We start from the raw sequence: 57,003 nt of genomic DNA on the forward strand, positions 1-57,003 counted from the left end.
CGCCCTGAGGATAGCCAAGGTGGTGGCCCAACTCGGCACCAAGAGCTCGCTCGATCAGCGCCTTTTTGAACGCCATCGAGGCATCCTGAATAGCCTCGGCACTCATCGGGCCGCTGACGAACTGGTCGATCAGCTCTTTTGGAATGGATGGAAGGTCTCGCGGGGCCTCACGGGCCGGTTTCTTTTTGGTCGGCATACATGCACCTCTATCAACATGTTATGCCCGAACACAAAATTTATGACAGCCCCGCTGCTTATGGTTCCGCTCTTACAGCGGGTCACTTTTGGCAAACGCCCGGAATGCCGGCCCAGCCAAAAGTAACCAAAAGGTCTTTGCCCCACCACTCGGTGCCTCGCCTAGGCTCGGCATGCCCGCACTCCGGCTCGGCTCCGCGGGCCGCCGCGACGGGCCATCCATGGCCCGGCGCGGGTAAATCGGCATCCCTGCCGATTTACCCGCTCCACCGTGCCTACTTGCGGCCATCGTGGTTAACGGGGCGCCTAAGATCAAGATCAACAGCAGATCAAGGGCACAGCGGCCTACAGGCCGGCTTGAGTGTTAGAAGCAGAGGCAAGATCCAGAGCGAAAGCAGGGCTGCTTTTCTGTGGGAGCGGGCTTGCTCGCGAAAAACCTGAGGGCGCCGCGTTGAGTCAGGATGCCAGCGTCATCGTTAACGACCTTCGCGAGCAAGCCCGCTCCCACATTTGGACTGTACCCGCTCTTGATTTCGCTGTTGCTCCTGCTGTTGCTTCACCACACTCAAGCCGGCCGGTAGGCCGCTGTGCCCTTGATCTGCTGTTGATCTTGATCTTAGGCGCCCCGTTAAACCACGCTGGCCGAACGTAGGCAGTACGGAGCGGGTAAACCGGCAGGACGCCGGTTTAGCCGCGACGGGGCAGGGACGCCCCGTCGCGGCGGCCCGCTTCGTGCTGCCGGAGCTGAGGGCACACCGAGCCTAGGCGAGGTGCCGAGTGGTGGGGCAAGAGCGTTTTGCTTACTTTTGCGCTGTTCAAAAGTGAGCCGCTGTAAGAGCGGAACCGATATCAGCCATCACCCAAACAACGGATATGCCTCCCCAGCCTGACTTAGCCCCAACACAAATCCAGCGGATCAGTGCATTGGTCAGATCACATGCGCCCGCTGCAACTCAGTCAGCGCCAGTGCCTTGAGCCGTGCCAACAGCGGATCCCGCCGATCCCGCGGATGCACCAGCTCCACCGCCAGCTCCTGGCGAATACGGCTCGGCCGGTTATCCATCACCAATACCCGGTCACTCAGGTACAACGCCTCGTCCACATCGTGAGTCACCAGCAGCAGGGCGATCCCATGATGCTCAGCCAATTGCAGCAGCAAATCCTGCAGCTTCATGCGGGTAAACGCATCCACCGCGCTGAACGGCTCGTCCAGCAACAACACCTGCGGCCTTGAATACAACCCGCGAGCGATCGCCACCCGCTGCGCCATCCCGCCCGACAACGCCTTGGGCAACGCCCGGCCAAACCCCGTAAGCCCCACCTCATCAATCAACTGAGCGACCCAGGCCTTGTCATAGCCATCGTCATCGCTGAAGCCGATGTTTTGCTCCACCGTCAGCCAGGGCATCAAGCGCGGCTCCTGGAAGACGAATGCAACCTCACCACCGCCTTGCAGCAGTTCCCCCTGATAGTCCTTTTCCAGCCCGGCGACGATCCGCAGCAACGTGCTCTTGCCACAGCCGCTGGGCCCCAGCAAGCTCACCGCTTCCCGGGGTTGCAGGGCCAAGTGGACGTTGGTCAGTACGGTGGTCGCGCCGAAGTTCTTACGCTCGACGCGAATATCCAATAGCGCTTCACTCATGTTCAATGCTCCGGGCCTTGGCCGTTGAAGGTGTCGCGCCAGGCCAGGCAGCGTTTTTCCAGGGCAGCCAACAGGCCGTCACTGATCTTGCCCAGCAAGGCCAGCACGATGATCGCCGCCAGCACGATGTCAGGCCGTGAGGTTTCCCGACCATCGCTAAGCAGGTAACCCAGGCCCTTGGTGGCGGCGATCAACTCGGCCGCTACCAGGAACATCCACGCCAGGCTCAAGCCGCTGCGCAGGCCGGTGAACAAACCGGGCAGGGCGGCGGGCAAGAGGATGCGACGCACCAGGCGCGTACGGCTGAAGCCATACATCTGCCCGACTTCCACCAGCTTGCGGTCGATATCGCGTATCGCCGCAACGCCATTGAGGTACACCGGGAAGAACGCGCCGATGGCAATCAACACGATCTTCGAGGTCTCATCAATGCCCAGCCACAGCAGCAACAGCGGCACCCAAGCCAGGCTCGGAATCGAGCGCAGGCCGGCGAAGGTCGGTTCCAGATACGCCTCGGCCTCGCGGCTCAAGCCGACCCAGGCGGCAAACACCAACGCCAGGCTGGCACCAATGGCGAACCCCAGCAGCACCCGCAACAGGCTGGCGCTGATGTGTTTCCACAGCGCGCCTTCGGCGAGGTCGGTGAGGGTCACGGCGATCTCGCTGGGGGCCGGCATCTGGTAGGACGGCAGCCAGCCAATGCGCACCACCACCTCGAGGATCACCAGGATCAGCACCGGCAACGCCAGGCCCTTGAGCCGCCGTGGCCAGGTGCTGCGTTGCACGGTGATGCCGGGCGCCAGTGCGACGGGCAGGGTTTCGCTTTTGCTGCTCATGACGCTCCCCTTATGGACGAGGCAAAGCCTGGCCGAAGCTTGGGTCGATCAGTTGGTCGATCACCTGATCCACATTCACCCCACGGCGCACCAGTTCTTCCGACACCAGGATCGGCGCGGCGGCCTTGGACGACACCACGTCCTGCGCGGTCAGCAACGGGCTGCTCAGGTCGGTGCGCGACAGTTGCAGCTTGGCCACGTCCAGCGGCAGGCCGGACTCGTCAGCCAGCAGCTTGGCGAATTCGTCAGGGTGCTTGACCGCCCAGTTGCGGGCTTTTTCATAGGCGCCAAGTACTTTGGCGATGGTCTGTGGATGCTCCTTGGCGTACTTATCGGTCACGCTGACCACGCCGTAGCTGTTGAAGTCCTTGTTGCGGTACAGCAGGCGCGAACCGGCCTGGATTTCGCTGGCGGCCATGTGCGGGTCGAGACCGGCCCAGGCATCCACATCACCTTTCTCAAGGGCGGTACGGCCGTCCGGGTGTTGCAGGTGCACCAACTCCACGTCGTCCTTGCTCAGGCCGGCTTTTTGCAGGCTGCGCAGGGTGAACAGGTACGGGTCGGTGCCCTTGGTAGCGGCGATTTTCTTGCCCTTGAGGTCGCTGACGCTCTTGAAGGTCGAATCCTTGCGTACCACCAGTGCGGTCCACTCGGCGCGGCTGTAGACGTACACCGACTTGATCGGGCTGCCATTGGCCCGGCTCAATACCGCCGACAGGCTGGCGGACGAGGCGAAGTCGACGCCGCCGCTGTTAAGGTATTCCAGCGAGCGGTTGCTGCCCTGGCTCAACACCCAGCCGACCTTGGTGTTTGGCAGTGCTTCTTCGAGCCAGCCGAAGTGCTTGAGCACCAGGCTTACCGGTGAGTAATAGGCGTAGTCCAGATTGACTTGCGCGGGCTCGGTTTCCGCCGCATGGGCCTGGGGTTGCAGGCTGAAGGCGAGGGCGCAGGCGCCCAGCAGGGTGTTGACGAAGGGTTTCATGGAACAGCTCCGGACAAGGCGGGAAAGAGAAGGCTTTTCTTATATTCAGAAAATTCATATGGCATGTTCCATCATGCGTTATAGGAATATGCAGTCTCTGTGCCAGCGTCTTTCGTGGTGCCGGGCAACACCCCACGTAGCAGCCGTCTAGCCCAAGCGAGGCTGCGTTCGCGATGTATCAGACAGACCGCTGACGCAGCCTCGCTTAGGCTCGACAGCTGGTACGTGGGGGAGTGGTTGGGAGTGGGGAGGCGGGCACTTTGTTGAATCACTGTTGGCTGCGCAACAGCTTGCATATGTTTTTATGGAATAAATAAAGAGTTATATATTCCTTTTGTTGGTTTCACGAATAGGGCACTTTGAGTGCCTGCGCATTCGTGCGGATTGACCCAACAGACCAAAGGAAAGCCGACATGACCATTAAAGCGATCAACGTGCGCAACCAGTTCAAAGGCGTGATCAAGGAAATCCTGATCGGCGAAGTGGTGTCCGAGATCGACGTGCAAACCGCGTCGGGGATCGTGACGTCGGTGATTACCACCCGCTCGGTGCGTGACCTGGAATTGAAAGTGGGCAGTGAAGTGATTGCCTTTGTGAAGTCGACTGAAGTCTCCATCGCCAAGTTGTAAACCTGAGTCCAGTTGTGAACCCAATCCAAATGTGGGAGCGGGCTTGCTCGCGAAAGCGGTGTGACAGTCGACATTTACAGTGACTGATCCACCGCATTCGCGAGCAAGCCCGCTCCCACATTTTGTTTTGCATACAGCCGTTGGAAGGTTAGTTGAGCCGAGGGCCGCCTCCTGATGGACGCGACCCCGGCTTTTCATCCGAAGCATCCGGCAGTGCCTTGGGCGTTTCACTCGGGTCCTTGTAGTCCTTGTGCAAATCCCCATCCAGCCGGTTGCTCGACGAGCCGCCACTTTGGGGTGTCGAGTCGAAATGCTCCCACTCCGATTGCTGGAAGCGGAACAGGCTGTCATCGGTCGGCGTGTCGCGGCCGTGGTAATGGTGGATTTCGTAGTGGGCGTATTCGACTTTGTCCGCCCAGTTGTCCTGCAACAAACCGTCGCCGGCCAGGTCGCGGTACCAGTCGTTTTCCTTCTCGGAGGCCTTCTGTTTTTTGTTGTGGTCGACGAAGTAGCCGATGATTCCGCCCACCACCGCCAACACCACGCCCACCAGGAACAGCGGCCCGGTCAGCGCCGCCGCCGTGCCTGCGCCAAACAGCGCCGCCGCACCCAATACACCCGCCGACGCGCCGAACGCACCGCCCGCCACCTGCAAGCCACCTGCGGCCTGAGCCAGGGGGTCTTTGCTGTCTACGCCGCTTTTGATCGCCAGGGCGCCGAGCACAATGTCGGCAAAACCACCGGCGATATCCGTCGCCGGGCCCAGCACCTTGATCACGGAACCGGCGATCTTCGCCGATTGGGAGGCGCCAAGCTTGGCCGCGCCGGCTGCCTTGAGGCCGTCATCCAGGTGGGTGGCGAGGCCTTCGGTGGCTTCCGTCACCGCCTTGTCGCCCTCGCCAAACAGCTTGGCGACGCCGTCGTACTGGCTGTCGGGAACCGCGTCCAGCGCGGCGGCGATCTCCTTGCTGATCTTTGAGTCGATCTCGGTGGGCTTGCTGAAGTCGATGACTTTACCGGCCGCACCTTCCTTGCCCCAGATTTCCGGCAGGGTCTTGTCCAGGCCGAGGAAGTCCACCAGGCCGCCCTTGCCCAGGGCTTCGCCGATCTTGTCGCCGAGCTTGACGAAGTGGCTCGCGCCGCCGGCAAAACTCAGGAAGTCCTTGGCGATGGTCATGCGTTGGGCCGGGGTTTCGCCGAGCTTGCCGCCTTTGCCCACCAGTTGGTAAATCCCCGAGAACAGGCTGACGCCGGCGCCCATCGAGCCGAGGATGCCTTTGCTGTTGAGGGTGTTGAACACTTCGCCGAGCATGCCGCGATCGGCCACCGGGATGTACGGTTTGCTCAGGGCGGTTTTCACGTCGGCTTCGCTGATGGTGCCGCTGTTCTTGTAGACGTCGCCGAGTTCTTCCAGGGCCTTGGTCACGGCCGAGGATTTCTCCTTGCCCTCCAGGCCCTCGTTGAGGAATTTCTCCAGCACTTCCTGGCTGCGGCGCGGCAGGTCCAGCAGGTTGCCCTTGAGCACGCCCTTGAGCAGGCCGAACAGGTCCTTGGTGGCCAGTTCCTTGTTCTCGTCGGAGATCTTGCTCGGGTCTGAGAGGATCTCGTTGAGGTCGGTGGTGAGACCGTCGGCCTGGATGTTCTGCGCGGCCTTGGTGGCGGCTTCCGGGTCGAACAGCGACAGGGACGTGAGGGTGTTGCTCAGGTCTTGCTGGGCTTCGTGGCTCTTGCCCTGTTTTTGCAGGTCCTTGAGGTAGAGCACGTAGTCGGGGTTGCTGGTCAGGTCGAGGAGCTTCTGTTTGATCTCGTCCTTGTTGGGCAGGTGGCTGATGGCGTCGTCCATCTTGGCCTTGTAGTCGGCCTGCACGGTCGGGTCTTTGAACAGCTCCCCGATCTGCTCCTGCACCGCCTTGCCGTCGATGATGTCGTGCATGTCGGCGGAGGTGAGTTCGGTCTGCTTGTCATCGAACTCGCGCCAGGTGGTGTTGAACGGGCGCTTGGATTCTTCGTAGCCGGTGATGCCATGGCCGTTCTGGTAGGCGGCCTGGGCTTCCAGGGCGCGGACCAGTTTGGCCCGTGGGTCGTCCTTGGGAATCGAGCCGTCCTTGACGCCGGCGCGGTAGGTGTCGATCAGTTCGGTGGTGGCCAGCTCACTGACGCTCTGGGTCGGTGATTTGTCGTCGTCCTTGTCGGCATGCACGCCGGTGTCGAGGTTGAGCACGTCGAGCTCGTCGTTGCTCGGCAGGTTGTACTTGGCGCGGGTCTCGTCGACGGTGCCGGCGCTCCAGGCTTCCCACTTGGCAACCACTTCGTCGTAGAGCTGCGGGCTGAGTTCCTTGGAGACGATGACCTTGCCTTCGCTGGTTTCATAGCGGATCAGGCCGTCCCCCAGCTCATCGGGCGAGCCGAAGGTGATGTCGGTGTTTTTCAGGAAGTCATTCGGCCCGGCCAGCTTGTAGCCGGCGTCTTCACTGCTGTGGATCTTGCTCCAGGTGTCCTGGGCGGTGGCCACGCTCTTGAACAGTTCCGGGCTGACGTCGGCCGATACGACGACCTTGGTGCCGTCGTGGGTTTCGTAGGTCAGCACGTTGCCTTGCTGGCCTTCGATCCAGCCAAAGCCCTTGTAGTCATTCAGTTCCGGCGGCTTGGTATTGGCGTCTGCCAGGCTCGAGCCGTCGTTGAGCGCGGACTCCACGGCGGCCTTTTTGTCGGGGTTGGTGTAGACCTCATGCAGGCCCGCCAGGTAGTCGAACAGCTTGGGGTTGTCGTCGCGGGCCACGACCATTTTCTGACCATTGCTTTCAAAGCGGATCAGGCCGGGGCCGACTTCATCCTTGGGGCCGACGGTGGTGCCGGCGTAGGGCGGCCAAACTTCGTTGTCGCTGGCGCGCTTGTAGCCGGCGTCTTCGCTGCTGCCCAGGCCGGTGAAGCTTTCATAGGCTTCCTTGGCTTTCTGGAAGGCCTCGGGGTTGTCTCGCTGGCTGATGACGAACTTGTTGCCGTCCTGGGTTTCGTAGCGAATCACGCCGGGGCCGGTTTCGTCGGGTGGGCCGAGGGATTTGTAGTCGCCGAGTTTTTCCGGGGCCGTGGCGTCGCCGCCCAGGCGCTGGTAGCCGGCGGCTTCGCTGGCGTTGACGCCGGACAGTGCCTTGAAGTCGGCACTGACTTGCTTGAACAGCTCGGGGCTGTCTTTTTCGCTGACGATGACTTTCTTGCCGTCCTGGGTTTCATAACGGATCAGGCCGGGGCCGACTTCATCCGCCGGGCCAATGGCCTTGTAATCGCCCAGGCTGGCCGGTGGTGCGGCGTCCTTGGCGGCCAGTTCATAGCCTTGTTCCTTGCTGGCAGCGAGCCCTTGCGCGGTTTTGTCGCCGGCCTCCACCTTCTTGTTATTGGCGCTGTTCTTGAGCAGCACATGGAACGCCGCGCCGGACTTGGGCGGTGTAAGGGGGAGGGCTTTGGGGTCGGGCGAGCGGTTGAGCGGCTGGGTCGTCATGCCATGGAACTCCTGCTGTTACCGGTGGGGCGGATCGGCAAAAACAGTAACAGCAGGGGTTCGGCGGTCGTTGCGAAAAGTTGTGAATTGCGCCTTAACGGTGACGCAGGCTGCGTTCCATGCGGGCAATGCCTTCTTCCAGCATGGCCCGCGGGCAGCCGAAGTTCAGGCGCACGAACTGTTGGCTGTCATCGCCGAATTCCAGGCCGGCGCTGAGGCCGACTTTCGCCTGGTCGAGGAAGAACTGTTGCGGGTCGTCCAGGCCCAGGGCGCTGCAATCCAGCCAGGCCAGATAAGTGCCTTGGGGCGCATGCATCACCACGCCAGGCAGGCGGGTTTGCACGGCATTGAGCAGGTAATCGCGGTTGGCTTGCAGGTAGGCCACCAGCGCTTGCAGCCAGTCGCCGCAGTCGCTGTAGGCTGCGCGGGTGGCTTCCAGGCCCAGCGGGCTGACACTGTCGACCATGCCGCAGCGGGCGCTATTGAAGCGCTCGCGGATCTCGGGGTTCTGGATCACCGCAAAGCAGGTCTTCAGCCCGGCCACGTTGTACGCCTTGCTCGCCGACATCAGGGTGATGGTGCGCTGGGCGATTTCCGGGCTGAGGCTGGCGGTTGGGATATGCCGACGGCCGTCAAAACACAGCTCGGCGTGGATTTCATCGGAGACGATCAACGCGCCCTGGTCCAGGCAGGCGGTGGCCACCGCCAGCAGTTCTTCGCGGGGGAAGACCTTGCCCATCGGGTTGTGCGGGTTGCTCAACAGCAGCGCGCCGGCACCTTTGAGTGCCTCACGCATCGCGGGCAACGGCGTGAGGTACTCGCCCTCGGCGCTCAACTCAAACGGCACTTCGATCTTCGGCAGGTTCCAGTGGCCAGGGGCCAGGCGAATCGGGCGGTAGTTGGGGGTTTGCAACACCACCGGTTGCCCAGGCTGCACAAACGCGTGCAACGCCATGTTGAAACCAGGCTCGACACCCGGCAAAAACAGCAGCTCATTCGGCTGTACGCGCCAGGCGTACTTGGCCCACAAATCGGCGACGATCGCCTCACGCACGCCATCGCAGGCCACGCTGTAGCCGAGGATCTGCTGACCCAGGCGCTCGTGCAACGCCTGAAGCACGGCCGGTGGCGCGGCGATGTCCATGTCGGCAATCCACATCGGCAGGACGTCTTGCGGGTAACGACTCCACTTGGTGCTGCCGGTGCCGAGGCGGGAGTGGATCGTGTCGAAATCAAAGCTCATGGGTGGCTCGTGTCAGGGAGGCGGGCGTGGAAATGGCGCTGATTCTAGCGCCATTAATTTTACGCGCCAGAGCTGATTGCCGCTTGGGCTCCCGCTTGCCGGTAAAAAGCCCCGGACAACTGCTGTTGGGCCTGTTCCAGGCTGCGTTGCACGGCGGCTTCGCCACGGACCATGGCGCCCAGATAGGCGAACTCCACCGTGCGGATGCCCACGGTGCCGAGGATCGCCTGCAGGTAGGGCGTGAGGAAGTCGGGTTCGCGGTTTTTTCGCGAACTTCCGGAACTGACCAGCACAAAGGTTGGCCGGTCCTGGAGCAAGGCGACTTTTTCAAACTGCGGGCTGACGGTGAAACTGCGGTGGATACGCACCACATGATCGATCCAGCACTTAAGCGCTGCCGGCACCGTGAAGTTGTGCACCGGGGTGCAGATAATCAGCAGGTCACAAGCCTCAAGCTCGACGATCAGTTGCTCGGACAGCGCCGTTGCCGCGCCACTGAGCCCGCCAGGCGTGGTCAGTGCGTTGGCGTATTCCCGGGTCAGCGGTGGCAGGGCCTGGCCGCCGTAGTCGCGCTCGACCACTTTGGCCTCGGGCGCCTGTTCACGGAGCAGGGCGCGGGCCAGGCGGAAGGTCTGGGCCGCCTTGCCGTGGGGGCTGAAACTCAGCAGCAGGGCGCGGGTCATTGGCTCAGATCCTGAGAAAAGTGCATCCCCAGCGGCAGCAGGCCCTGGCGGAAATAGAAGCGCTGGGCCAAGGCCATGTGCATGCCGGTGTCCAGCACCAGGTAGCGATAACCCAGGCGGCGGGTGTGCTGGCGTACCTGATCCAGCAGCCGTTCGCCCAGGCGTCGGCGTTGCAGGGAAGCGTCTACTACCAGGTCATCGACGTAGATAAAGCGGTCATACAGCAGGTTTTCCGTCAGGCGGTAACCGGCCAGGCCCAGCACCTGGCCGTTTTCCCGGGCGGCCAGCAGGCGGTAGCCGTTTTCCCGCTGGCGCTGGATCTGCTGGACGAAGGCGTGCGGGTCTTCGAGCTTTGGCCGCAGCTGCTGCATGACGGCAAAGCAGGCCAGGCAGTCGGCGTCGCTTTCGATGTGCACAAACTCAACAGAGTCATTCATGGTTGCCGTGCTCCATGTGCGCTTTTACGGCGGCAGGGACTTTGCGAAAGCTGATGGCGACGCGGTTCAGGGCGTTCATCAGGGCGATAGCCAGGGTCAGGTCGGCAATTTCCTTGTCATCGAAGACGGCCTTGGCCTCGGCATAGTGTTCGTCCGGCACCTCGGTTTGTGCGACCTGGGTGACCGACTCGGCCCAAGCTAACGCGCCACATTCACGCGGGGTGAACAACGGCAAGGCTTCGCGCCATGCGGCCAGCAGCATCAGCTTTTCCAGGCTCACGCCCTGTTTGAGCAGGTCGCGGGAATGGGAGTCCAGGCAGTAGGCGCAACCGTTGAGTTGGGAAACCCGCAGGTACACCAGGTCAATCAACTCCTTCTCCAGGCCGCAGCCGTGGATGTAGCTGTGCACCGAACCAAGTGCCTTGTAGCCGGCGGGCGCTGCCTGGGCGTAGTCGAGACGGTGTTGCATGCTGTGTTCCTTGCTGTGGTGAAGTGATGTCGTCAGTTTGGCGGCCTGGTCGCCGGCTCAATAGGGCCAAGAATGGACAAGCGGGTTGGGACAAGATCAGACTCCAGCGCTGATTCACTGTGAGCCGGATAACGATGTCGTCACTGCCCAAATACCAGGAGATTTACCGGCGCTTTCGCCAGGCCATTGATCAGGGCCAACTGCGTCCTGGCGAACGGGTGCCGTCGGTGCGCAGCCTGGCCCAGGAGCTGAAGGTGGCCCGGGGCACCGTGGAGACCGCCTACCAGTTGCTGGTCAGCGAGGGGTTCTTCCTGGCGCGCGGGCAAGCGGGAACGGTGGTGGCCGATGCGCTGCCGCAGCGGTCAATCAAGTCGCTGGCGGTCGAATCGCAGACCTTGGCGCCGACCTCTGCGCCGCGCCTGTTGCAACTGGGCTTGCCGGCACTCGATAGCTTTCCGCGCAAGTTATGGGCGCGCCTGGTCACCCGGCAGGTCCGGCGTGTCGACGTCAACAGCCTGGCCATGGGTGACGTGCGCGGTGCCCGGTCGCTGCGTGTGGCGATTGCTCAATACCTGGCGTTGTACCGTGGCGTGGCGTGCTCGCCGGAGCAGGTGTTCGTGTGTGCCGGTTACTCGGCGTGCCTCGCGCTGGTGTGTGATGCGTTGCAGATGGCAGGCCAGCATTGCTGGTTCGAAGACCCGGGCTATTTGCATGCGCGGCAGTTGTTGCTCCACTTGGGGGTGAAGTTAATGCCGGTGCCGGTCGACCGTGACGGGCTCGATGTCGAGGAGGGCGTACGGCGTGCTCCAAAGGCGCGGCTGGCGATTGTCACGCCGGCTCACCAAAGCCCGCTGGGTGTCGCCCTCAGTGCCACCCGGCGCCGTAGCCTGCTCGACTGGGCGCAGGTCCATGGCGGCTGGGTGGTGGAAGACGACTACGACAGTGAGTTTCGTTACAAGGGCCAGCCCTTGGCGGCGCTCAAAAGCCAGGACACGGCGGACCGGGTGATTTACTCGGGCAGCTTCAGCAAGATGCTGTTCCCGGGGTTGCGGCTGGGCTATCTGGTGGTGCCGCACGCGTTGCTGCTGGCATTTGAGGCCAGCGCCCGCGTCCTGCAAAATCGCAGTGCCGAGTTGCTGCAAGCCACCACCGCCGACTTTCTCGACCAGGGCCATTTCACCCGGCACCTGAAAAAAATGCGCCAGCTCTACACCCAGCGGCGCGGCTTTCTGGTGGATGCGCTGAACAGTCTTTGCGGGGCGTTTTTGCAGGTCGATGAGCAGTCTGGCGGGATCAATTTGCTGGCGCGGTTGCGGGTGGAGGTCTCTGATCAGGTGGTTGCGTCCCAGGCCGCCGTCGCGGGGCTGGGGATTCAGGCACTGTCTGGCTGGAGCATCGAAACGGGTCGCCAGCAAGGGCTGTTGATGGGTTTCACCAACCTGGCGACACGCCAGCAGGCGGTGGAGGCGGCGTTGCTGTTGCGGGAGGTCATCAGGGGGGCTTTATGAAGGCGGGTTGAACATCTTCATTCGCCACATCCGCTCCGAGCTTCTACCCTGAAGGCATAGCCCTCAGGACGCCAAGCGCTCATGTACAAAGACCTGAAGTTCCCGGTTCTGATCGTACACCGCGACATCAAGGCCGACACCGTTGCCGGCGACCGCGTCCGGGGCATTGCCCGGGAGCTGGAACAGGAGGGCTTCAGTATCTTTTCGGCGGTGGACTACGCCGAGGGGCGCCTGGTGGCTTCGACCCATCACGGCTTGGCCTGCATGCTGATTGCTGCAGAGGGTGCCGGGGAAAATACTCACCTGATGCAAAACATGGTGGAGCTGATCCGGCTGGCGCGGGTGCGGGCGCCGAACCTGCCGATCTTTGCCCTCGGTGAGCAAGTCACCCTGGAAAACGCCCCGGCCGACGCCATGAGTGAACTCAACCAATTGCGGGGCATTCTTTACCTGTTTGAAGACACCGTGCCGTTTCTTGCGCGGCAAGTCGCACGGGCCGCGCGGGCTTACCTGGATGGCCTGTTGCCGCCATTCTTCAAGGCCCTGGTGCAGCACACGGCGGATTCGAATTATTCCTGGCACACCCCCGGCCATGGCGGTGGCGTGGCCTATCGCAAGAGCCCGGTGGGGCAGGCGTTTCATCAGTTCTTCGGGGAAAATACCCTGCGTTCGGACTTGTCGGTGTCGGTGCCGGAATTGGGCTCGCTGCTGGACCACACCGGCCCGCTGGCCGAAGCCGAGGCCCGGGCGGCGCGCAACTTCGGCGCGGATCACACCTACTTCGTGATCAATGGCACGTCCACGGCCAACAAGATTGTCTGGCACTCGATGGTCGGCCGGGATGACCTGGTGCTGGTGGACCGCAACTGCCACAAGTCGGTACTGCATTCGATCATCATGACCGGCGCCATTCCGCTGTACCTGTGCCCGGAGCGCAATGAACTGGGGATCATCGGGCCGATTCCCCTGAGCGAGTTCAGCCCCGAGTCGATCCGCGCCAAGATCGAGGCCAGCCCACTGACCCGAGGGCGACCGGCCAAGGTCAAGCTGGCAGTGGTGACTAATTCCACCTACGACGGCCTTTGCTACAACGCCGAGCTGATCAAGCTGCAACTGGGCAACAGTGTCGAGGTGCTGCACTTTGACGAAGCCTGGTACGCCTACGCGGCGTTTCATGAGTTCTTCGCCGGGCGCTATGGCATGGGCACGTCGCGCACGGTCGACAGCCCGCTGGTGTTCACCACGCACTCCACACACAAGCTGCTGGCGGCGTTCAGCCAGGCGTCGATGATCCATGTGCAGGATGGTGGGGCGCGCAAGCTCGACCGCGACCGCTTCAACGAAGCGTTCATGATGCACATTTCCACCTCGCCGCAGTACAGCATCATCGCCTCCCTGGATGTGGCGTCGGCAATGATGGAAGGGCCGGCGGGGCGGTCGTTGCTGCAAGAGATGTTTGACGAGGCCCTGAGCTTTCGTCGCGCCCTGGCCAACCTGCGCCAGCATATTGCCGCCGAAGACTGGTGGTTCTCCATCTGGCAGCCGCCGCTGGTGGCGGGCATTGACCGGGTGGTGACGGCGGACTGGCTGCTGCAACCCCAGGCCGACTGGCATGGCTTTGGCGATATCGCCGAAGACTATGTGCTGCTGGACCCGATAAAGGTCACCCTGGTGATGCCCGGCCTGAACGCCGGCGGCGCCTTGAGCGAGTGCGGAATCCCCGCCGCAGTGGTCAGTAAATTCCTCTGGGAGCGTGGGCTGGTGGTGGAAAAGACCGGGCTGTATTCGTTCCTCGTGCTGTTTTCCATGGGCATCACCAAAGGCAAGTGGAGTACCCTGCTCACCGAATTGCTGGAATTCAAGCGCAGTTATGACGCCAACGTGAGCCTTGCTGTCTGTTTGCCATCGGTGTTTCAGCAGGGCCCGGTGCGGTATCAAGGGCTGGGGTTAAAGGACTTGTGTGACCAGTTGCACAGCTGCTACCGCAGCAATGCCACGGCCAAGCACCTGAAGCGGATGTACACGGTCTTGCCGGAAATCGCCATGAAACCGGCCGACGCCTACGACCTGCTGGTCAAGGGCGAAGTCGAGGCGGTGTCCATCGACGCTTTGCCAGGACGCGTTGCAGCGGTCATGCTGGTGCCTTACCCACCGGGCATTCCGTTGATCATGCCGGGTGAGCGGTTCACCGAGTCGACTCGCTCGATCATTGATTACCTGGCGTTTGCCAGGACGTTCGACAGTAGTTTCCCCGGCTTTGTCGCCGATGTTCATGGACTGCAACACGAAGATGACGGCAATGGTCGCTGTTACACCGTCGATTGCATCAAGGGTTAAGAATGTTTATGCAAGCTGTAATGAACCCGAAGTACCCGGGTCTCAGTGTCCGTGTGGCTGATGAGGGATTTGACGCCTACGTGTGGGGTAACGACTTCAGCTTTGAGGTCAACGCCTACGGTGTGCCGGAAATGGGCAAGCGCGTCGATCAGTGGGCGGTGGAGCGTATCGTGCCGTACCGCAAATGCTACGGCATCGACCCCGAGGAATTCGCCAGCTTCCGTGACGCGGCCGACAGTGCTGTGTTCATGGCGTACCTGGATGACCGGCCCGTTGGGCACATCGTGGTCAGCACCAACTGGAACGGCTTTGCCCATGTGGACGAGCTGGCGGTGGTATTGCCGGCGCGGCGCCACGGGGTGGCCAAGGCATTGCTGGACGTGGCCCAATTCTGGAGCCGCAAGAAAAACCTGCCGGGGATGATGCTGGAAACCCAGAACAACAACCTTGGTGCCTGCCGGTTGTATGAGCGCTGCGGGTATGTGATGGGCGGAATCGACCACCTGCGCTATCGCGGGATTGATCCGCAGACCCGTGAAGTGGCGATTTTCTGGTATCGGTTGTTCAGGACAGAACTGGAAGCGGTCTGAGCTTCACCGATCAACTGTAGGAGCTGCCGAGCTTTAGCGAGGCAGCTCCTACATTCGATTTGCGCAAGCCAAGTACTTGCGATCAAACACCCAACCCCCAAACTCCCCCCGATCCCCTGTGGGAGCCGTCGAGCCCCAGCGAGGCCGCGATCGCGGTGTGTCAGGCAACCTCTTTATCGACCATGCCGCCGCCATCGCAGCCTCGCTAAAGCTCGACTGCTCCCACATTCGATTTGCGCAACCCAAGTACTTGCGACCGAACACACAACCCCCAGACTTCCCCCGCCCCCTGTGGGAGCCGTCGAGCCCCAGCGAGGCCGCGATAGCGGTGTGTCAGGCAACCTATTTATCGGCTATGCCGCCGCCTTCGCAGCCTCGCTAAAGCTCGACAGCTCCCACATTCGATTTGCGCAAGCCGAGTGCTTGCGATCAAACACACAACTACCAAACGTCCCCCGATCCCCTGTGGGAGCCGTCGAGCCCCAGCGAGGCCGCGATAGCGGTGTGTCAGGCAACCTCTTTATCGACTGTGCCGCCGCCTTCGCAGCCTCGCCAGGGCTCGACAGCTCCCACATTCGATCTGCGCAACCCGAGTGCTTGCGATCAAACACACAACTCCCAGACTTCGCCCGATCCCCTGTGGGAGCCGTCGAGCCCCAGCGAGGCCGCGATAGCGGTGTGTCAGGCAACCTATTTATCGGCTATGCCGCCGCCTTCGCAGCCTCGCTAAAGCTCGACAGCTCCCACATTCGATCTGCGCAACCCGAGTGCTTGCGATCAAACACACAACTACCAAACGTCCCCCGATCCCCTGTGGGAGCCGTCGAGCCCCAGCGAGGCCGCGATAGCGGTGTGTCAGGCAACCTATTTATCGGCTATGCCGCCGCCTTCGCAGCCTCGCCAGGGCTCGACAGCTCCCACATTCGATTTGCGCAACCCAAGTACTTGCGACTGAACACACAACCCCCAGACTTCCCCCGCCCCCTGTGGGAGCCGTCGAGCCCTAGCGAGGCCGCGATAGCGGTGTGTCAGGCAACCTCTTTATCGACCATGCCGCCGCCTTCGCAGCCTCGCTAAAGCTCGAGAGCCCCCACATTCGATCTGCGCAGCCCGAGTGCTTGCGATCAAACATACAACTCCCAGACTTCCCCCGATCCCCTGTGGGAGCCGTCGAGCCCCAGCGAGGCCGCGATAGCGGTGTGTCAGGCAACCTATTTATCGACGATGCAGCGGCCTTCGCAGCCTCGCCAGGGCTCGACAGCTCCCACATTCAGGGAAGCGAACTGGTCAGCAGGCTTTCCGCCTTCTCGGTGACAATCTCCAGCAGCGCATTCAAGGCGGGAGACGCTTCGCTGTCTTTCAGGGTCAAGGCATACAAGGTCACGCCCATCGGTGGTGACAACGGGCACGCATCGAGCCCGGCTTCCCGTGCACCGGTGGCGGTGAACGGGTCGACAATCGCCAGGCCTTCCCCGGCTTCCACCATGCTGCGCATCATCTGGTACGTCTGCACCCGGGTTTGCACCACCGGCAGCGGGCGCAGGGCTTGCAGCTTGCTGTCCAGCAGGCGGCTCAGCGGGTCCTGGCCTTCAAGGCCGATCATCGACTGCCCGGCCAGTTCCTGTAGCGCAATGTACTTCTGCCGAGGCTTCAGCCAGCCATGGGGCGCGAGCAATTGCAGTTTGCCGTGGGCCAGTGGCGTGCTGTGGATCTGCGGATGTTCCGGGTCGTGCAGGCTCAGGCCAAGGTCGGCTTCGTGCAGCAGCAGGCTTTTGACGATGTCCCGGGTGGAGTGGCTGGAGAGGTTGCACGGCGTATCTTGAAAACGTCGGCGCAGCACCGCAATCGCCTGGGGCAACAATTGATTGGCCAGCGGCGGGGTGCACAGTGCGCGCAAGGGCGGGGCATGATGGTGTTTCAGGCTGCTGGCCAGGCGTTGCACCGGCTCAAGGGCGGCATAGAGGCGGGCGATTTCGCCCTGCAGCTCGAGGGTTTCCCGGGTGGCCTGCAAGCGTCCGCGCACACTGGCGAACAGCATGAAACCCAATTGCAACTCGGCATCCTTGAGGGTCGCGTCCACATCGGCCACGGGGAGTTGCAACCATTCGGCGGCGGTGCCGAGGTGTCCGGTCTGCAAAATCGCTTGAATGACTTCGATATGACGTAAACGCATGGCCGGAGTCTATGTTCAGTACGACGTGGATTCAATGGCTCAGACCAGGGTGTGGAAAAAAGACCCTGCGCGGGAACGGCCCAACTAGACTTGCACGATCAAGTCCCTTGGCGCCTGCAACCAGCAGGTCATACAAAGGGCGTATCAATCAGGGGATCCATGGGGGAGCTTTATCGATGCTCGGTAAAACAGACACACGCGGGTTTTCGTTGTGGGACCTGCTGGTGGTGGTACTGATTGTCGGCGTGTTGGCGGTTGCGGTGGGGCCGCGGATCTTCGGCGACGTGACTCAGTCGGAAATCGCCACGGCCAAGGTCCAACTGAAAGAACTGGGCAAGGCGGTCGAGCAGTTTCATCAGGATGTGGGGCGTTATCCTACCGACGACGAGGGTCTGGCGGTGTTGACTGTTAAGCCTGCGGGGGAAGGGAAGTGGCGGGGGCCCTATCTCAAGGATGAGGACATGCTGACAGACCCCTGGGGCGTGGCCTATCAGTACCACTGTCCTCCCAGCCAGGCCAAAACCAACTTTGATCTGTTCTCGTTCGGCAAGGACCGAACACTGGGAGGCGTCGGCGATAATGTTGATATCGCCTATGGGGAATAAGGTCTTATGAAGCGTGGGTCGTTGCGGATTCGCGGGTGATGATGGTGCCCGACTGAATCAATCTGAATTCATCGCCATCCAGTTTTTCTACGCGGTCGCCAATGGCCAGCTTGTAGGTGGTGGTGGGCGCCGATCCAGCCAGGCCGTCGAGGGGCGGGTTGGATTCCTGGAACTCATGCACCGAATAAACGCGACCTTCTGCGTCTCTGGCATGGAACTGTCCGACAAGTACTGCTGCCATCTGTTTAGAACCTCTGGAGATAAACACTCGATTTGCGGTTCTGTAGACCGTAGGAGAGCGGGGTAGTTTACCTATTGAAAAAAAATACTATTCGTTGACTTTTTCAGACATTACTTACAAGTCCATCTGCGGCGTTAACGTCCCTGGGGATTGCAAAAACGCGCTGGTGGTAGCGTCGCGCAGGCTCTATAACTACAAACTCCTTAAGTCAGAAATCGGGAAACCCCAATGAGCAAGGTCTACACGATTGCCGTACTGGTCGGCAGCTTGAGAAAAGAGTCGATCAACCGCAAGGTCGCCCTGGCATTGGCCGAGTTGGCGCCCGCCAACCTCAAGTTGAACATTGTCGAAATTGGCGATTTGCCGCTCTACAACGAGGACATCGACGGCGCTGCACCGCCGGCAGCCTACAGTACTTTCCGTCAACACGTGCGTTCATCCGACGCGGTGCTGTTTGTGACGCCCGAATACAACCGCTCCGTGCCGGGTGTATTGAAGAATGCGATTGACGTCGGTTCACGTCCTTATGGCCAAAGTGTCTTCAGCGGCAAGCCCGGCGCGGTGATCAGTGTGTCCCCCGGCGCCATCGGCGGTTTTGGGGCCAATCACCATTTGCGCCAGTCGTTGGTGTTCCTTGATGTGCCGTGCATGCAGCAGCCGGAAGCCTACCTGGGCGGCGCGGGCAGTGTGTTCGACGAGTCGGGGAAGGTGTCGGAAAAGACCAAGCCGTTTTTGCAGGCGTTCATCGATGCCTACGGCAAATGGGTGGAAAAACAGAGCGCATAAGTAACCTGTAGGAGCGAGCTTGCTCGCGAAGAACGTCCAGGCGACGCGAGCTTTCAAATAGCCCGCGTCATCGTTAACGATCTTCGCGAGCAAACTCGCTCCTACAGTGGCGGGACTTATCTGAGCCAGTTGGTTTTCGCCAGCTCGATCACTTCATCACCACGCCCGCTCATCACCGCCTTGAGCATGTACAGGCTGAAGCCCTTGGCCTGTTCGAGCTTGATGCTCGGTGGCATCACCAGTTCCTGGGTGGCGGTGACCACGTCCACCAGCACCGGGCCGTCATGGGCCAGGGCGCGGCGCAGGGCCGGCTCGAGGTCTTCGGATTGCTCGACACGAATGCCGAGGATGCCCATGGCGTTGGACATGGCGGCAAAGTCCGGGTTTTTCAGTTCGGTGCCGGTGTCCAGATAGCCCGCAGCCTTCATCTCCATGGCGACAAAGCCCAGGGACGAGTTGTTGAACACCACCAATTTCACCGGCAGGTTCAACTGAGCCAGGCTGATGAAGTCGCCCATCAGCATGGTAAAGCCACCGTCGCCAGACATCGAAATCACCTGACGCCCGGGAAATGCCGCTTGTGCGCCGATGGCCTGGGGCATGGCGTTGGCCATCGAGCCATGGTTGAACGAGCCAATCAGCCGGCGCTTGCCGTTCATCTTCAGGTAGCGCGCTGCCCACACCGTAGGCGAGCCAACGTCGGCGGTGAAAATCGCATCGTCGTCCGCCAGCTCACTGAGCAGGCGCGCTACGTATTGCGGATGAATCGGCCGGCCAGCCTTTGACGGTTCCGCCAGGTCATCCAAGCCTTGGCGCGCTTTCTCATAATGCTTGAGCGAGGTTTCGAGGAAGCTGCGATCCGTCTTGCGGGTCAGGCGCGGCAACAGCGCTTGAATCGTTTCGCTGACGTCGGCAGCAATCCCCAAGTCCAGCGTGGCACGTCGGCCCAATGCCTGCGGGTTGCGGTCGACTTGGATGATCTTCGCGTCAGTCGGGTAGAACTGGCGATACGGGAAGTCAGTGCCGAGCATGATCAGCGTGTCACAGTTGAGCATGGCGTGGTAACCGGAGCTGAAGCCGATCAGGCCGGTCATGCCGACGTCGAACGGGTTGTCCCACTCCACATGCTCTTTGCCGCGCAGGGCGTGAACCACCGGTGCGCCGAGGGCGTCGGCCAGGGCTACCACTTCATCGTGGGCGCCGGCACAGCCGCTGCCGCACAGCAGGGTGACTTTGCCGCTGTTTTCGAGGATCTCAGTGAGGCGTTGCAGGTCCTGTTCTGCCGGCAGGGTGCGCGGCGCCAGCAGGGCCGGCCACGGTTTGAACTTGTCTTCCACTTCCAGCAACGACACATCGCCCGGAATCACCACCACCGCCACGCCGCGATTGAGGATCGCCGAGCGCATGGCGCGGTGCAGCACGTGGGGCATCTGTTCGGGGTTGGTCACCAGCTCGATAAAGTGGCTGCACTCCTTGAACAGTTCCTGGGGATGGGTTTCCTGAAAGTAGTTCAGGCCGATCTCGGAGGAGGGGATCTGTGCAGCGATGGCCAGCACCGGCACATGGTTGCGATGACAGTCGAACAGGCCATTGATCAAGTGCAGGTTCCCGGGGCCGCAGCTGCCGGCGCATACGGTCAGTTCACCGGTGGCCGCCGCTTCGGCACCGGCGGCAAACGCGGCCACTTCTTCGTGGCGCACGTGCATCCACTCGATGCTGTCCATGGTGCGCAGGGAGTCGGTCAGGCCGTTGAGGCTGTCGCCGGTCAGGCCCCAGATGCGCTTGATGCCCGCCTGTTCAAGGGTGGTCGCCAATTGCTGGGCCAGGGTGATTTTCGCCATGAAGAACTCCAATCGTCAGTGAGTGTAAAAAGCTGCTGATCACTAGAGGACAGTTCCACGGCGCTGAATGCTCCCCGCTCAATATGAAGAATTGGTCATCGCAGCGCGATATTGGCGGGTGCGCCGGGCGATAAACAGTTGGTCCTTGATCAGCGCCAGCAGCGGCGCCACCCCAGGTTTCGGCTGGCGGCCACGGCTCAGGCGGCGTAACTGATAACGCACCACTGCCATGGTCGCCAGGCTGGCCAGGGGTTTGCGCTTCCAGCGGATGGCCGGCAGTTGCGGGTTGAGATCGCGGCCTGCGCGCCATTGCTTGATCAGGTGCGGCTCCAGGGTCAGCGCGGTGGCGATTCCGGCCATGGCGATGCCGCTGTCCAGGACTTGCTGGACAATCGGCAAGCGCCGGATGCCGCCGGTGACCATCACCGGCATGCTGGCGACTTTCGCCAGGTCGCTGGCCATCTCGATGAAATAGGCTTCGCGGGCCAGAGTGCGCCCGTCGCGAGCCTCGCCTTGCATGGCCGGGGCTTCGTAGCTGCCGCCGGACAACTCCAGCAGGTCGAGGGCCAGCGGGTTGAGCAACTCGACCACGGCGCGGGCGTCGGCGGCATCAAACCCGCCGCGCTGGAAGTCCGCGGAGTTGAGTTTTACCGCCACACAGAAGTGCGGGCTCACGGCGGCGCGCACGGCCGTGATCACTTCCAGCAGCAGACGTGCGCGGTTTTCCAGGCTGCCGCCCCAGCGGTCCGTGCGCTGGTTGCTCAAGGGCGAGAGAAACTGGCTGATCAGGTAGCCGTGGGCCGCATGAATCTGCGCACCGCTGAAACCGGCTTTTTCGGCGAGACACGCGCTGGTGGCGAAGCGCGAGATGACGTCCTGTATATCTTCCTCGGTCATCGCTTTGGGCTGGGCGAACATCTTCGAGAAGCCGCCGAGGTCGAGGGGAACGGCCGAGGGCGCCATTGCTTGCTGGCCGAGGTTGGCCATGGTCTGCCGGCCCGGGTGGTTGAGCTGGACCCAGAATTGCGCACCCTTTGCCCGGCCAATCGCGGCCCAGCGGCGAAACTCGTCCAGGTGGCGTTCGTCTTCCAGCACCACGCCGCCGGGGCCGGTCATGGCGCGGCGGTCGATCATCACGTTGCCGGTCAGGATCAGCCCGGGTTCGCCTTCGGCCCAGGCTTGATACAGGCGCATCAAGGCCTCGGAAGGCGCCTGGTTGACCTGCGCCATGTTCTCTTCCATCGCCGCCTTGGCGATGCGGTTACTGATGACCTGGCCGTTGGGCAATTGCAACGCTTCAAAGGGCGACATGCTTGACTCCTCACAAAGGGAGCGCTCAGGCTAAGCTTAAAGGTCACTTTAAGGTCAATGGGGTCGGCGATGAATATTGGTGAACTGGCGCAACGCAGTGGGCTGGCTGCTTCGAAGATCCGCTATTACGAGGCCCAGGGGCTGATCCAGGTTGAGCGGCAAGGCAACGGATACCGTCGTTATTCAATGCAGACACTGCAGGCGCTGCAATTGATCCAGGGCGCGCAGCGGGCGGGTTTCAGCTTGCAGGAATTGAAGGCGCTGATGCCGGACGACTCACCGAGTGAGGCCAAGCGGGCGCAGATGGTCTTCAGGCTGGAGCACAAGATTGTGCAAATAGAAGAGCTTCAGGCGCGTATGGACCAAAGCAAGGCAGAGTTACGCGCAGTGATCGCAACGATCCAGGCGCACCCGCAAGGCACGCCTTGCACCCAGGCGCAGGAGAAAGTCTGGGCCTCAATCGAGGCGCATAAAAAAACGCCGCGCATCTGACGATACGCGGCGTTTTTCTGACCGGAAATTAAGCCTTAGGCTTGAATGACCGGGATGTTGGCGTTTGCAGCAGCTTCACGGAACTCGGCGATCTGGTCAAAACTCAGGTAGCGATACACGTCGCTGGCCATGGTGTTGATCTTCGCGGCGTATTCCATGTACTCCTCGACGGTCGGCAGGCGACCCAGGATGGAAGCCACCGACGCCAGCTCAGCCGAGGCCAGGTAGACGTTTGCGCCGTCACCCAGACGGTTCGGGAAGTTACGGGTGGAAGTCGACACAACGGTCGAGTTCGGCTCTACACGTGCCTGGTTACCCATGCACAGCGAGCAGCCCGGCATTTCCATGCGCGCGCCAGCCTTGCCGTAGATGCCGTAGTAGCCTTCTTCGGTCAGTTGGTGAGCGTCCATCTTGGTCGGCGGCGACAGCCACAGACGGGTTGGCAGCTGACCCTTGACCTGATCCAGCAGTTTACCGGCAGCGCGGAAGTGACCGATGTTGGTCATGCACGAACCGATGAACACTTCGTCGATCTTCTCGCCAGCAACGCTGGACAGCAGACGGGCGTCGTCCGGATCGTTTGGCGCGCAGAGCACAGGCTCCTTGATGTCGGCCAGGTCGATTTCGATGATTTCAGCGTATTCGGCGTCGGCATCGGCAACCATCAGCTCAGGGTTGGCAACCCAGGCTTCCATCGCTTGGGCACGACGTTCCAGGGTACGCGCATCGCCGTAGCCTTCACCGATCATCCAGCGCAGCAGGGTGATGTTGGAGTTCAGGTACTCAGTGATGGATTCTTTCGACAGCTTGATGGTGCAACCGGCAGCCGAACGTTCAGCCGAGGCGTCGGACAGCTCGAAAGCCTGTTCGATGCTCAGGTTGTCCAGGCCTTCGATTTCCAGGATGCGGCCGGAGAAGGCGTTCTTCTTGCCTTTCTTCTCTACGGTCAGCAGGCCAGCCTGGATCGCGTAGTAAGGAATGGCGTGAACCAGGTCACGCAGGGTGATACCAGGCTGCATTTCGCCTTTGAAGCGCACCAGGATCGATTCCGGCATGTCCAGTGGCATAACGCCAGTGGCTGCGGCGAACGCTACCAGGCCGGAACCGGCCGGGAACGAAATGCCCATTGGGAAACGGGTGTGGGAGTCACCACCGGTACCGACGGTGTCCGGCAGCAGCATACGGTTCAGCCAGCTGTGGATGATGCCGTCGCCTGGACGCAGCGATACACCGCCACGGGTCATGATGAAGTCAGGCAGGGTGTGGTGGGTGGTCACGTCGATCGGCTTTGGATAGGCCGCGGTATGGCAGAACGACTGCATTACCAGATCGGTCGAGAAGCCCAGGCACGCCAGGTCTTTCAGTTCGTCACGGGTCATAGGACCGGTGGTGTCCTGGGAGCCGACGGTGGTCATCTTCGGTTCGCAGTAGGTGCCTGGACGAACGCCAGCCACGCCGCAGGCCTTGCCGACCATTTTCTGCGCCAGGGTATAGCCCTTGTCGCTTTCAGCCGGAGCTTCCGGCAGTTTGAACAGGGTCGAAGGCGGCAGACCCAGCTCAACGCGAGCCTTCTCGGTCAGGCCACGGCCGATGATCAGCGGGATACGACCGCCAGCACGGACTTCGTCCAACAGGACCGGGGTCTTCATTTCGAAGGTGGTCAGGACTTCATCGCTGTTGTGCTTGGTGACTTTGCCAGCATGCGGGTACAGGTCGATCACGTCGCCCATGTTCATGTTGGTGACGTCGAATTCGATTGGCAGTGCGCCAGCATCTTCCATGGTGTTGTAGAAGATGGGAGCGATCTTGCTGCCGAAGCAGAAGCCGCCAGCGCGCTTGTTCGGCACGAAAGGAACGTCGTCGCCGAAGAACCACAGCACCGAGTTGGTAGCCGATTTACGCGACGAACCGGTACCGACCACGTCACCGACGTAGGCGATCGGGAAGCCTTGGCCGCGCATTTCTTCGATCTGCTTCATCGGGCCGGTTTTGCCTTGCTCATCCGGCACGATGCCTTCACGGGCCATTTTCAGCATGGCCAGGGCGTGCAGCGGGATGTCAGGGCGGGACCAGGCGTCCGGGGCAGGGGACAGGTCGTCGGTGTTGGTTTCGCCCGTCACCTTGAACACGCGCAGGCTGATCTTGTCGGCCAGGGTCGGGCGGTTCTTGAACCACTCGCCATCGGCCCAGGACTGGACCACGTCTTTGGCGTGCTGGTTGCCGTTCTTGGCTTTTTCCGCGACATCGTGGAAGGCATCGAACATCAGCAGGGTGTGCTTGAGTTGGGCGGCAGCGACGGGAGCCAGGGTGGCGTCGTCCAGCAGCTCGACCAAAGTCACGATGTTGTAGCCGCCTTGCATGGTGCCGAGCAGCTCAACAGCGCGTTTCTTGTCGATCAGAGGGGAAGTGGCTTCGCCCTTGGCCAGGGCAGACAGGAAACCGGCCTTGACGTAGGCAGCTTCGTCAACGCCTGGTGGAATGCGGTTGGTGATCAGGTCAACGAGGAATTCTTCTTCGCCAGCCGGAGGATTTTTCAGCAGCTCGACCAGGCCTGCGGTTTGTTCGGCGTTAAGCGGCTGGGGAACAATACCCAGGGCTGCACGCTCTTCGATATGTTTGCGGTAGGCTTCAAGCACAGTTATTACCCTCATCAGTGGTCCCACGGGACGCTCATCCAGAAATGCACGGCACGCATGCGCTCAGGGGCTTTTTGGGCCGTAGAGCCAGCGCTGCCGGCAATCCTCACAGAAGCTGCTTTCAAAGTTTTACGCCTGCAGAACGGAGCTGATGAGGGTTGGCGCTGGCTATTTACCGGGTAAATAACCATCGCCAACACCGTTCTTTAGGAACGACTGTGCTCGTGACGCTTTGAAAACAGCTTCCAACGGATTATTGGCGCCTTACAAGGCCGGATGATTCTACGGCAAAAAATTTCTAAACGTAAGTTGCCTTGCCAAGTTTGCAGGGTGATCAACCTTAGACAAAGGGCTAACATGTGCAACTGTTTCGCTGATTTGTGCGTTGTCGATCATGTCTAATCAAACCATCAAGACCCCTTGCGTAGGCCTGTGCTCCACGGTTTACGGCGATCTTGTGTGCCGGGGGTGTAAGCGGTTTCACCATGAGGTGATTCAGTGGAACGGTTATAACGAGGAAGAAAAACGAGCGGTTTGGCTGCGGCTGGAGCAGTTGTTGGTGCAGGTGATGGCCGGGAAGCTTGAGGTGTTTGACCCGAAAATGCTGCGTGGGCAGTTGGAGCAGCGCAAGATTCGGTTTGTGCCGCATCAGTCGGAGTACTGCTGGGCGTATCAGTTGATTGCCCGGGGGTCGAGGGTGATTACCCATCTGGAGGCGTATGGCATGGTGCTGATGCCGGAGTTTCGGGAGTGGGGGTTGCCGGATTTGCGGGATGCCATTGACCGGGAGTTTTTCATTCTGTCTGAGGCGCATTATCAGCGGTATATCGCGCCGGGGTTTTTGCGGGATGCTTTTGGGGGCTGATGGTGTACATATCCGTTATTTAGGTAACGGCCACTTAGGGTTCCGCTCTTACAGCGGGTCACTTTTGAAAAAGCGCAAAAGTAACCAAAACGCTCTGCCCCGCCTGTCGGCACCTCGCCTAGGCTCGGTGTTCCCTCACTCCGGCATTGCTCCGCGGGCCGCCGCGACGGGCCATCCATGGCCCGGCGCGGCTAAACCGGCGTCCTGCCGGTTTACCCGCTCCGCAATACCTGCGTTCGGCCTCGGGCTGAATGGGGCAGTCAGATCAAAAGCAGATCAAAAGCAAGAGCACAGCGGCCTCCCGGCCGGCTTGAGTGTTAAGAGCGAAAGCAGAGCTGCTTTTCTGTGGGAGCGGGCTTGCTCGCGAAAAACCTGAGAACGCCGCGTTGAATCAGGATGCCAGCGTCATCGTTAACGACCTTCGCGAGCAAGCCCGCTCCCACATTTGGACCGTGCCCGCTCTTGATTTCGCTGTTGCTCCTGCTGTTGCTTCACCACACTCAAGCCGGCCTGTAGGCCGCTGTGCTCTTGATCTGCTTTTGATCTTGATCTTAGGCGCCCCGTTAACCACGCTGGCCGAACGCAGGCTTTGGAGCGTGGGTAACCCGGCAGGACGCCGGGTTAGCCGTCCTGGGCCAAGGATGGCCCATGACGGCGGCCCACGGTCCAAAGCCGGAGTGAGGGCACACCGAGCTTAAGCGAGGTGCCGAGTGGTGGGGCAAGAGCCTTTTGGTTACTTTTGGGCTCCTTTCAAAAGTGACCCGCTGTAAGAGCGGAACCAATACAAACCATCACCCAAAAAACGGATATGCCCCCAAAAAGAAGCATCACCCATTAGCCAGCTCTTCCAGATGATCCATCAACTCCTGCGGCTTAAGCACCAACACATCACTGTCCACCGCATCCAGCACCACCTCCGCCGTATTCCCGATCAACGCCCCGGTAATCCCCGTACGCGCCACGGTACCGATAATGGTCACCGCCGCCTGCCACTTATGCACCGCATGAGGAATCAACACATCCGCCGGCCCTTCCTCGATATGCAGGTGCGTGTCGTCAATATCAAACTCCGCCTGAAACGCCTTGCACTGCTCACGATACCGCGCCTCGATCGTCTCCTTGAGCTGAAACACCGGATCCGCCGCCGACAGCATCGGCGAAGGATGCGCACTGATCACATGCAACTGCGCCTTGGCCAGGCTCGCAATATCAAACCCATGATCAATGATTGAGTTATGCAACGCCTGATGCTCCGCATCGGAATTCCCCACATCAATCGCCGCCAGAATCACCCCGCCCGCCCACGGCGTGGACGTCTTCACCAGCAGCACCGGGGTAGGGCAGTAGCGCATCAGCTTCCAGTCGGCAGGCGTCAACAGCGCTTTTTTCAGCGGGCTATCAGCAAAGTGCTGCTTGACCACCAACCCACACCCCTCCGCCTGCTGCACGTCGATGATGGTTTCATGCAGGCTGTCATTCCACGCCTGTTCGGTGGTGACGCTGTAGCCATCCTCCTGCAAACCCGCCTTCAGCAGGCTCAACATCGCCGAATGCTCATGCCTCTTGTCACACACCAACAAATGCAAATGGGCCCCAGTGACGCCGGCAATCAGTTTGGCGCGCTTGAGGGCCAGGCTTTCCGAATGCTCGGGCTCAATGACCACCAGGATGCTGCGGATGGCTTGCATGGTCGGGTTCTCCAAAAAAGGGTGGGCGTGGAACAACTATAGTTGCTGCTCGGCACACGTCATGTTGATGCACATCAAGCCCGGTGGCTGGCGGTCTGCGGCGCGGTCGGTATAATCGCCGGCCTTTTGTGAATCTTTGCCCGTGAGCCCGATGAACCTGCCAGAAATCCACGAATTCCTCGGTTGCCGCACCCCCGACGGCTGGGTCCAGGCCGCGTTGGCCGACCAGGAAACCTTGCTGATCGACCACAAGAACTGCGAATTCAAGGCCGCCAGCACCGCCTTGAGCCTGATCGCCAAGTACCATTCCCATGTCGACCTGATCAACCTGATGTCGCGCCTGGCCCGGGAAGAACTGGTGCACCACGAACAAGTCATGCGCCTGATGAAGAAGCGCAAGATCGAGCTGCGACAGCTGTCCGCCGGCCGCTACGCTTCGGGTTTGCGCAAAGTGGTGCGTAGCCATGAGCCGGTCAAGCTGGTGGATACCCTCGTGGTCGGCGCGTTTATCGAAGCCCGCAGTTGCGAGCGTTTCGAAGCACTGGTACCGCATTTGGACGAAGAACTCGGCAAGTTCTACTTCGGCCTGCTGAAAAGCGAGGCCCGGCATTTCCAGGGTTACCTGAAACTGGCTTACCAGTACGGTGACGCCAAGGACATCGCCCAAGTCATCGACCGCGTGCGCGCCGCCGAGCAGGAACTGATCGAGTCACCGGACGTCGAGTTCCGCTTTCACAGTGGCGTGCCGGCCTGACACCACGTACACCAGCGCACCGATCAATACGGTGATCCCGGCCAGTAGCAGGATCACCGTCTGCGTCCCCAGCGGTGCCGCGAGTACTGCAATCAGCAACCCGGCCAACGGCTGCGAGAGATTGTTGAGCAACGTGATCACCCCCACGGTCTTGCCAAAATCCTGGGTCGGAATCACCCGCTGGCGGATGCTGCGCATATACACGTTGAACATCTTGTCGAAACCGGTCACCAGCAGGAAGCCTGCGGTATAGGCCCAGACGTTCGGGCTGATCGCTGTCACCAGCGCACCCACGGCAATCATTGAATACGACAGGCCGCCGAGCACCTTCAACGGCAGGGTAGCGCGAGCCAGATAGAACAGAATGACAATGGTCACCACGGCACCCGCCGCCTGCAGGCCGGCGTAGGTGTCCTTGCCGGCGGCGTATTGACCGATGACCATGGCGGCCGACGTGGCCAGGGTGACGCCGATGATCAGGTTCACGCCCACCGCCAGGGCGATGATCCGTTTCAGTTCCGGCAGGCTGCGGATATGCCCGAAGGCGATGCGCAGCGGTTGCAGCCAGATGTCATGGTGCTGCTCGAAGGTCTCCAGGTTGACCGTGGTGTTGCGCTGCCAGATCAGCATCGCCAGGTCTGCCAGCAGGAACAGCCCGGCAATCCCCAGCACTACCCAATGCCAGGCCCAGACTTCCAGCATCAACGCCGCCACCAACGGGCCCAGCACCAACCCGGTCTGGTCGGCAATCTGCGAGTACGACAAAGTCTTGGCGTAGGTGTAATGCTTGAAGATATGCGGCATCACCACTTCCCGGGCCATGATGCCCTGGGTGGTCAGCACGCCACACAGCGCCGAAAGAATGACAATCCAGTAGATCCCGTCAAACGCCCCATACAGCAGCACCGCCAGCACGCAGGCAACCGCCCGGTAAACCTGGCTGATGTGCAGGATGCGAACGGGAGAAAACTTGTCGCACAACGCGCCGCACACCGGGAATGACAAAAAACGCGGCAGTGACTCGACAAAAAACGCCAGGCCGGCCCAGGACACACTGTTGGTGGTCTGAAACACGATCAACGGCACGATGAATAACAAAATCTGGTCGGCCAGCCGCGACAGAAACAGTGAAATGAAGAAAGCCAGGTAATCCTTGCGCATACAACTCCCTGTGAATGGCGTTAAAGATTGCAGGTTATTTGTTAAAAACTCTTAAAAGCATGAAGCTTCGTCGGCCAGTGATGGCCAGCTGCTTTAGTTGCCCAGCTTGCCACCTATAATGCGCACACTTCAATCCGCGCGCGCACTGGAAAAATATGGATAACTTGGGTCTCGGCAAGGTATTGCTCGTGGAGGACGATCAGAAGCTGGCAGGGCTGATCGCCCATTTCCTGTCCCAGCATGGCTTCGAGGTGCTGGCCGTGCACCGTGGCGACCTGGCGCTGGCGGCCTTCCTGGAGTTCAAGCCGAAGATCGTCGTGCTCGACCTGATGCTGCCCGGCCAGAGCGGCCTGCATGTGTGTCGCGAAATTCGCAATGTGTCCGACACGCCGATCGTGATCCTCACCGCCAAGGAAGACGACCTGGACCATATCCTCGGCCTGGAATCCGGCGCCGACGACTATGTGATCAAACCGATCAAACCGCCCGTGCTGCTGGCCCGCTTGCGTGCCCTGCAACGCCGCCAGACGCCGGAACCCACGGTGCGCGGCGCCCTTGAGTTTGGCCGGCTGACTATCGATCGCAGTTGCCGGGTGGTAAGCCTGGGTGGCGAGAAGATCGACCTGACCACCATGGAATTCGAACTGCTGTGGTTGCTGGCCAGCGCCGCCGGGAAAATCCTCTCCCGCGACGACATCCTCAATCGCATGCGCGGGATTGCCTTTGACGGGCTCAATCGCAGTGTCGACGTGTACATCAGCAAGCTGCGCGGCAAGCTCAATGACAATCCCCGGGAACCGGTGTGCATCAAGACTATCTGGGGCAAGGGTTACCTGTTCAATCCGTTCGCCTGGGAGATTTAGATGTTAAGGCTGTTTCTGCGTCTGTATATCATCCTGGCCATTGGTTTGGCCGGGGCGATCTGGCTGGTGAACTACACCTTCGATGAGTTGCTGCCGGAGGCCAACGAAACCTATAACCGCGAAGCCCTTCGCGGCCCGGCCTATGGGCTGCTGGAACAATTGCGGCCAGTGACCGGTGAAGCGCGGGCCGCACGCCTGGCGGAGTTGCAACCGCACTATGGGCTGCGCCTCGCGCTGGTGCCGCAGGACGCGCTGAAACTGACCGAACGTGAACAGCAACTGCTGGCCGGTGGCGAGTTGGTGGTGCGCGGCGATTTCATGGAATTCATCGCCAACATCGACGGCGGCAAGCAGCTGCTGGAAATCAAGCTGCCGGAAGAACCCAAGTGGCTCTACCTGTGGGCGTATGGCTTCCTTGGCGTGTGCCTGGCGATCGTGCTGTATTTCTGGGTACGCCCGCATTGGCGCGACCTGGAGCACATTCGCCTGGCAGCCCAGCGCTTTGGTGACAACGACCTGGGTTCACGCATCCTGTTGCCGCGCCGCTCCACCGTGCGTGAGCTGGCGGGGCACTTCAACCAGATGGCCGAGCGCATCGAAAGCCTGATCGCCAATCAGCGCGAGCTGACCAACGCGGTCTCCCACGAATTGCGCACGCCGATTGCGCGGCTATCGTTTGAACTCGACCAACTCAAGCAACAGGCCGACCCACGGGAGAGCCGTGCGCTGATCGCCGACATGTACGCCGACCTCGGCGAGCTGGAAGAAATGGTCTCGGAACTGTTGACCTACGCCAGCCTGGAGCGCGGCGCCACGCAGATCACTCGGGAAAGCATTGAGGCCCACAGCTGGCTCGACAGCGTCATCGGCAGCGTTGCCCTGGAGGCCGAGGCGGCGGGGGTGCAGTTGCTGCTGCGCACCTGTGAAGTCGATTACATCCGCATCGAGCCGCGCTTTATGGCGCGGGCGGTGATCAACCTGTTGCGCAATGCGATTCGCTACGCCGACCGGCGTGTGGAAGTGTCGCTGGTGAAGTTTGGTGCCGGCTATGAAGTGCGGGTGAATGACGATGGGCCGGGGGTGCCGATGGAGGGGCGGGCGAAGATTTTCGAACCGTTCCTGCGCCTGGACGCCAGCCGCGACCGCCGCACCGGTGGTTTCGGCCTTGGCCTGGCGCTGGTGCGGCGGGTGTGCCAGTGGCATGGCGGGCAGGTTGAAGTGCTGGATTCGGAGTGGGGTGGGGCGTCGTTCCGGATGACCTGGGCGTATGCCGAGTAACCCTCCAGGAGCCATGGAGATCAAATGTGGGAGCGGGCTTGCTCGCGAAGACGGTGTTTCAGTCAACGTATCCGGCGACTGATCCACCGCCTTCGCGAGCAAGCCCGCTCCCACATTTTGATGGGGTTACCAAAATTAGAAAGTGTACTCGACCATCCCCATCACCGACGTCTGCAACCGCCGCTCCACAATCGGGCTCTGGCCTGCCTTGTCCGCCAGGTACTGCACATCCAGCAAGGTCGAGAATTCGGTGTGTTCACTGATCGGCAAACTCCACACCAGGTTCATCCCGTTGCTGATATTGCCGCCGCTGGCCTTGTAGGCCTTGAAGCGGCTCTGCGCGGCCTGGCCGGTGGTGACGCCGTACCAGGTCTGCAGGTAGTTGCTGTCGCCAAAATGGCTGCTGAGGCTGGCGTCCAGCGAACCATAGTCGCCGTCATACAGGTTAGTGCCCAGGCTCAGTTCCAGATGGGTGAAGGCCTTGCCGGAATCCTTGTGATCATCTTCTTCGAGCGCATGCTCCAGGGTGGCGCCGACAATCACACCGCCCAGGTTATAGCTGCCACTGACACCCACTTGGGCGCGGGTCTTGATTTCGCCCATGCCCTTGAGCTTCTTCGAGCCCGGGCGACCGCTCTTGCTTTCATCCTTGCGATTGCCACTGGCGCCGACGTAGGCGCTGAAGCTCGCGCCGCCGCCTTCATAACCCCAGCCCAGGCCTTTGTCGGTGTCGAGGAAAACGCCCCACGGGCTGACGATGGCCGCCCCCAGCACCGGCGCGGTAACCCGCTCGTCGCTGCCGCTGTAGCGGGGCAGGTTGGCCACGCCGGCCTTGAGGGTGTATTCCCAGTCGTCGGCCAGCAGGGTGTCGGCGCTGGCCAGCAGGCACAGCGACGTCAGGGACAGGCAAAGGTTTTTTGAACGCATGATGGTCTTCATGTGAGGTCAGAGACTCAAGGGGTTGTGGGGGGAATCCGTACGTTTGAACTGGTAGCCGGAGGCGCTCAGGCCATTGATCTGGCGGCTCACGGTGTCCCCCAGGCCATAGCCGTTGCCGGCAAGTACCGCGTGGGCGTTGTCCACGGGCAGCAGGATGTAGTCGGTCAGCGGCTCGTCGTGCAGTTGGCCGCGGATCACCAGGAAGCCGTTTTCCAGGCGCACGCTGATGCCGCTCAAGGGCGCGTCGGGTTCGTGGGTGTTAAGCACTTGATAGGTGCCGATGGTGCCGGCCCACGCGGTGCTCAGTGGGGTCTGTTCGATGCGTTCGCCCACAGGCACACGCTGGCCATTGCTGCGGGCGGTGAGCATCTGGCGGCCTTGCACCGTCACCACGTCCAGCTGCACGCGGCCCAGTTCGCCCAGGTCCTTGAGCCAGAAACCGAGAAATTTCTGCTGCGCCCGCAGCCAGCCCTGGCCGTCACGCAGCAGTTCGAAACGGGTGTCGGCCAACTCGCCATACAACTGACCGTTTTCGTCCTTGATACGGAAAATGCCCCACGCCGTGGCGTAGAAACCGGCCAGGCGCTTGCGGTCGATGACGGCGGGTACCTGGCGGATTTTCAGGCCGTGGGCCGGCTGTTGGCAGTCGTCGGAACACACCGGGTCGCCGGTCTGGGCCTGAAGCATCAGGCGCAGGGTGTCGGTGGTCAGGGACACCACCATCTCTTCGGCACTGCTGTCGTTGGCCATCACGATTACGGCCAGTTGCTGGTCCGGCAGCATCGTCAGTTGTGTGGCGAAATCATCCCCGCCACCGCTGTGCTGGAAGGTGCGTATCCCGGGGCCGACCGGCTCATCACCACAGGGCGCGAGAAACCACCCCAGGCCCATCTGGCAGTCGAAGTCCAGGGCATTTCCGGTGTTTTGCTGGGTGAACATTTCGTCAATCGACTGGCTGCCCACCACCTGTTTGTCTTTGTAGCGGCCTCGGGCAAAGAGCATTCGCACATAGTGGCTGAGGTCTTTGGGGCTGGCCCACAAGCCACCGGCGGCGAGGTCACGCACCTGGGCGTCGGGGCTGACGGTGCCGTCTTCATAACCCACGGCCCGGAAGCTCAGTTGCGCGCCGGTGCCGACGAAGCTCGACTGGTTCATCTCCAGGGGCTTGAGCAGGCTGCTTTGCAGGCGGTTTTCAAAGTCTTGCCCGCTGCTGCGCTCAATGGCGGCACCGACCAGGGCGTAGCCGAGGTTGGAATACGCCACTTGGGTGCCCGGCGGAGTGCTCAGCCACACGCCCGAAACACGCATCGGCATCTGGCCCATGGCGAAGGTGTTGCGCACATCCCGCAAGTGTTCGCTGGGCAGGCCCGACTGGTGGCTGAGCAGGCGGCGCAGAGTGATGTCGCGGTCGGCGGCCGCCTGGTCGGAATGAAAGCGCGAGCGTACGTAGAACTCCCGCAGGGTGTCCTGGATCGGGGCATCGAGGGCCAGACGCTGTTGCTCCACCAGTTGCAGGGCCGCGGTTGCAGTGAGCAGTTTGGAGAGGGCGCCGGCGCGGAACGCCGTATTGGGGGTTACCGGTTTGCCCAAGGCTTTGTCGGCAACGCCGAAGCCGTGGGCCCAGATCAGTTCCTGGCCATTGACCAGGGCGATGGACAGGCCGGGTATGTTTTGCCTGGCCATTTCAACCGGAATGCGTTTTTGCAGGTAGCGGATGATTGCGCTGTAGTCGCCCTTGGGGATGGGCGGCGGGGCCGGCGGTTGGCCGTGGCAGCCGAGACTGCCCAGCAAGAAACCCAGCAGCGGAATACTGCGCAATGTGCGAAACATGAGGAGCACCCGAGGGGTGGTTTGGATGCTCGAATGCTAGGGGCGGGCCGTCCATGAGTCTTTGTGAGCTTTGTCGGAAAACTGTCAAAGACTGTTAATGCAGGCCGCCCCTAGCGGGTTTACTTCAGTGCCGGGTCTCCAGGGTTAAGTTTTTTCCACGACTGCATCACCACCTGCGCCTTGGGCTCTTTCCCGTTCTCAAGGTAGTACTGGATCAACGACAGTCGCGCATTGCGGTTATACGGTTGCGCGGCGAGCAGCTTTTCCAGCTGCTCACAGGCCTGATCCACATGCCCACTGTCATGCAGCGCCACCGCCAGTACATAGTTGTATTGCGGATTCGCGGGCTCCAGCCGCGCAGCTTCACGCAGGTGCGGCATGGCTTTCGCCGTATCCCCGGCCCGAATCAGCATCAACCCCTGGGTGTGTTGCAGCAGCGCCGCCTCTGGGTGCTGCTTGAGGTTGTCCGTGATCAGCGTGCGTGCCTCCAGGGCGCGGCCGTTAGCCTCCAGCCATTGCGCCAGGGTCACCAGCGCCGGGAAGAAATCCGGATCCCGCAGCAACGCGGTGCGCAGTTGCGCCTCGACCTTGTCGCCCCGACCGCTGGCCTGATACAGCATCGCCAGGTTGAGATTGGCTTCGGCCCGCTCCAGCAAGCTCATCTGTACATTTTCATATTCCGCGATCGCCTTGTCCCAGGCTGGCCCAAGCCCTTGTGCCGAGGCACTCAAAAGATCCCGGGCGGCGATGATCCTTACCGCCAGCACCGGGTCCCGCAGCAACGGCCCATACAACGCGACCCGTTCAGGGGGCGGCAGGAACGCACTGATCGCCCGCACCGCGCTCTCACGGACTTGCGGCGCCGGGTTGCCGAGGTCCTTGGTTGCCAGCTTCAACGCCTGCTCACTCGGGTAGTTCGGCAGTTCAGCCAGCAATGTCGCACGCTGGATCGGTGGCAGATTGTTGCGTGCCAACTGGTCATACAGCGCCTGCGCGGCGCCCGGTTGGCCGCCACGAATCAACACCATGCTTTCGGCGTAACGCGGCGCATGTTCAGGCTCGCTGGCACTCCAGAGCTTGAACTGCTCGCTGACCTTATCGCCGGGCCGGGGGATGCTGAAACTGTGGTCATGCCGGAAGTCATTGCCCATGTAGAACTTGCCAGGCATGTGGCAATCGACGCAGAACGAACCCGGCTCACCGGCCGCGTGGCGGGTGTGTTCGGGGGAGTCGTAGTTCTTGGCCTGCAACCCGCGACCATCCACGGTGGCCACCGCGGTTTTGCCCGCGGTGTTGTGGCATTGCAGACACAGGCCATTGCCCGGCGCCTTCAGCTCGGCGTTGTGAGGGTTATGGCAGTCGCTGCAGCGCACGCCTTTGTCGGCCATTTTGCTCTGGGCGAACGAGCCGTGTTCGAACACTTCATCCTTGATCTTGCCGTCCAGCGCGTACAGCTCGCGGGTCAGGACGCTGGGCAGGTAATCGTCCATCAGGCGCTTGCCGACGGTATAGCCGTCCCCCAACGGTGCACGACGGGCGTGGCAACGGGCGCAGGTTTCGATCTCGACGGTGGCGTCCTTGTCTTTCAGGTTCACGTCAAAGCCTGCGTGCAGCAGGTCACTTTTTTTCGCCGCCCACGCCACATGGTTCGACGCCGGCCCATGGCACGCCTGGCAGCCGACGCCCAGGCTGTTCCATTGGCTGTCGAAGCTGTTTTTGGCCGCGTCGAAATTACGCTTGTAGCCGGTGGTGTGGCACTCCACGCACATGAAGTTGGCGTTCTGGCTGGGCTTGCTCCAGTGCAATGGGTTCTTGAAGTTCACGCCCTGGCCGGGGTAGAGGTGAAACCAGCGGTTTTTTTGCGTATCCCAGGCCACGCCCAGGGCCTGCAGGCGCCCGTCACCGACCTCGATCAGGTATTGCTGCAACGGTGCGATGCCGAAGGTATAGGCGACCTTGAAGTCCGTGGCCTTGCCGTCGGCACCGGGTGTGTTGACCCAGAATTCATCGCCCCGGCGCGAGAAACGGGTGGTCTCACCCTCGCTGCTGAAGGATGCATTATTGAAGTCCGCCGGTACCGTCTCGGGAGTGGCGGCTTGCATCGCCAGTTGGTGGTGCGAGCCTTGCCAGTCCTTGACCTGGGCCTGATGACAGCCTTGGCATTGCTGCTCGTCGACCATCTTTGCCGGCGGCGGCACCACGGCCACCGGCGTGACCACGGGTGCAGGCGCCGCCATCGGCAGCTTGGGGGTGCTGGCCTGGAGAAAAAACCAGATCCCGGCCATGGCCAACAGCAACAGGGCGATCACAACGGGGTACAGGTAACGACTGGATGAATCACGGCGAGGTACGGTTTTATTGTCAGGCTTGGGCATTACGACTTCCGATGTCCGATGCATTGACGCTCTAGTGGCGCGCTTAAGCTCCGTGCAGCTTTGACGTTGGGCGCTTACCTGTCAAATAGTCGCTGTGAAATACCCCACAACCTGCAACGTCTGCCGGGTTATTTTCCCAGAGTTGGCTATACCTACAGCTCAGTGTTCCTTCGATGACAGCCATGGAGTTCGACGATGAAGCTAGGATTAATGATCGGCACGGTGTGCATTGCCTCGATCGGGGTGGTGGGGTGTTCCAGCAAGGTCACGCAGCCGGACGAATACTCCGGCTTCCTCTCCGACTACAGCCAACTGAAGGAGGCCAAGTCGCCGTCGGGGGCGGAAGTGATGCGCTGGGTCGACCCCAACCTGAACCTGAGCCGCTATACCGCGGTGTACATCGAACCCACCCAGTTCTTCCCCAAGCCACAAGCCACCACCAAGATTCCTGAGAGCACCTTGCAGGGCATCAACACCTACTACAACCAGGCGCTCAAACGCGAGCTGGAAAAATCGCTGCCCCTGGCCAACGGGCCTGGCCCGGGCGTGATCGTGGTACGGGCGGCTATCACGGCAGTCAGCAGCAAGACCGAAAGCCTCAAACCGTATGAGTACATACCCGTCGCCCTGGTGGCCGCTGCGGTCAGCACCGGCACCGGGATTCGTGACCAGGAAACCACCCTGGGCACCGAAGCCCAATTCCTTGATGGCGACAGCGGCAAGGTGATTGCTCAGGTCGTGCGTAAGGGCACCGGCAAGCCGTTGTCGAACGACTCCCAGGTGATGAAAGCCGATGACGTGAAAAGCGTGATCGACGGCTGGGCTTCGGACCTGCATCAGTCGTATCTGAAGCTCAAACGCTGATGCACTGCGCCCGGGGTTCGCCCCCCGGGCCAACTGGGCGCTCAACTACTGGCCAATAAACCAGCGGTAATAAGGGTTGGTGCTGTCTTGTTGCAACACCGCCTGGATATCCCGGCCCCAGGCGGTGCGGTCGCCGGTATAGGCATGCAGGCTGGCGCGATAGAACTGCATCAGGCGTTGTTGTTCGCTGGCCAAGGTCCGCGTGAACGCCGGGTCTGCATTCAGTAACGGTGCCGGCACCCGCAAATCCAGGAGTACCGGGAGCACCCGGGCGATCTCTTTACTGCGCACCCAAGGTGCATATTCGATACGCGGTTGGTCATCGGTGACTGGCAACGCATTGCCTGCAAAACGCTCCAGGCCCTGGCGATCGGTGACCCAGGTGGCGAGCAGGGTTGCCGCCGAATCGATGCCCACGTCCCCCAGGGCGCTGCTGACGGTCGGTTGCTCAAAGCGCTGGCGAATCACCGTGGCATCCAGCGTGATGGGCTCCATGGAACCCACCAGCAGCATTTCATGGAACTCGCTGGTCCACAGGGTCGCGTACGGGAACACGTCGAGGAAGCTGCGTACCAGTGACTGCGAGTCTTCGATGTTTTGCGTCGGCAGCGGTAGCCATTGGGCCAGCAGGCCGTTTTTCTCCAGGCGCCGGGCGGCCAGTTGATAGAAGTCGCGGGAATACAGGTTGACCACGCCAGCCGCCGACGGCGGTGGTGGTTCGAGGGTGATCAGGTCGTACGCCTGCGGGTTGCGCAGCAACTCCTGGCGACCGTCCCGCAGGCGCACGTCGACGCCCGGATCACTGGCGGCATTGAAGTTGCCCTTGAACAACGGCGCCGCCTGGATCACCGATGGCAGCAACTCGGCGACCACCCGGTGTTCCAGCCCGGGATAACGCAGCAACGCCCCGGCGGTAATCCCGGTGCCAAAGCCGATTACCAGTGCAGAACGGGGTTCACCGTTATGGATCAGCAGCGGCAGCAGCGCCTGGATTCGCATATAGCGCAGAGACGGCATGGCGTCGCCGGTGTTGGACACACCCTGGATATACAGACGCTGAAAGCTGCGGGCACCCTGGCCCTGGCTGACCACAGCGACAGTGGCGCCACGACCTTCCTGATAAAACGCCAGGCTCGCATTACGTGCCCCGGGCAGCAGCTTGGCCAGGCGATCCACCGGGGTCAGCAGTGCCACCGCCAGTGACAGCAAGCCGAGGCCGACCACCGCCTGACGCCGGCCTTTCTTGACCCCGTGGCCACGGCGCACGGCAAAATAACCGACGACACCGGCGATCACCGCGAGCAGGCCCAAGGTACGTACCAGCCCGAGCCAGGGAATCAGCACAAAACCGCACAACATCACCCCGACAATCCCACCCAGGGTGTTGAACGCCACCACAGCGCCGACGTCCCTGCCCACATGCTCGCTGCCCACGCTCAAGCGCAGGGCCAGGGGAAACGCCGCGCCGAGCAACAGGGTTGGCACAAACACGATGCACAGGGCGGCCACCGCAAAGCGTGCGCTCATGCCCGGCAGTTCGGCGCCGCCCAGGCTCAGCACCAGAGCTTCGGCCTGGGTTTGCAGCAGCACCAGCCAGCGGCCCAGCAGGGCGATTTCCAGCAAGGCCACCAACCCGGCACCGGCGATCAACAGCCCGAACACGCCCCATGGATCACGGATGCGCTCGACCCGCCGTGCCATCAACTGGCTGCCGATAAACAGCCCCGCCAGGTAAGTGGCGAGCACCACGGCAAACGCATAGGTGCGGGTGCTCATGAACTGCACGATGGATTGCGACCACACCACCTCGTAACCCAAAGCCACGCCGCCGGCGATGGCGTACAGCACCAAGGCCAGGTGCGCCGGTTTTGCGCCGTGGGCATGGGTGATTACCGTGGTGGTGTGATGCCGCACATACAACAGCGCGCCGACGGCAGCCAGCAGGTTGAGGATCGCTGCCACCAGGGCACTGCCACGCACGCCGAAGGTGGCGATCAGCACAAAGGCGGTGAGCAAGGTGCCGGCAATTGCCCCGGCAGTGTTAGCGGCGTACAAGCGGCCACCAGCCTGGCCGAGGGTCTTGGGGTCGATGTCCAGCGAGCGCACCAGCACTGGCAAGGTGCCGCCCATCAACAGCGCCGGGATGCCCACCAGTACAAACGGCAGGACCCAGGCCAGCAGGCCGACCTGTTGTTCCAGCCAGGCAAACGGACTGGCGGCCATGCTCAGGGCGACAGTCGCGCCCACGCCGAGCACAGCGACGAGAATTTCGAGAATTGCATACAGCAGCAGCGGTCTCGACAGGCGATCCGCCCAGCGTCCGAACAGCAAGCCACCCAACGCCAAGCCGGCAAAAAACGCGCTGATGCCGGTGGTGATGGCGTACACCTCCACCCCGACGACCAACGACAGTTGCTTGATCCACAGCACCTGGTACACCAGGGCGGCCATACCGGAGATGAACAGGAGTAGGGCGGGAATCAGTGTGGTTGAGGTATGAGCCAGTGCAGCAGGTTTGCTGGCGGTGCGTGACGACATTGCAGATAGCCTTATGGAAATACCGATCAAAGTGTGGCGAGGGAGCTTGCTGTGGCGAGGGGGCTTGTCCCCCGTTGGGCCGCGAAGCGGCCCCCAAGCATGCGACGAGGAACTGACTGAAGCTCCGCGATCACCTTATTGGGGCTGCTGCGCAGCCCAASGGGGGACAASCCCCCTCGCCACAGAAAAGCCCTCAAGTTCGAGGGCAAGTGCTGCACTTGTTATTGCGCCGGGTTAGCCTTCATTTTTTCAGCAATCTTCTTGTCCACGGCTTCGCGGATCTGGTCGATGCTGAAGCTGGCCGGTTTCTGGCTCGGCGGGTACTCGATAAACGTCTCGAGGAACTTCGCCGATTTAGTCACCGCCACTGCACCCAGGTAGATGTTTTTGGTGCTCCAGTCGTAGTACTGGTCAGACACCACATCCGCCCGCTCATACGGGTCCATCCTCAGGTTGAAGATCTTCGGTACGCGCAGTTGCACGAACGGTTCGCTCCAGACCCGGAAACCACCCGGCTGGCGCTGTTCGGCGAACACCACTTTCCAGTTGTCGAAACGCACGGCTACCAGCACGCCATCGTCGTTGAAGTAGAAGAACTCGTTACGCGCGCCTTTGGGCTGTTGGCCGGTCAGGTACGGCAGTTGGTTGTAACCGTCCAGGTGCACCTTGAAGTTGGTGCCACCCGCCGTCGGGGCCCAGCCCTTGAGCAGCTTGTCTTTCACGTCCCCATCGCCAGCGGCGGCCAGCAGGGTAGGGAACCAGTCCATGCCCGAGACCATTTCGGTGGAAACTTCCCCAGGCTTGATCTTGCCCGGCCAGCGGATGATCGCCGGCACCCGGTAGGCACCTTCCCAGTTGGAGTCTTTCTCGTTGCGGAACGGCGTGGTTGCCGCGTCCGGCCACGAGAACTGGTTCGGCCCGTTGTCGGTGGTGTAGACGACGATGGTGTTGTCGGCGATTTTCAGGTCGTCGAGGGTTTGCAGGAGTTTGCCCACATCGGCGTCGTGCTCCAGCATGCCGTCGGCGTACTCGTTGCCGGGCATGCCGCTCTGGCCCTTCATCGAATCACGCACGTGGGTGAACACGTGCATGCGTGTGGTGTTCATCCACACGAAGAACGGCTTGTTGGCTTCGGCCTGCTTCTTGATGAACGCCTGCGCGGCGGCAGTGGTTTCGTCGTCGATGGTTTCCATGCGTTTGGCGGTCAACGCGCCGGTGTCTTCGATCTTTCCGTCGGCAAAACTGTGGATCACGCCGCGTGGGGTGTTGGCCTTGACGAACTCGGCATCATCCTTGGGCCAGTACGGGCGTTCCGGCTCTTCTTCGGCGTTGAGGTGGTACAGGTTGCCGAAGAACTCATCGAAGCCATGGTTGGTGGGCAAGTATTCATCCCGGTCACCCAGGTGGTTCTTGCCGAATTGCCCGGTGGAATAGCCCAGCCCTTTAAGCGCCTGGGCGATGGTGATATCGCGTTTTTGCAGACCCACCGGCGCGCCGGGGATACCCACCTTGGACAAGCCAGTGCGCAACGGCGTCTGGCCTGTGATAAAGGATGAGCGCCCGGCGGTGCAGCTGTTCTCCGCGTAGTAGTCGGTGAACAGCATGCCTTCCTTGGCGATGCGGTCGATATTCGGGGTTTTGTAACCCACCACGCCCATGGAATAGGCGCTGATGTTAGTTTGCCCAATGTCATCACCGAATATCACAAGGATATTCGGCTTTTCGGCGGCCCAGGCTGAAGCCGAGACCCCCATCACCGATACCGCCACCAGGGCGAGTTTCGGCAGCCACTTGCGTATGCGAGTCATATGACTTGCTCCTTTCTCGGCTTGAGTCGCGTTGCTTGCGACCAACGTTTATTACAGTCCATCGTGACGTCTTTTCTTATTGCACCTGCTGTTGCACAGCCGGCTCGAAAGGGTAGATGCGCTTCCACTCGGTCGCCATGTCCACCACGTTCCAGCCTTTTGTCTTTGCTTCGTCCAGCGCCTTGTCCAGGCGCCCGATCTGAGAATTGCGGTCATAGGCCCACTCGCGCTTGGCGTCGGTGTGGTGCACCAGGCCCATGAAACGTTTGCCGGAGCCTGCGGCTGTCCACTGGAGCATTTGCAGGTCGCCGTCGGAGTTGCCGAAGGCCAGGATCGGCCGGCGGCCAATGATCGAGTCGATGCTTTCCGGCTTGCCCGGGCCATCGTCGTTGTGGGCGAGCCTGGCGGTGCGCAGTACCTGCGGAGCACCGTCCTTGATCTGGAACGCGGTGACGAAGTTGGAGCCGATCACCTGTTCCGGTGGCACGCCATACACCACCTCGGCGAAGGCGCGCATGAACGCGGTATCCCCGCCGGAAACGATGTAGGTCTTGAATTGCTGGCTGCGCAGGTAGTCGAGCATCTCCAGCATCGGCTGGTAGATCATCTCGGTGTAGGGCTTGCCGGTCTTCGGGTGACGGGCCTGGGCGAGCCAGGTTTTGGCGTTATCGATAAAGGCGTCGGTGCTGATGCCGGTATGAGTCGCGCCGATGATTTTCAGCAGGCCTTCCATGCCGCTTTGGGCCAGGGCCTGGTGATCATTTTCGAGCACAGCCTTGAATGGCTGGGTGGTTTTCCAGTCGGGATGCTGGGGGGCCAGGCGCTTGATTTCGTCGAAGGCAAACAGCACCTCGAAGTAGGCCGGCTGTTCGGTCCACAGTGTGCCGTCGTTATCGAATACAGCGATGCGTTCAGCGGGTTTTACAAAGTCCATGGAGCCTTCCGTGGTGACGGCCTGGACGAACTCGATGATGTGCTTTTTGCTCGGCCCTTCGTTCCACGAGGGCAGCGGATCGGCGGCCAGGGCCGGCAAGCTCAACAGCAGCAGAAGGGGCAAGACGGAACGGAGGGACGTCATGGGAAATCCTTTTCGCGACGGGGGTTCAGTGGTAGCAAGCGTAGTCGACGAAACCACCAGCGCAATGCCCCGCAACCACGTCGCCACAGCGGCGGAATTCGTGGCCATATGCCATGTGCGAGGTACGTGGCCACCACCAACAACACCAACGCAGCGCCCCAAGCCAACCCGTGTTGCGACAACTGCCAGCGGCTGTGCTGGCCGAGTTGCTTGAGGTCTTCGGCGATGGAAAACGTCGGCGTGTAGGCGCTCGCTGCTTGTGCCTCGACGGTAACTTGCGGCACACGCGTCACTTGCAGCCGATGGTTGCGGCTGTCCCACCATTTCACGACGATAGCCGGCAGTTGGTAGCGACCGGCTTGCTCGACGCGGTACACCTGCCGGTCGATGCGTTGGCCGCCGCTGATGTTGCCGCGTCCATCATCCAGGTTGCTGATGACCGGCGACTGCGGATAACGGCGCAGGCCTTTTACCTGTGCCTGGTCGGGCGGCGGCAAGGACAGGCCGGGGGTGTTGTCGGCTTGCAGGGTGAGCGTGCGGGTGAGGGTGTCACCGACCTTGAGCGGTGTGGTGGTGACGGTCTGGGTCAGGCGCAAACCATCAGCCACCAATACCGTTTCCCCGGGTTCAAATCCCGGCGGTTGGGTGGCCTGGAAGTACAGCGGTGCTGTTTGCGCACTCAGAGGCGCGCTGGCCTGCCCGGGCTGGGCCTGCACAGTCAGCGGCGGAATATTGAAGGTCTGGGCCACGGCGGGCGTGATGCGGTAGCGGTAACGCATGCCGTAGAAGGTCTTGCCCTCGATCACCTGGTTCACGTGCTCGGACTCACTGTCCGGCGCCTGCACCCGTGCGCCGGGCAGTTGCAGCGGCGGCAGGCTGGCGGCGGCGGTGAACCAACTGTCGGTCAATACATCGACCTGCAATTGCAGTTGCTCGCCCACTACCACGTTGTTGCCAGGCACCAGTTGCGCCTGCACCCTCAATTGCGGTTCGGCCGCCCACAGCGGGCCTGCGATCAGCAGCAACAGCCAGCAGAGCCGGCTCATGGCTGGGCTCCCTGATCCTGGAGGCTGAACTTGCGGCGCAAGAAGTTCGCCGGTGACGTCGTCAGATTCTGCAACCACAGCGCATCGTTGCTTGCCTGCTCCGTCTGGATCGCCTTGCTCTTGCCCTTGCCGGCCGTCTTGTCGAACTTGACCGCATCGGGCTTCACCTCGGGGGCGTTATCCGAGGCGTTCTCCGTGTCTTTCTTCAGCGCCAGGGCGAGTGCCAGGTTGGCGCTGGCTTCGGGGAATTGTGGCTGTAGCTGCAATGCCTGCTGGTAGGCGGCAATGGCATCGTCGAACTTGAAGCGACGCACGTGGATATTGCCGCGGTAGAACGCGGCCTGTGCGGTGTCGAGTTGGGCAAAGGTCGCCAGGGCCAGGTCGTAATCGGCAGCGTTGTAGGCGGCAATGCCTTTCCAATACGGGTCGACAAACAGCGCGGCAGCGGCGGGGTAGTGATGGTGTTCGAAAGCCCAGCGGCCTTGTTGATCGCGAGTGAAGAACGCGTCGGTCAGCGCGTTGGCTTCGGCGGGCGCGGGTTGCAGGAATACCCCCAGCAGCAGCACCGCCATCCAGTTCAGGCTCCAGCCCCGGCGCACACTGAAAAACGCCAACAGCAACAGCGGCCAGCACAGCCAGTAACCGGCATCTTTCCATTGCAGGTTGCGCTGTTGTTCGTCGGCATTCTGGAAGTGCTGTTGGGCATGGAGTTCGACCCAGTCCAGGTCGTAATCGTTGAGGGTCAGGCTACCCAGTGGCGCATCAGTGGCCGACGCCAGTTGCTTCAAGGCGCCGGCATCGAAGTTCACGCCGACCGCCAGTACCAGCACCTGCAGCGGGCTGTCCGCCAAGTGTTGTTTGAGCTGTGGCAGCTGTGCCGGATCGACGCCGTCGGTGACCAGCAACAGCGTGCCAGGGGCTTTTTCGGCCGCCAGCAAACGCTTGGCCTGGTCGATCACTCCGGCGACATCCCGCCCGGGCTTGCTGATCAGGTCGGTGGCCAGGGCCTGGATAAAACTGTCGAGCAATGCCGGGTCGTCCGTTGGTGGCAATACCAGATGCGCGCTGCCGGCATACACGATCAACCCAGTACGCGCGCCCTGGCGACGCTGTACCAGGTCCTGCAATTTGTGCTTGGTGGCTTGCAGGCGGGTAGGCGGCACGTCAGCGGTGTCCATCGACGGCGACAGGTCGAGGGCGATGATCAGCGGCGCGCGATTCTCCAGGAAGTCGGGCCGGTCCTGTTCCCAAGTGGGCCCGGCACTGGCCAGTGCGCCGAGAATCAGCAAGGCGCTGACCAGATGCACCGGCCGCAGGCGATGAGGGTCGGTCGGGGTCAGCAGTAAATGCGGCAACAAGTGCGGGGCGATATTGCCCCTCAAGCGTCGTTGCAGGTCCTTGCTGCGGCGCCACAACAGTGGCAGCAACAGGCCAAGCAACCCAAGCAGTAGCCAGACCGGGCGCAGGAAGTGGAAGTCACTGAGGTTGAACTCCATCGCGGACCTCCCGATGGCGCAGTCCCAAGTGCGGCCACAACGCGGCGATCAGGTGATACAGCGCGAGCAGGCCGATGGCGGCCGTCAGTGGCATCCAGAACAGATCACGCTTGGGCTGGTGGCTGAGGGTTTTCACCTGATGCGGGGTGATCTGGTCGAGGGTGGCGTAGACCTGGTCCAGGGTGTCGCGGTTCTCCGCCCGGAAATACCGCCCGCCGGTGGCTTCGGCAATCTGTTGCAGCGCGCTCAGGTTGACCTTTGACTCACCTGAAGCGCCCGGGTCGCCAATGCCGATGGTATGAATCACCACGCCCTTGGCCGCTGCCATGGACGCCGCATGGTCGGGCGGGATCGCACTGCTGGTGTCGTTGCCGTCGGTGAGCAGGATCAGCACTTTCTCTTGTTCATGGGCCTGGTCCAGCAGCTTCAGGCTCAGGCCAATGGCATCGCCAATCGCGGTGTTGGGCCCGGCCATGCCGATGCCGCTGTCATCCAGCAGCAGCGACAGGCTGGCGTGGTCCAGGGTCAATGGCGCCTGGGGATAGGCGCCGCTGCCAAACAGGATCAGGCCGATACGGTCGTCCTTGCGGCGCTGGATAAAGCCATGCACCACCTGTTTGACGGCGGCCAGGCGGTTGATCTTCTGGCCGTTGGTGTCGGTAAAGTCCTGGGTTTCCATGGACTGTGAGATGTCGATGGCCAGCATCAAGTCCCGCACCGGCTGTTGGCGCTCGATGGGTTTTTCGATCCACACCGGGCGGGCAATGGCCAGTACCAACAATGCCCACACCAGCAGGTTGAGCAGCAGTTGCAGGCGGTTGCTGCGAATGCCGCTTGCCTTCGGCGTCTGGCCCACGGCCCGGCTGAGGCTGGCGAAAAACGGCACGCGCACGGCGCTGCGGGCTTCACGGTATTCCGGCAGGTAACGGTAGGCCAGCCACGGCAGCGGCAGCAAAAGCAGCAGCCAGGAATAATCAAGCTGCCACATGGTGATGCTCCACCCAGGCTTTGCACTGGGCCAACAGCTGTTCGCGTTGCGCGCTGGAAACATTCACCGAACCATACGCAAGGCTTGCCAGTTGGTGGCTGAAGTCCTCCGGCAGCGGGGCCTTGGCATGGCGCAGCAGGAACGCCTGCCAGTCGGCGCCACTCAAGGTTGGCACGCGCTGGCGCTCCTCCGGCGCAAGCGGCATCGACAGCGCCACACGCTTGAGCAATTCGGGCAATTCGCGCAGGTCTTCCAGCGCGTTGAGGCGCGCCAAGGCTTCGCGGCGATAGGCATTGCGCCGCCAGCGCAGCCAGGCGCGGATGCCCAGCACCAGCAAGGCAATCGCGAGTGACCCCAGCAGCGCCCACCAACCCCAGCTCTGTGGCCAATAGCTGACCGGCGCAGGGAGGCCCAACTCCTTGAGTTGCTCGATACTCGGCACATTGGGGTTCATCGCCGCGCTCCATTGCGCCGGCCCAGTTCATCACGCAGCTGGTCAACTGCGGGCAGCGCCGTGCTGACCATCAACAAAGGCACTTGGCTGCGGCGCAGCAGACTGGCGACGTCCTTGAGCCGTCCGCCAAGAAAGTCGCCCAAGGGCTGGCGCACCTGGCGTTTCTGTACGGCCAGCTCGACCTGTAGTTGACCTTGGGTAACCATCAAATGCCCGCTGTCGGGCACGTTCAGTGCCAGCGGGTCATAGACTTGCAGGGCGATCACATCGTTGTGGGCCGACAGTTGCCGCATCAATTGCAGAGTGCGATCACCGGCCCCGGCGAAGTCACTGACAATGCAGATCAGGTGGTCATGCCCGGCCAGCGCCAGGCATTGTTGCAGCACCTTGTCGAGCTGGCCGTCAGCTTCATGGTCCGGATTACTCGCATTCAGCGCGGCGTTTTGTTCGACGATCCGGCTGCACAGAATTTCGACGCGCTTGCGGCTGCGCAACGGCGCCACGCTGTCGATACGCTCATCGTTGAACACCACCCCGCCGACCCGGTCGCCGGCGTTGAACACCATCCACGCGGCCAGCGCACCCAACTCGGCGGCGACGGCAGATTTGAAGCTGCGCACCGAGCCGAAGAACATCGACATGCGTTGGTCGACCACAATCAGCGCCGGGCGGTCGCGCTCTTCGGTAAAGGTGCGGATCACCGGTTTGCCGGTGCGCAGGGAAGCGCGCCAGTCCAGGTGGCGTAGATCATCGCCGGGCTGATAGCGGCGCAGTTCGTCGAAGTTCAGGCCGCGCCCGCGAAGTCGCGAGGCATGGTTGCCGGCGAGAATGCTGCCCTGGGGCTGGCGCGCGACAAAGCTCAGGCCGCGGGCCTGGAACTGCAGGGCCATCAACTGCCCCAGGGACACATAGACCAGGCCGTCGGTGCTCATGCCGGGATCGCCACTTTGTCCAGCAGGCGGTCCAGCACCTGGTCGGCGCTGACACCATCGGCCACCGCGTCGTAGCTCAATTGCAGGCGATGACGCAGTACCGGATGCGCCACGGTGCGCACGTTGTCCGGGGTCACAAAGGTCTGACCCTGCAACCAGGCATCGGCACGGGCTGCGCGGTCCAGGCCGATGCCCCCACGGGGACTGGCGCCAAGGCTGATCCAACGCGCCAGGTCGGCGTCGTAGTCGCCGGGATGGCGGGTGGCGTTGATCAGGTCGATCAGGTAGCGGTCGATCGCGGGGGACACCTGGATCGCGCTGACTTCCTTGCGGGCAGCGAAGATCACCTCGGGGGCGAGGCTGAAGCCCTGGGTGGCCGCCGTGGCTGCATGCTGCTCTTCTTCACGCAGAAGGCGCAGCACCTGGCTTTCGTTTTCGGCACTGGGGTAATCCAGCAGGACTTTCATCAGGAATCGGTCCATCTGCGCTTCAGGCAGTGGGTAAGTGCCTTCCTGTTCGATGGGGTTCTGGGTGGCGACCACAATAAACAGCTCGGGCAGCGGATGGCTGGCGCCGGCCACGGTGATCTGGCGCTCTTCCATGGCTTCGAGCAAGGCCGCCTGGACCTTGGCCGGGGCGCGGTTGATTTCGTCCGCAAGGATCAGGTTGCCGAACAGAGGGCCTGGCTGGAAGCGGATCTGGTTCTGGCCGTCCACCTGGTGCAGCACCTCGGCGCCGGTGATGTCCGAGGGCAGCAGGTCGGGAGTGAACTGGATACGGCTCATCTTCGCATCCAGGTGCCGGGCCAGGGCCTTGACCGTGCGAGTCTTCGCCAGCCCCGGCAAGCTTTCCAGCAGCAAGTGACCGTTGGCCAGCAGGCCGATGAGCATCTGCCGAATCACCTGGTCCTGGCCCAGCACGCTTTCGGCAATGCTGGCTTGCAGGGCAGTTAAATCGTTGAGCGCTGTCATCACAATCTTCCTTGAAACAGTGGGTCACCAGGGTGCGGCAACCACGATGTACTGCACGGTACTGCCGACGTATTGCGGCTGGTACCACGTGGGCCCGCAATGTTGGTAGGCCACGCCATTGGCGATCACCGAGACGCAATCCACGGGCACCGTGGTGACGCGTGTCCCGATCGCGAGGATGGTCGCCGTGGTCGCGCCGATGACGGCGGCGGTAGCCCACGGGTGGTACCAGTCATCTCCGTGGGGCGGCGGAGGCGGTGGTGGAGGAGGCGGCATCGGGTACGGATGCGGCCCCGGTTGTGGTCCGGGTCCCGGATAGGGATGAGGGCCAGGTTGTGGCCCTGGATACGGATGCGGACCAGGCTCGGGGTGCGGCCCTGGCTGAGGATGGGGCTGCGGGTGCGGCTCCGGGTGTGGTGGCATCGGACGGGGTGCGGGCATGGGGTGCGGCGCCGGCATAGGAGGACGGTAACCACCACCGCCACCATGGGGCACCACAAACGTCCGTGCACCACCGCCGCCTCGCAGTTGCCAGGCTTGGGCGGTAACCGGATCGAACAGCGTCAGCAGCAAACTCGCGGTCAGCACCGCCGCTGTGCTTTTCATGGCTGTTCTCCCTGAGGCTCCAACTGTTGCAGGGGCACCGCGCGGGCGCCGGCCGGTGGGGTGAACTCAAAGTCGGCAGGCTTGGGCGAGCTGTTGAGTTGCCACAAGTAGTTGACGCTGTGCCTTGGGTGTTCGGCGGTGTCGCGACGGCTGATCACCAGTCGGCAGGGCAGCGGCTGCGAGCCTTGGCGAATCCACAACTGCCAGTCGATGTCCGGCTGGCGGTAGGCGTAGTGGGTGCAGGTCTGGCCGTCGATGGTTTCGCTGCCGATCAGCACGGCGTTGCTGATGCCCACCTCCTTGGCGGTGCCGGGGTTCCAGCGGAACAGGTCGGCCAGCGGCAACTCGATGCCGTAACGTTCGCTCAACTGATCAAGCAACCCGCCGATATTGGCCGGCGCAGCCTGGTTGGCGAAGTAGCCGCTGCGACTGTCGTAGAGGGTGAAGCTTTTGCCGTTGTAGAACAGGCTGCGGCGCTCACCGTCGCTTTCCACCGAGACTTGCAGCTTGTCTGGCTGCATCGCCGCGAGGCGGGTCTGGTGGCTGAATTCGATGGTCTGGCCGTTATCCAGCACCTGGTCAGTGTGGCTGTGGGCGTCGATGCGGAACTGCTGCAGGCTGCGCAGGTAACCGCCCATCTGTTCCAGGGCGGTCAGGGCCTTGGGTTCGAGTTCATCGGCCCAGGCCGTGGTGCTGGCGCTGAATATCAGGCCGATCAACAAAACGCGTGTGCAATGAAAACTGCGCATGGCGCACCTCGTTCAAAGCATGAAAGTCGGGATTACCGGGATAAACGACAGGCGGAAATTCCAGCGGCTGCTGATCAGGTCGTCGGCGTGGATCACCGAGTACTGCACCTCACCGGAAATGCGCACCGGTAGCTTGCCGAAGTACACAATCCGTCCGGCACCGAGGCCGATAGGGAAGTTGACCTTGTTGCCGCCTTCGGCTTTCCAGTTGACGGTGACGTTGGGCGTCATGCCCACCCGCCACTGGCTGGGGCCGGGAATGTTGCGCTGGATGAAGTACTGGATATTGGTCAGGCTGACGTCTTTGCGCCGGGCATCACCGCCCACCGACCACCAGTGCTGGGGGAACACTCCCAGGGTCCAGTCTTCTCCGAGGTAGGCGGCGACGAATGCCGGGCCCAGGGAATACTTGCCGGTGCCCAGCACGTCTTTTTCAGCGGTGGGGAACATCGCCGTCGGACCGAAGCCCCAAACCATTTTCCCGCCATTGGCAAAGCGGATCGGTTGCTTGGGCGAGAACACGCCCACATAAGCCAGGTCGCCAAACCCCGAGGTGCGGTCGAAAGGATCGTTGACCACCGACGGGAAATCCCGGTCGGTCAGCACACCAGAAGGACTCATGCCAGCCAGGCCGCCGGCCTTCTGATTGATCGGTGCGCTGACGTAGCTGATGGGCAGGCGGTTGATCAGGTTCCAGTCTTCACCGAGGGAAATCGGGAAGGTGGGCATGAAGCTGTATTTGCCCAGGTAGCGAGTGCCGTTGCTGTGGGGCCCCTTGAGCGCGCTGTAGTCGAACTGGTTGAACAGCAGCACCAGGTTGCCCACCGGGTTGTCCATCAGCTTGGCGATCTGCTCGGTCGAGGGCTCGCAGCCGGCCTTGACCACTTGCTTGAGGTCGATATCAAAGTCTTGTTGCAGGCGGTGGCAGGTCTCGGCATCGGCCTTGGCGACCGGGCTGGCGCGGGTGCCCAGGTCCGGCAGATTGGCGGCAGATACGCCAACACTGCTGAACAAACCTGCACACAGGGCGGCACAGCGCACGCTGTTCACCAGACATACTGCAGGCGGAAGGTCCAGGTGTTCACGTCGGGTGAGCCGGTGCGCTCGGAGACCGTGTCGTTATAGGCGATCAGGCCGCCAAACTGGGGTGACAACATAAAACCCAGGCTGGCGCCCAGCAGGCCGTTTTCCTGTTTGTTGTCTTGCCAGTCGCCATCGATCTTGCTTTCGCCGCCGCGGTTGTAGGTGGCGTCCAGTGAAACCCAGAGCGCGCGGTTGATGGTGTAGCTGTAGTGACCCTCGATGGCGTACAGCGGCTTTTGTTCCAGCTTGCTGTCGCCGTGGTAGTCCTTGTTGTCGCCGAACAGCGACACGTAGGTGTTGATCTCCAGCCAGGTCGGGCCAATCGGGGTGCCGAAGCCCAGTTCGGGCTTGAACACCCAGCGGTTGGAGCCGATGTTGATGATGCGGTCTTTATCGTAATCACCGGTGGGCATGGTCACCCACAGCGCGCCGGTGAGGAACGTCTCGGGTTTCCAGCTGGCGAACTCCTCGGCGGTCAGTGCCGGGCCACCAAAGATGTTATGGGCGAACACAATCTGCGTGTCGCCCATACCACCGTTGCGCTTGGTACCGCTGAAAAACTGGGCGTTGTCGAACGACGCCGAAACGTCGGCGTAAGGCTGGATAAACTGGATGGCGCTGTTGCGCCCGTCGATGCCGAATGAACGGGCGTAACGGAACAGATAGAGGTCGGCGTCCAACGACAGGCCGTTGATTGGCAATGTCGTGTCGATCGGGGTGTTGGTGTCGACCCGATTGTAGTAGCCGAACACCATGTTCAGGTCCGTCGGGGAGTTTTGCCAATCCCTGGCATTGTCGGCAAACCCTATCCCTGGCATCAGTGCCAGTGTGGCGGCGGTAAACGCACTCAGTTGACTACGTGAAACCATGGCTCTACTCCTTGTAAATGCCTGATGTCAGGGTGCAGCGGTGCTACTTGATCAGGCGTTATTTGATCGGTGTGAGCGGTGGCAGCTTCCATTGGCCATTGCCCACTTCGGGCTTGGGCAGGTAAATGCGCAATACGGCATAGAACGGGCCGGGCGGTGCGGGCAGCCAGTTGCTTTGTTCGGCTTTCGGTGGCTCGTGGTGCGCCACCAGCAGCGTCAGGCCGCCATCGGCGTCGAGCTTGAAGTTGGGCAACATCCGCGAGTTGAGCAGGTAGCGCTTCTTCAGGTTCGGCACCAGCAGCTTGGTCTTGGCGTCGTACATGGTCAGCGACCAGAACGCATCCGCCGGTGGCAACTGGTCCTTGGCGAAGTGCACGGTGTAACTGTGGCGCGCGCCGTTGGCCGGTTTGCCTTCGCTGTCGACGAAGTAGCTCAGGTAGGCGGCCTCATCCGTCGAGTTGCCGAAGATCCCCAGGTTGGCGCCCACGTAGCGATACAGATAATTGTTGTTCAGATGGTCTCGCGAGCCGAAGAAATCGCCACTGGCCACTTGGTGAGTGTCGATCTTGTCCTTCTTGAACGCTGCAAACTCAGCCTTGCCATCAGCAATCCCGTCTTCCAGGGCCTTGCGTTGTTCAACCGTCAGGGCCTTGAGGTCAAACGGTTTGCCGGCCTCGACGCCGATCTTGGCAAAACGCGCGAGCACCTCTTTTTCACTGTCCTGAGGCGCCGCATAGCCCAGCATGAAGTTCAGGTAGCGGAACAGGTGCACGCTGTCGCTCATGTTGGGGGTTGGCTTGGGCCAGGCGATTTTCGGCGGCTTGATCGGTTTCGGCTGGTTCACATAGTTGCTGAGGGTCTGGACCTTGTAGCCGCCCTGGATCTGCTTGACCTTGGCGAGGTCCTTGTCATCGAACAATTGGGTGCGGTACAGGGCGTAGGCGATGTTGCTTTCGCTGTACACCACGCGGTCGACATTGGGGGGCTGCTGACCTTTCCAGTCAGGGCCGGCGATCATGTAGTGGCCGCCGTTGTTGCCGGTGCTGCGGGTGCCCAGGTAGCCGAAGTTCTGGGTGTAGAGGTCGATCAACTGCACCGAGTAGTAGCGGTTGTCTTCGATCTTCGGCAGGGTCAGTACTACCGGCTCGGCGCGCAGGTCCAGCCAGACAAAGGAGTAGGGCGTGTCCGAATTCGGTGTAATGAACGCAGTGTCCTTGGGCGTGAACACTTGCGCGGTGTTGCCGATATGGTTGAACGGCGCCTTGAAGTTCGGCCCGGTCTTGTCAACGGCCTGGGTGTAGAGGGTCTTGTACATCTCCACCACCGGGAAGCCATACAGGTAAGCCTCCTTGGCGATGGCCCGGGCTTCACTCGGCGTGGCGGTGAAATCGGCCCAGGCGCCGGTACTCATGAGAATCGAGAGGCTCGCCAACAGCAGGCGCGTCGGTGTTCGAATCATGTTGTTGCGTCCTTACTGAATCAGTCGGATGTCGTCGAGTTTCCAGCTCTTATCGAAGTAGGCCTCGGTAGGCGCATACAGTCGGAAATAGCTGAACCAGTGTTTGCCGGGCAGAGTTTGCACCCAGTTGCTCTCGAAGTCTTTTGGCGCGTGAGGTCCGAAGTAAAGATCTATCGAACCGTCGGCATTTTTCTTCAAATCCTGGCGTGACGACAGGTCGGCCTTGCGCTGCGGGTTGTCGATCAGGCAGCGGCTGTCTATGTCATACACGGTCATCGACCAGAACTGTTTGGCCGGTGGGTTGGCGCCGATGTGCAGGGTGTAGGACTTGCTGCCGTCGAGCCATTGGCCCTTGTTGTCGGTGTAGGCGCCGAGGTAAGTCTGGCCCAGGCCCGATGTCTTGGAAACCATGCCTTTGGTGTTGGTCACCGCTTCGTAGAACCAGGCGCTGCGTTCCCACAGCTGGTCGTAATAGGCCACGCGCTGGGACGGCTCGGTGATGTTGAGCACGGTGTCCCATTGCCGGTCTTTCCAGTACTGCGCCTGGGGGAAACGCTTGGCGAAGGCGTTGGCCTTGGCGATCAATTCACCCATTTGCACGCCTTGCTCCAGGGCTTGGCGCTGGTGTTCGTTAGGGTTGAAGGGTTTGTCCTTCTCGATGCCCAGGCTGGACAGCATGGCCATGTAGAAACGGTCGCGTTCGTTGACCGGCTCTTTCTGGATAATCCCGTGCAGTCGCTGCCAGTAGGCCATGCCACGCGGCTGGGTGCCGGACCAGGGTTTGCCGCCGGGGGACAGCAAACGGGTCTTGCCGGGATTGGCGCGCTGGGCGTAGGGGTACATCTTGAACTGCTCGACCAAGGCCTTGCCTTTTGCCGGGTCTGGGTCGAGTACGCGAAAGCCTACCAGTATGTTCATGGTTTCCGACTTGGCGAGGTAGTATTTGCCTGCATCGGCCGGGGGTTCCTGGCCTGGTGGCAACACCAGGTACTTGCCGCCTTTACCTTGGTCGGGGCCGGTCTGGCCCATGTCGATGATTGCTCGTTGCCAGAAATCACCGATCCCGCCGGCCGTTGGCCCCGGCGGCAGCTCAATTACCAATGGCCCGGTTTCGTTGAGGTCGACGAAACCGAGGATATAAGGCGTGGTTGCGTTGGCGGTGATCACGCCGAGTTTGTCTTCATAGGTGGTCAGCACCATCAGGTCGCCACTGCGGGCGCCCAGCTTGGTGCTGAATTCGTCCTGCCATTGGGCGTATGACACCAGCGGCAAGGCCCACAGATAACTTTGGGTGGCCTGCTGGAAATCCAGTTCGCCGTACAGCTTGGCGATTTCGCTGTGGGCCGGCAGCTCACCTTCCATCGTGATTGGGTCGATGCGCGTATCCAGCGCGTGCGCGCTGGCGGTCAGGGCCAACAGGCTTAAACCGGCACTCCGAAGCAGAGCGTGCATAAAATGTCCTTATTTCCCAAATGTGACGTTGATCCCGGCAAACAGGGTGAACTGCGGCAGGCCATCGCCTTTGCGGGCAACCGTCCACTGCGGTTCGATATAGGCGTTGAGGATATTGCTGCCGGATTTCCAGGCCTTGCCGGCACCGAAACCGATAGGGATGTAATGGGTGTCGTTTTTCAGGTCAAACGTCCAGGTGCCGGTGGAGCGCAGGTACCAGCCCTTGGGCAGGTTATGGATGATGAACGGCTGGAAAGTGGCACTTTCCACATGGGCGCGATCGCTGTCGCCGGCGAAGGAGCTTTGGTATTGAACCAGAGCGCCGAGCAGGCCGCGGGGCGAGGCATCGATGGCCACCGCCGCCAAGCCGGCCTGCCACTTGCCGGTGCCCAGTTCATCGTGCTCGGCGGTAGGCGCGGTGATTTGCGGGCCGATGCCCAACTGCACGCCGTCGGTCTTGAGCAGGAAAATATCGAACAGGTTCAAGTCGCCGATCCCTGTGGTGTAGCCGCTGTGGGGATCGGGGCGGGTGCTGATGGGCAATGTCGCGCGCAACAGCTGGGGCACCCCGATGAAGTCCGAGGGCGCAACGGGCAGCGTGCCGCGCAGCAGCATGTCGTTGGTGTGGGCGTTAGTGTCGAATAACTTCGGGGTGTAATAGTCCTGCAGGTTTGCACCCGGTGCGAGGTTCAACGGGTTGTTACTCTTGTTGGCGGTGTCGACGTTGTCGGCCTGGGCCGAAATTGCGGGCAACACTGAAGCCACCAGCACAACTGCCGGAATATACGATGACTTAAGCATGACCACTCCCCAATTCCCTGGTGATGTTCCCGATAGCGCGTTTGTGAAGGCTAGGGGGCTGTCCTTATTCACTATTACGTGTAGGACATGTCGTTTGAAGCTAGCAGTAAATTTAAGACTCGCTAGTCAATCGAAAGAATTAGTTGTTTGTTGAGGGCGGCATCACGGACGCTATGAATAATGGCAAATTGCCTCAAACGCCGCTGCTGTGCAACGGCATTGAGGGGGAGGGGATCAGAGGAGCATTGATTTGACTTTGTCACGCAACTGATCAATCGAGAACGGTTTGGCAATCACCTGGGTGCCAACCGGCACATTGATATTCTCGGCGTAACCACTGGCAAACAGAATCGGCAGGACAGGTCTCAGCTCACGGGCCTTGGCGGCCAGTTCCACGCCGCTCATACCCGGCAGGCCGTGGTCGGTCATCATCAGGTCGATGGTTTTTCCGGCGTCTTTGATGATGTCCAGGGCGCTTTCAGCGTCTGCCGCTTCAAGTACCTGGAACTCCAGCTCTTCGAGGACATCGACGATCAGCATGCGCACGATGGCGTCGTCTTCGACTACTAGGATGGTGGAGGCAGAGGCGGACATAGTGAGGGTTCCCGAGAAGTGGAGGGTGCAGGTCTTGATCAGTCGAAAGACCATCCTCTAATGAGTCGCGTCAATCTCGGCAAGTTCCCGAAACAGGGTCGGCATTGTGCCGGTAATGATTGGAAATGTCCCGTTCAAGGAACAGAAGTGCAAAGGCGTTATGCGGTCAATGCCACCATGGCCAGCAGAAAAATAGCGTTCAACCGCGACTTTGGGGCAAACTCCTCGTTTTTCCGTATTTGGCCAAGGCATGCCCATGACTCCCGCGTCGTCCGTCGATGAGAAAAGCTTCCGTAAATTGCTGGGCCGCAACGTAGCGCTGCCGCTGAG

At 61.5% G+C, this 57,003-nt stretch carries 49 protein-coding genes, 1 tRNA gene and 1 pseudogene (1 of these 51 only partly in view); 15 read left to right on the top strand and 36 right to left on the bottom strand.

Annotated elements, in window-relative coordinates; genetic code table 11:
- The 4 genes and pseudogenes from AU074_RS02595 to AU074_RS02610 all read right to left on the bottom strand — a co-directional run.
- A pseudogene (locus tag AU074_RS02595) lies at positions 1-196 on the bottom strand (IS256 family transposase); the annotation flags it as partial.
- 927 nt (positions 197-1,123) lie between these two features.
- Positions 1,124-1,837, bottom strand: a complete 714-nt coding sequence (locus AU074_RS02600) for an ABC transporter ATP-binding protein (protein ID WP_076013364.1) — start codon at positions 1,835-1,837, stop codon at positions 1,124-1,126.
- 2 nt (positions 1,838-1,839) lie between these two features.
- Positions 1,840-2,673 carry an ABC transporter permease gene (locus AU074_RS02605; protein ID WP_076013365.1) on the bottom strand — a complete coding sequence of 278 codons (834 nt, stop codon included), beginning with the start codon at positions 2,671-2,673 and terminating at the stop codon, positions 1,840-1,842.
- 10 nt (positions 2,674-2,683) lie between these two features.
- Positions 2,684-3,655 (bottom strand): aliphatic sulfonate ABC transporter substrate-binding protein, encoded by a 972-nt coding sequence (locus tag AU074_RS02610; protein ID WP_076013366.1) that lies wholly within the window; start codon positions 3,653-3,655, stop codon positions 2,684-2,686.
- A gap of 413 nt (positions 3,656-4,068) precedes the next feature.
- Between AU074_RS02610 and AU074_RS02615 the strand changes: the two genes are divergently transcribed.
- Positions 4,069-4,284, top strand: coding sequence for a molybdopterin-binding protein (locus AU074_RS02615; RefSeq protein ID WP_003217010.1), 216 nt, complete (start codon positions 4,069-4,071; stop codon positions 4,282-4,284).
- Between the two features lie 148 nt (positions 4,285-4,432).
- Here the strand turns inward: AU074_RS02615 and AU074_RS02620 are convergent, their stop codons facing one another.
- From AU074_RS02620 to AU074_RS02640, 5 genes are all read right to left on the bottom strand, one after another.
- Positions 4,433-7,780: a hypothetical protein gene (locus AU074_RS02620; protein ID WP_076013367.1), complete on the bottom strand. Its 3,348-nt coding sequence runs from the start codon at positions 7,778-7,780 to the stop codon at positions 4,433-4,435.
- A 94-nt stretch (positions 7,781-7,874) separates the two neighbouring features.
- Positions 7,875-9,023 carry a MalY/PatB family protein gene (locus AU074_RS02625; RefSeq protein WP_076013368.1) on the bottom strand — a complete coding sequence of 383 codons (1,149 nt, stop codon included), beginning with the start codon at positions 9,021-9,023 and terminating at the stop codon, positions 7,875-7,877.
- 59 nt (positions 9,024-9,082) lie between these two features.
- Positions 9,083-9,706, bottom strand: a complete 624-nt coding sequence (locus AU074_RS02630; RefSeq protein ID WP_076013369.1) for an FMN-dependent NADH-azoreductase — start codon at positions 9,704-9,706, stop codon at positions 9,083-9,085.
- Complete coding sequence (locus AU074_RS02635) at positions 9,703-10,143, bottom strand: GNAT family N-acetyltransferase (protein ID WP_076013370.1); 441 nt, start codon at positions 10,141-10,143, stop codon at positions 9,703-9,705. The genes AU074_RS02630 and AU074_RS02635 overlap by 4 nt, the downstream gene beginning before the upstream one ends.
- A complete protein-coding gene (locus tag AU074_RS02640; RefSeq protein ID WP_076013371.1) occupies positions 10,136-10,612 on the bottom strand; it encodes a carboxymuconolactone decarboxylase family protein in 477 nt (158 codons plus the stop codon). Before AU074_RS02640 ends, AU074_RS02635 begins: the two co-directional genes overlap by 8 nt.
- 134 nt (positions 10,613-10,746) lie before the next feature.
- Between AU074_RS02640 and AU074_RS02645 the strand changes: the two genes are divergently transcribed.
- The 3 genes from AU074_RS02645 (at position 10,747) to AU074_RS02655 (ending at position 15,047) form a co-directional block, all read left to right on the top strand.
- Positions 10,747-12,120: a PLP-dependent aminotransferase family protein gene (locus AU074_RS02645; protein WP_076013372.1), complete on the top strand. Its 1,374-nt coding sequence runs from the start codon at positions 10,747-10,749 to the stop codon at positions 12,118-12,120.
- 81 nt (positions 12,121-12,201) lie between these two features.
- Complete coding sequence (locus AU074_RS02650) at positions 12,202-14,457, top strand: arginine/lysine/ornithine decarboxylase (protein WP_076013373.1); 2,256 nt, start codon at positions 12,202-12,204, stop codon at positions 14,455-14,457.
- Between the two features lie 20 nt (positions 14,458-14,477).
- Positions 14,478-15,047 (top strand): GNAT family N-acetyltransferase, encoded by a 570-nt coding sequence (locus AU074_RS02655; RefSeq protein WP_076013704.1) that lies wholly within the window; start codon positions 14,478-14,480, stop codon positions 15,045-15,047.
- A 1,270-nt stretch (positions 15,048-16,317) separates the two neighbouring features.
- On the opposite strand, the gene AU074_RS02660 is transcribed toward AU074_RS02655, so the two are convergent.
- A complete protein-coding gene (locus tag AU074_RS02660; protein WP_076013374.1) occupies positions 16,318-17,220 on the bottom strand; it encodes a LysR substrate-binding domain-containing protein in 903 nt (300 codons plus the stop codon).
- 176 nt (positions 17,221-17,396) lie between these two features.
- Between AU074_RS02660 and gspG the strand changes: the two genes are divergently transcribed.
- Entirely contained in the window at positions 17,397-17,825 is a 429-nt protein-coding gene (gene gspG, locus AU074_RS02665) for a type II secretion system major pseudopilin GspG (protein WP_076013375.1), read from the top strand.
- A gap of 4 nt (positions 17,826-17,829) precedes the next feature.
- Here gspG and AU074_RS02670 read toward each other — a convergent pair whose 3' ends face one another.
- Positions 17,830-18,066 (bottom strand): hypothetical protein, encoded by a 237-nt coding sequence (locus AU074_RS02670; protein ID WP_076013376.1) that lies wholly within the window; start codon positions 18,064-18,066, stop codon positions 17,830-17,832.
- Between the two features lie 228 nt (positions 18,067-18,294).
- On the opposite strand from AU074_RS02670, the gene AU074_RS02675 reads away from it, so the two are divergent.
- A complete protein-coding gene (locus AU074_RS02675; RefSeq protein ID WP_076013377.1) occupies positions 18,295-18,852 on the top strand; it encodes an NADPH-dependent FMN reductase in 558 nt (185 codons plus the stop codon).
- A gap of 116 nt (positions 18,853-18,968) precedes the next feature.
- On the opposite strand, the gene poxB is transcribed toward AU074_RS02675, so the two are convergent.
- Together poxB and AU074_RS02685 are read right to left on the bottom strand one after the other, a co-directional pair.
- The gene (gene poxB / locus AU074_RS02680) at positions 18,969-20,693 is read right to left on the bottom strand and encodes a ubiquinone-dependent pyruvate dehydrogenase (protein ID WP_076013378.1); all 1,725 of its coding nucleotides are present in this window, start codon (positions 20,691-20,693) and stop codon (positions 18,969-18,971) included.
- Between the two features lie 78 nt (positions 20,694-20,771).
- Entirely contained in the window at positions 20,772-22,004 is a 1,233-nt protein-coding gene (locus tag AU074_RS02685; RefSeq protein ID WP_076013379.1) for an NADH:flavin oxidoreductase/NADH oxidase family protein, read from the bottom strand.
- A gap of 69 nt (positions 22,005-22,073) precedes the next feature.
- Here AU074_RS02685 and AU074_RS02690 point away from each other — a divergent pair, with 69 nt between their 5' ends.
- Positions 22,074-22,496, top strand: a complete 423-nt coding sequence (locus tag AU074_RS02690; RefSeq protein WP_076013380.1) for a MerR family transcriptional regulator — start codon at positions 22,074-22,076, stop codon at positions 22,494-22,496.
- A gap of 35 nt (positions 22,497-22,531) precedes the next feature.
- Here AU074_RS02690 and acnB read toward each other — a convergent pair whose 3' ends face one another.
- Positions 22,532-25,132 carry a bifunctional aconitate hydratase 2/2-methylisocitrate dehydratase gene (gene acnB / locus AU074_RS02695; RefSeq protein WP_076013381.1) on the bottom strand — a complete coding sequence of 867 codons (2,601 nt, stop codon included), beginning with the start codon at positions 25,130-25,132 and terminating at the stop codon, positions 22,532-22,534.
- A gap of 394 nt (positions 25,133-25,526) precedes the next feature.
- On the opposite strand from acnB, the gene AU074_RS02700 reads away from it, so the two are divergent.
- A complete protein-coding gene (locus AU074_RS02700; protein WP_076013382.1) occupies positions 25,527-25,997 on the top strand; it encodes a DUF1289 domain-containing protein in 471 nt (156 codons plus the stop codon).
- Between the two features lie 827 nt (positions 25,998-26,824).
- On the opposite strand, the gene AU074_RS02715 is transcribed toward AU074_RS02700, so the two are convergent.
- A complete protein-coding gene (locus AU074_RS02715; RefSeq protein ID WP_076013383.1) occupies positions 26,825-27,685 on the bottom strand; it encodes a universal stress protein in 861 nt (286 codons plus the stop codon).
- 151 nt (positions 27,686-27,836) lie between these two features.
- On the opposite strand from AU074_RS02715, the gene AU074_RS02720 reads away from it, so the two are divergent.
- A complete protein-coding gene (locus tag AU074_RS02720) occupies positions 27,837-28,439 on the top strand; it encodes a tRNA-(ms[2]io[6]A)-hydroxylase (protein WP_008431008.1) in 603 nt (200 codons plus the stop codon).
- Here AU074_RS02720 and AU074_RS02725 read toward each other — a convergent pair.
- Complete coding sequence (locus AU074_RS02725) at positions 28,395-29,600, bottom strand: MFS transporter (RefSeq protein WP_076013384.1); 1,206 nt, start codon at positions 29,598-29,600, stop codon at positions 28,395-28,397. The genes AU074_RS02720 and AU074_RS02725 overlap by 45 nt on opposite strands.
- Before the next feature lie 155 nt (positions 29,601-29,755).
- On the opposite strand from AU074_RS02725, the gene AU074_RS02730 reads away from it, so the two are divergent.
- A complete protein-coding gene (locus AU074_RS02730) occupies positions 29,756-30,463 on the top strand; it encodes a winged helix-turn-helix domain-containing protein (RefSeq protein ID WP_076013385.1) in 708 nt (235 codons plus the stop codon).
- A complete protein-coding gene (locus AU074_RS02735) occupies positions 30,464-31,741 on the top strand; it encodes an ATP-binding protein (RefSeq protein ID WP_076013386.1) in 1,278 nt (425 codons plus the stop codon).
- 135 nt (positions 31,742-31,876) lie between these two features.
- Here the strand turns inward: AU074_RS02735 and AU074_RS02740 are convergent, their stop codons facing one another.
- The 3 genes from AU074_RS02740 to AU074_RS02750 form a co-directional block, all read right to left on the bottom strand.
- The gene (locus AU074_RS02740) at positions 31,877-32,680 is read right to left on the bottom strand and encodes a MipA/OmpV family protein (protein ID WP_076013387.1); all 804 of its coding nucleotides are present in this window, start codon (positions 32,678-32,680) and stop codon (positions 31,877-31,879) included.
- Positions 32,681-32,686: 6 nt separating this feature from the next.
- Positions 32,687-34,510, bottom strand: a complete 1,824-nt coding sequence (locus AU074_RS02745) for a serine hydrolase (RefSeq protein ID WP_076013388.1) — start codon at positions 34,508-34,510, stop codon at positions 32,687-32,689.
- A 119-nt stretch (positions 34,511-34,629) separates the two neighbouring features.
- The gene (locus AU074_RS02750; RefSeq protein ID WP_076013389.1) at positions 34,630-36,885 is read right to left on the bottom strand and encodes a tetratricopeptide repeat protein; all 2,256 of its coding nucleotides are present in this window, start codon (positions 36,883-36,885) and stop codon (positions 34,630-34,632) included.
- Between the two features lie 195 nt (positions 36,886-37,080).
- Here AU074_RS02750 and AU074_RS02755 point away from each other — a divergent pair, with 195 nt between their 5' ends.
- A complete protein-coding gene (locus AU074_RS02755; RefSeq protein ID WP_076013390.1) occupies positions 37,081-37,749 on the top strand; it encodes a DUF3313 domain-containing protein in 669 nt (222 codons plus the stop codon).
- A 45-nt stretch (positions 37,750-37,794) separates the two neighbouring features.
- Here AU074_RS02755 and AU074_RS02760 read toward each other — a convergent pair whose 3' ends face one another.
- The 4 genes from AU074_RS02760 to AU074_RS34005 all read right to left on the bottom strand — a co-directional run bounded on the left by AU074_RS02760 (position 37,795) and on the right by AU074_RS34005 (position 43,769).
- Positions 37,795-40,287: a fused MFS/spermidine synthase gene (locus tag AU074_RS02760; RefSeq protein WP_076013391.1), complete on the bottom strand. Its 2,493-nt coding sequence runs from the start codon at positions 40,285-40,287 to the stop codon at positions 37,795-37,797.
- Between the two features lie 221 nt (positions 40,288-40,508).
- Entirely contained in the window at positions 40,509-42,095 is a 1,587-nt protein-coding gene (locus tag AU074_RS02765) for an arylsulfatase (protein WP_076013392.1), read from the bottom strand.
- A gap of 76 nt (positions 42,096-42,171) precedes the next feature.
- Positions 42,172-43,173, bottom strand: coding sequence for an HAD family phosphatase (locus tag AU074_RS02770; protein ID WP_076013393.1), 1,002 nt, complete (start codon positions 43,171-43,173; stop codon positions 42,172-42,174).
- On the bottom strand, positions 43,170-43,769 hold the full coding sequence (locus tag AU074_RS34005) for a BatD family protein (protein WP_159442621.1): 600 nt from the start codon (positions 43,767-43,769) through the stop codon (positions 43,170-43,172). Before AU074_RS34005 ends, AU074_RS02770 begins: the two co-directional genes overlap by 4 nt.
- Between AU074_RS34005 and AU074_RS34010 the strand changes: the two genes are divergently transcribed.
- Together AU074_RS34010 and AU074_RS34015 are read left to right on the top strand one after the other, a co-directional pair.
- Positions 43,726-43,819, top strand: a tRNA-OTHER gene (locus AU074_RS34010). The genes AU074_RS34005 and AU074_RS34010 overlap by 44 nt on opposite strands.
- Before the next feature lie 25 nt (positions 43,820-43,844).
- The gene (locus tag AU074_RS34015) at positions 43,845-44,234 is read left to right on the top strand and encodes a hypothetical protein (RefSeq protein WP_159442622.1); all 390 of its coding nucleotides are present in this window, start codon (positions 43,845-43,847) and stop codon (positions 44,232-44,234) included.
- Here the strand turns inward: AU074_RS34015 and AU074_RS02780 are convergent.
- From AU074_RS02780 to AU074_RS02840, 13 genes are all read right to left on the bottom strand, one after another.
- A complete protein-coding gene (locus AU074_RS02780; RefSeq protein ID WP_076013395.1) occupies positions 44,216-45,715 on the bottom strand; it encodes a VWA domain-containing protein in 1,500 nt (499 codons plus the stop codon). The genes AU074_RS34015 and AU074_RS02780 overlap by 19 nt on opposite strands.
- A complete protein-coding gene (locus AU074_RS02785) occupies positions 45,696-46,703 on the bottom strand; it encodes a VWA domain-containing protein (RefSeq protein ID WP_076013396.1) in 1,008 nt (335 codons plus the stop codon). Before AU074_RS02785 ends, AU074_RS02780 begins: the two co-directional genes overlap by 20 nt.
- Positions 46,690-47,157, bottom strand: a complete 468-nt coding sequence (locus AU074_RS02790) for a DUF4381 domain-containing protein (protein WP_076013397.1) — start codon at positions 47,155-47,157, stop codon at positions 46,690-46,692. The genes AU074_RS02785 and AU074_RS02790 overlap by 14 nt, the downstream gene beginning before the upstream one ends.
- Positions 47,154-48,089, bottom strand: coding sequence for a DUF58 domain-containing protein (locus AU074_RS02795; protein WP_076013398.1), 936 nt, complete (start codon positions 48,087-48,089; stop codon positions 47,154-47,156). Before AU074_RS02795 ends, AU074_RS02790 begins: the two co-directional genes overlap by 4 nt.
- Positions 48,086-49,060, bottom strand: coding sequence for a MoxR family ATPase (locus tag AU074_RS02800; RefSeq protein WP_076013399.1), 975 nt, complete (start codon positions 49,058-49,060; stop codon positions 48,086-48,088). Before AU074_RS02800 ends, AU074_RS02795 begins: the two co-directional genes overlap by 4 nt.
- 24 nt (positions 49,061-49,084) lie before the next feature.
- Positions 49,085-49,666, bottom strand: a complete 582-nt coding sequence (locus AU074_RS34020) for a hypothetical protein (RefSeq protein WP_076013400.1) — start codon at positions 49,664-49,666, stop codon at positions 49,085-49,087.
- A complete protein-coding gene (locus tag AU074_RS02810; protein WP_076013401.1) occupies positions 49,663-50,415 on the bottom strand; it encodes a DUF2092 domain-containing protein in 753 nt (250 codons plus the stop codon). The genes AU074_RS34020 and AU074_RS02810 overlap by 4 nt, the downstream gene beginning before the upstream one ends.
- A gap of 12 nt (positions 50,416-50,427) precedes the next feature.
- The gene (locus AU074_RS02815) at positions 50,428-51,465 is read right to left on the bottom strand and encodes a transporter (protein WP_143503526.1); all 1,038 of its coding nucleotides are present in this window, start codon (positions 51,463-51,465) and stop codon (positions 50,428-50,430) included.
- Positions 51,462-52,367, bottom strand: coding sequence for a transporter (locus tag AU074_RS02820; protein WP_076013403.1), 906 nt, complete (start codon positions 52,365-52,367; stop codon positions 51,462-51,464). Before AU074_RS02820 ends, AU074_RS02815 begins: the two co-directional genes overlap by 4 nt.
- 58 nt (positions 52,368-52,425) lie before the next feature.
- On the bottom strand, positions 52,426-53,826 hold the full coding sequence (locus tag AU074_RS02825) for a DUF1254 domain-containing protein (protein ID WP_076013404.1): 1,401 nt from the start codon (positions 53,824-53,826) through the stop codon (positions 52,426-52,428).
- A gap of 12 nt (positions 53,827-53,838) precedes the next feature.
- Positions 53,839-55,278, bottom strand: coding sequence for a DUF1254 domain-containing protein (locus AU074_RS02830; RefSeq protein ID WP_076013405.1), 1,440 nt, complete (start codon positions 55,276-55,278; stop codon positions 53,839-53,841).
- A gap of 9 nt (positions 55,279-55,287) precedes the next feature.
- Complete coding sequence (locus AU074_RS02835) at positions 55,288-56,079, bottom strand: hypothetical protein (protein ID WP_076013406.1); 792 nt, start codon at positions 56,077-56,079, stop codon at positions 55,288-55,290.
- 234 nt (positions 56,080-56,313) lie between these two features.
- Complete coding sequence (locus AU074_RS02840; protein WP_076013407.1) at positions 56,314-56,673, bottom strand: response regulator; 360 nt, start codon at positions 56,671-56,673, stop codon at positions 56,314-56,316.
- 256 nt (positions 56,674-56,929) lie between these two features.
- On the opposite strand from AU074_RS02840, the gene AU074_RS02845 reads away from it, so the two are divergent.
- Positions 56,930-57,003: the 5' portion of a response regulator gene (locus AU074_RS02845; RefSeq protein ID WP_076013408.1), read on the top strand. The gene runs 3,424 nt beyond the window's last position; the window shows 74 of its 3,498 coding nt (coding positions 1-74); the start codon lies at positions 56,930-56,932; its stop codon lies beyond the right edge, outside the window.

It is taken from the genome of Pseudomonas sp. ATCC PTA-122608, assembly GCF_001952855.1.
GTDB lineage: Bacteria > Pseudomonadota > Gammaproteobacteria > Pseudomonadales > Pseudomonadaceae > Aquipseudomonas.

Excerpts from the sequence above, each read along its gene's own strand:
- AU074_RS02600 (WP_076013364.1), bottom strand. The coding sequence starts at position 1,837 with ATGAGTGAAGCGCTATTGGATATTCGCGTCGAGCGTAAGAACTTCGGC.
- AU074_RS02605 (WP_076013365.1), bottom strand. The coding sequence starts at position 2,673 with ATGAGCAGCAAAAGCGAAACCCTGCCCGTCGCACTGGCGCCCGGCATC.
- AU074_RS02610 (WP_076013366.1), bottom strand. The coding sequence starts at position 3,655 with ATGAAACCCTTCGTCAACACCCTGCTGGGCGCCTGCGCCCTCGCCTTC.
- AU074_RS02615 (WP_003217010.1), top strand. The coding sequence starts at position 4,069 with ATGACCATTAAAGCGATCAACGTGCGCAACCAGTTCAAAGGCGTGATC.
- AU074_RS02620 (WP_076013367.1), bottom strand. The coding sequence starts at position 7,780 with ATGACGACCCAGCCGCTCAACCGCTCGCCCGACCCCAAAGCCCTCCCC.
- AU074_RS02625 (WP_076013368.1), bottom strand. The coding sequence starts at position 9,023 with ATGAGCTTTGATTTCGACACGATCCACTCCCGCCTCGGCACCGGCAGC.
- AU074_RS02630 (WP_076013369.1), bottom strand. The coding sequence starts at position 9,706 with ATGACCCGCGCCCTGCTGCTGAGTTTCAGCCCCCACGGCAAGGCGGCC.
- AU074_RS02635 (WP_076013370.1), bottom strand. The coding sequence starts at position 10,143 with ATGAATGACTCTGTTGAGTTTGTGCACATCGAAAGCGACGCCGACTGC.
- AU074_RS02640 (WP_076013371.1), bottom strand. The coding sequence starts at position 10,612 with ATGCAACACCGTCTCGACTACGCCCAGGCAGCGCCCGCCGGCTACAAG.
- AU074_RS02645 (WP_076013372.1), top strand. The coding sequence starts at position 10,747 with ATGTCGTCACTGCCCAAATACCAGGAGATTTACCGGCGCTTTCGCCAG.
- AU074_RS02650 (WP_076013373.1), top strand. The coding sequence starts at position 12,202 with ATGTACAAAGACCTGAAGTTCCCGGTTCTGATCGTACACCGCGACATC.
- AU074_RS02655 (WP_076013704.1), top strand. The coding sequence starts at position 14,478 with ATGAACCCGAAGTACCCGGGTCTCAGTGTCCGTGTGGCTGATGAGGGA.
- AU074_RS02660 (WP_076013374.1), bottom strand. The coding sequence starts at position 17,220 with ATGCGTTTACGTCATATCGAAGTCATTCAAGCGATTTTGCAGACCGGA.
- gspG (WP_076013375.1), top strand. The coding sequence starts at position 17,397 with ATGCTCGGTAAAACAGACACACGCGGGTTTTCGTTGTGGGACCTGCTG.
- AU074_RS02670 (WP_076013376.1), bottom strand. The coding sequence starts at position 18,066 with ATGGCAGCAGTACTTGTCGGACAGTTCCATGCCAGAGACGCAGAAGGT.
- AU074_RS02675 (WP_076013377.1), top strand. The coding sequence starts at position 18,295 with ATGAGCAAGGTCTACACGATTGCCGTACTGGTCGGCAGCTTGAGAAAA.
- poxB (WP_076013378.1), bottom strand. The coding sequence starts at position 20,693 with ATGGCGAAAATCACCCTGGCCCAGCAATTGGCGACCACCCTTGAACAG.
- AU074_RS02685 (WP_076013379.1), bottom strand. The coding sequence starts at position 22,004 with ATGTCGCCCTTTGAAGCGTTGCAATTGCCCAACGGCCAGGTCATCAGT.
- AU074_RS02690 (WP_076013380.1), top strand. The coding sequence starts at position 22,074 with ATGAATATTGGTGAACTGGCGCAACGCAGTGGGCTGGCTGCTTCGAAG.
- AU074_RS02700 (WP_076013382.1), top strand. The coding sequence starts at position 25,527 with ATGTCTAATCAAACCATCAAGACCCCTTGCGTAGGCCTGTGCTCCACG.
- AU074_RS02715 (WP_076013383.1), bottom strand. The coding sequence starts at position 27,685 with ATGCAAGCCATCCGCAGCATCCTGGTGGTCATTGAGCCCGAGCATTCG.
- AU074_RS02720 (WP_008431008.1), top strand. The coding sequence starts at position 27,837 with ATGAACCTGCCAGAAATCCACGAATTCCTCGGTTGCCGCACCCCCGAC.
- AU074_RS02725 (WP_076013384.1), bottom strand. The coding sequence starts at position 29,600 with ATGCGCAAGGATTACCTGGCTTTCTTCATTTCACTGTTTCTGTCGCGG.
- AU074_RS02730 (WP_076013385.1), top strand. The coding sequence starts at position 29,756 with ATGGATAACTTGGGTCTCGGCAAGGTATTGCTCGTGGAGGACGATCAG.
- AU074_RS02735 (WP_076013386.1), top strand. The coding sequence starts at position 30,464 with ATGTTAAGGCTGTTTCTGCGTCTGTATATCATCCTGGCCATTGGTTTG.
- AU074_RS02740 (WP_076013387.1), bottom strand. The coding sequence starts at position 32,680 with ATGAAGACCATCATGCGTTCAAAAAACCTTTGCCTGTCCCTGACGTCG.
- AU074_RS02745 (WP_076013388.1), bottom strand. The coding sequence starts at position 34,510 with ATGTTTCGCACATTGCGCAGTATTCCGCTGCTGGGTTTCTTGCTGGGC.
- AU074_RS02750 (WP_076013389.1), bottom strand. The coding sequence starts at position 36,885 with ATGCCCAAGCCTGACAATAAAACCGTACCTCGCCGTGATTCATCCAGT.
- AU074_RS02755 (WP_076013390.1), top strand. The coding sequence starts at position 37,081 with ATGAAGCTAGGATTAATGATCGGCACGGTGTGCATTGCCTCGATCGGG.
- AU074_RS02760 (WP_076013391.1), bottom strand. The coding sequence starts at position 40,287 with ATGTCGTCACGCACCGCCAGCAAACCTGCTGCACTGGCTCATACCTCA.
- AU074_RS02765 (WP_076013392.1), bottom strand. The coding sequence starts at position 42,095 with ATGACTCGCATACGCAAGTGGCTGCCGAAACTCGCCCTGGTGGCGGTA.
- AU074_RS02770 (WP_076013393.1), bottom strand. The coding sequence starts at position 43,173 with ATGACGTCCCTCCGTTCCGTCTTGCCCCTTCTGCTGCTGTTGAGCTTG.
- AU074_RS02780 (WP_076013395.1), bottom strand. The coding sequence starts at position 45,715 with ATGGAGTTCAACCTCAGTGACTTCCACTTCCTGCGCCCGGTCTGGCTA.
- AU074_RS02785 (WP_076013396.1), bottom strand. The coding sequence starts at position 46,703 with ATGTGGCAGCTTGATTATTCCTGGCTGCTGCTTTTGCTGCCGCTGCCG.
- AU074_RS02790 (WP_076013397.1), bottom strand. The coding sequence starts at position 47,157 with ATGAACCCCAATGTGCCGAGTATCGAGCAACTCAAGGAGTTGGGCCTC.
- AU074_RS02795 (WP_076013398.1), bottom strand. The coding sequence starts at position 48,089 with ATGAGCACCGACGGCCTGGTCTATGTGTCCCTGGGGCAGTTGATGGCC.
- AU074_RS02800 (WP_076013399.1), bottom strand. The coding sequence starts at position 49,060 with ATGACAGCGCTCAACGATTTAACTGCCCTGCAAGCCAGCATTGCCGAA.
- AU074_RS34020 (WP_076013400.1), bottom strand. The coding sequence starts at position 49,666 with ATGAAAAGCACAGCGGCGGTGCTGACCGCGAGTTTGCTGCTGACGCTG.
- AU074_RS02810 (WP_076013401.1), bottom strand. The coding sequence starts at position 50,415 with ATGCGCAGTTTTCATTGCACACGCGTTTTGTTGATCGGCCTGATATTC.
- AU074_RS02820 (WP_076013403.1), bottom strand. The coding sequence starts at position 52,367 with ATGGTTTCACGTAGTCAACTGAGTGCGTTTACCGCCGCCACACTGGCA.
- AU074_RS02825 (WP_076013404.1), bottom strand. The coding sequence starts at position 53,826 with ATGATTCGAACACCGACGCGCCTGCTGTTGGCGAGCCTCTCGATTCTC.
- AU074_RS02830 (WP_076013405.1), bottom strand. The coding sequence starts at position 55,278 with ATGCACGCTCTGCTTCGGAGTGCCGGTTTAAGCCTGTTGGCCCTGACC.
- AU074_RS02835 (WP_076013406.1), bottom strand. The coding sequence starts at position 56,079 with ATGCTTAAGTCATCGTATATTCCGGCAGTTGTGCTGGTGGCTTCAGTG.
- AU074_RS02840 (WP_076013407.1), bottom strand. The coding sequence starts at position 56,673 with ATGTCCGCCTCTGCCTCCACCATCCTAGTAGTCGAAGACGACGCCATC.